The organism is Paraglaciecola polaris LMG 21857, from assembly GCF_000315055.1.
Classification (GTDB): Bacteria; Pseudomonadota; Gammaproteobacteria; order Enterobacterales; family Alteromonadaceae; genus Paraglaciecola; species Paraglaciecola polaris.
The window spans coordinates 1-55,531 of sequence record NZ_BAER01000037.1 but is presented as its reverse complement, the minus strand read 5'-3'; the positions used below and the strand labels follow the sequence as shown (position 1 = coordinate 55,531).

57 protein-coding genes are annotated in these 55,531 nt (G+C 45.0%); 46 read left to right on the top strand and 11 right to left on the bottom strand.

Annotation, left to right across the window (positions count from 1 at the left end; all coding sequences use genetic code 11):
• The first annotated feature begins 334 nt into the window (after positions 1–334).
• The gene (locus tag GPLA_RS07015; protein ID WP_007104168.1) at positions 335–1,024 is read left to right on the top strand and encodes a hypothetical protein; all 690 of its coding nucleotides are present in this window, start codon (positions 335–337) and stop codon (positions 1,022–1,024) included.
• A gap of 77 nt (positions 1,025–1,101) precedes the next feature.
• Here the strand turns inward: GPLA_RS07015 and GPLA_RS07010 are convergent, their stop codons facing one another.
• Positions 1,102–1,875 (bottom strand): GntR family transcriptional regulator, encoded by a 774-nt coding sequence (locus tag GPLA_RS07010; RefSeq protein ID WP_007104167.1) that lies wholly within the window; start codon positions 1,873–1,875, stop codon positions 1,102–1,104.
• A 229-nt stretch (positions 1,876–2,104) separates the two neighbouring features.
• Between GPLA_RS07010 and GPLA_RS07005 the strand changes: the two genes are divergently transcribed.
• From GPLA_RS07005 to leuD, 5 genes are read left to right on the top strand one after another with little or no spacing between them, the layout of a single operon-like run.
• A complete protein-coding gene (locus tag GPLA_RS07005; RefSeq protein WP_007104166.1) occupies positions 2,105–3,544 on the top strand; it encodes an FAD-binding oxidoreductase in 1,440 nt (479 codons plus the stop codon).
• Positions 3,545–3,557: 13 nt separating this feature from the next.
• On the top strand, positions 3,558–3,692 hold the full coding sequence (locus tag GPLA_RS24190) for a hypothetical protein (RefSeq protein WP_264370814.1): 135 nt from the start codon (positions 3,558–3,560) through the stop codon (positions 3,690–3,692).
• 4 nt (positions 3,693–3,696) lie between these two features.
• Positions 3,697–4,581 carry an alpha/beta fold hydrolase gene (locus GPLA_RS07000; RefSeq protein WP_007104164.1) on the top strand — a complete coding sequence of 295 codons (885 nt, stop codon included), beginning with the start codon at positions 3,697–3,699 and terminating at the stop codon, positions 4,579–4,581.
• Positions 4,582–4,586: 5 nt separating this feature from the next.
• Entirely contained in the window at positions 4,587–5,990 is a 1,404-nt protein-coding gene (gene leuC, locus GPLA_RS06995) for a 3-isopropylmalate dehydratase large subunit (protein ID WP_007104163.1), read from the top strand.
• Complete coding sequence (leuD, locus tag GPLA_RS06990; protein WP_007104162.1) at positions 5,990–6,640, top strand: 3-isopropylmalate dehydratase small subunit; 651 nt, start codon at positions 5,990–5,992, stop codon at positions 6,638–6,640. The genes leuC and leuD overlap by 1 nt, the downstream gene beginning before the upstream one ends.
• Positions 6,641–6,843: 203 nt before the next feature.
• Here the strand turns inward: leuD and GPLA_RS06985 are convergent, their stop codons facing one another.
• Positions 6,844–8,043 carry a CaiB/BaiF CoA transferase family protein gene (locus GPLA_RS06985; RefSeq protein ID WP_007104161.1) on the bottom strand — a complete coding sequence of 400 codons (1,200 nt, stop codon included), beginning with the start codon at positions 8,041–8,043 and terminating at the stop codon, positions 6,844–6,846.
• Between the two features lie 282 nt (positions 8,044–8,325).
• Here GPLA_RS06985 and GPLA_RS06980 point away from each other — a divergent pair, with 282 nt between their 5' ends.
• From GPLA_RS06980 to GPLA_RS06950, 7 genes are all read left to right on the top strand, one after another.
• Positions 8,326–9,258 (top strand): hydroxymethylglutaryl-CoA lyase, encoded by a 933-nt coding sequence (locus tag GPLA_RS06980; RefSeq protein ID WP_007104160.1) that lies wholly within the window; start codon positions 8,326–8,328, stop codon positions 9,256–9,258.
• A 26-nt stretch (positions 9,259–9,284) separates the two neighbouring features.
• Positions 9,285–9,854 carry a carboxymuconolactone decarboxylase family protein gene (locus GPLA_RS06975; protein WP_007104159.1) on the top strand — a complete coding sequence of 190 codons (570 nt, stop codon included), beginning with the start codon at positions 9,285–9,287 and terminating at the stop codon, positions 9,852–9,854.
• A gap of 76 nt (positions 9,855–9,930) precedes the next feature.
• Positions 9,931–10,581 carry a glutathione S-transferase family protein gene (locus GPLA_RS06970; protein WP_226993069.1) on the top strand — a complete coding sequence of 217 codons (651 nt, stop codon included), beginning with the start codon at positions 9,931–9,933 and terminating at the stop codon, positions 10,579–10,581.
• 40 nt (positions 10,582–10,621) lie between these two features.
• A complete protein-coding gene (locus GPLA_RS06965) occupies positions 10,622–11,614 on the top strand; it encodes an NADP-dependent oxidoreductase (protein WP_007104157.1) in 993 nt (330 codons plus the stop codon).
• Positions 11,615–12,072: 458 nt separating this feature from the next.
• Positions 12,073–14,268, top strand: coding sequence for a TonB-dependent receptor (locus GPLA_RS06960; protein ID WP_007104156.1), 2,196 nt, complete (start codon positions 12,073–12,075; stop codon positions 14,266–14,268).
• 64 nt (positions 14,269–14,332) lie between these two features.
• Positions 14,333–15,148 (top strand): alpha/beta fold hydrolase, encoded by an 816-nt coding sequence (locus GPLA_RS06955; RefSeq protein WP_007104155.1) that lies wholly within the window; start codon positions 14,333–14,335, stop codon positions 15,146–15,148.
• Positions 15,145–15,600 carry a hypothetical protein gene (locus tag GPLA_RS06950; RefSeq protein WP_007104154.1) on the top strand — a complete coding sequence of 152 codons (456 nt, stop codon included), beginning with the start codon at positions 15,145–15,147 and terminating at the stop codon, positions 15,598–15,600. The genes GPLA_RS06955 and GPLA_RS06950 overlap by 4 nt, the downstream gene beginning before the upstream one ends.
• A gap of 133 nt (positions 15,601–15,733) precedes the next feature.
• Here the strand turns inward: GPLA_RS06950 and GPLA_RS06945 are convergent, their stop codons facing one another.
• Positions 15,734–16,630, bottom strand: coding sequence for a VOC family protein (locus GPLA_RS06945; RefSeq protein ID WP_007104153.1), 897 nt, complete (start codon positions 16,628–16,630; stop codon positions 15,734–15,736).
• A gap of 127 nt (positions 16,631–16,757) precedes the next feature.
• Here GPLA_RS06945 and GPLA_RS06940 point away from each other — a divergent pair, with 127 nt between their 5' ends.
• The 3 genes from GPLA_RS06940 to GPLA_RS06930 all read left to right on the top strand — a co-directional run bounded on the left by GPLA_RS06940 (position 16,758) and on the right by GPLA_RS06930 (position 18,933).
• Positions 16,758–17,537, top strand: a complete 780-nt coding sequence (locus tag GPLA_RS06940) for an enoyl-CoA hydratase/isomerase family protein (RefSeq protein ID WP_007104152.1) — start codon at positions 16,758–16,760, stop codon at positions 17,535–17,537.
• Positions 17,537–17,953 (top strand): PaaI family thioesterase, encoded by a 417-nt coding sequence (locus GPLA_RS06935; protein ID WP_007104151.1) that lies wholly within the window; start codon positions 17,537–17,539, stop codon positions 17,951–17,953. Before GPLA_RS06940 ends, GPLA_RS06935 begins: the two co-directional genes overlap by 1 nt.
• Positions 17,954–18,021: 68 nt before the next feature.
• On the top strand, positions 18,022–18,933 hold the full coding sequence (locus tag GPLA_RS06930) for a DUF1838 family protein (RefSeq protein WP_040514096.1): 912 nt from the start codon (positions 18,022–18,024) through the stop codon (positions 18,931–18,933).
• A 191-nt stretch (positions 18,934–19,124) separates the two neighbouring features.
• On the opposite strand, the gene GPLA_RS06925 is transcribed toward GPLA_RS06930, so the two are convergent.
• Both GPLA_RS06925 and GPLA_RS06915 read right to left on the bottom strand, forming a co-directional pair.
• On the bottom strand, positions 19,125–19,436 hold the full coding sequence (locus GPLA_RS06925; protein WP_007104149.1) for a hypothetical protein: 312 nt from the start codon (positions 19,434–19,436) through the stop codon (positions 19,125–19,127).
• A gap of 815 nt (positions 19,437–20,251) precedes the next feature.
• Complete coding sequence (locus GPLA_RS06915) at positions 20,252–20,929, bottom strand: glutathione S-transferase family protein (protein WP_007104148.1); 678 nt, start codon at positions 20,927–20,929, stop codon at positions 20,252–20,254.
• A 498-nt stretch (positions 20,930–21,427) separates the two neighbouring features.
• Between GPLA_RS06915 and GPLA_RS06910 the strand changes: the two genes are divergently transcribed.
• The 11 genes from GPLA_RS06910 (at position 21,428) to GPLA_RS06860 (ending at position 30,692) form a co-directional block, all read left to right on the top strand.
• On the top strand, positions 21,428–21,820 hold the full coding sequence (locus GPLA_RS06910) for a hypothetical protein (RefSeq protein WP_153810543.1): 393 nt from the start codon (positions 21,428–21,430) through the stop codon (positions 21,818–21,820).
• Between the two features lie 108 nt (positions 21,821–21,928).
• Complete coding sequence (locus GPLA_RS06905) at positions 21,929–22,426, top strand: GFA family protein (protein ID WP_040514093.1); 498 nt, start codon at positions 21,929–21,931, stop codon at positions 22,424–22,426.
• Between the two features lie 71 nt (positions 22,427–22,497).
• Positions 22,498–22,911, top strand: coding sequence for an SRPBCC domain-containing protein (locus tag GPLA_RS06900; protein ID WP_007104146.1), 414 nt, complete (start codon positions 22,498–22,500; stop codon positions 22,909–22,911).
• 539 nt (positions 22,912–23,450) lie between these two features.
• Entirely contained in the window at positions 23,451–23,798 is a 348-nt protein-coding gene (locus GPLA_RS06895; RefSeq protein WP_007104145.1) for a BufA1 family periplasmic bufferin-type metallophore, read from the top strand.
• A complete protein-coding gene (gene bufB / locus GPLA_RS06890) occupies positions 23,788–24,711 on the top strand; it encodes an MNIO family bufferin maturase (RefSeq protein ID WP_007104144.1) in 924 nt (307 codons plus the stop codon). The genes GPLA_RS06895 and bufB overlap by 11 nt, the downstream gene beginning before the upstream one ends.
• Positions 24,711–25,538: an HvfC/BufC N-terminal domain-containing protein gene (locus GPLA_RS06885; protein WP_007104143.1), complete on the top strand. Its 828-nt coding sequence runs from the start codon at positions 24,711–24,713 to the stop codon at positions 25,536–25,538. Before bufB ends, GPLA_RS06885 begins: the two co-directional genes overlap by 1 nt.
• Before the next feature lie 31 nt (positions 25,539–25,569).
• Positions 25,570–26,118 (top strand): DoxX family protein, encoded by a 549-nt coding sequence (locus tag GPLA_RS06880; protein WP_007104142.1) that lies wholly within the window; start codon positions 25,570–25,572, stop codon positions 26,116–26,118.
• 186 nt (positions 26,119–26,304) lie between these two features.
• The gene (locus tag GPLA_RS06875; RefSeq protein WP_007104141.1) at positions 26,305–27,549 is read left to right on the top strand and encodes a cation:proton antiporter; all 1,245 of its coding nucleotides are present in this window, start codon (positions 26,305–26,307) and stop codon (positions 27,547–27,549) included.
• A 319-nt stretch (positions 27,550–27,868) separates the two neighbouring features.
• Positions 27,869–28,201, top strand: a complete 333-nt coding sequence (locus GPLA_RS06870; RefSeq protein WP_007104140.1) for a YnfA family protein — start codon at positions 27,869–27,871, stop codon at positions 28,199–28,201.
• Positions 28,202–28,581: 380 nt separating this feature from the next.
• A complete protein-coding gene (locus GPLA_RS06865) occupies positions 28,582–29,817 on the top strand; it encodes a serine hydrolase domain-containing protein (RefSeq protein ID WP_153810542.1) in 1,236 nt (411 codons plus the stop codon).
• Between the two features lie 347 nt (positions 29,818–30,164).
• A complete protein-coding gene (locus GPLA_RS06860) occupies positions 30,165–30,692 on the top strand; it encodes a DUF3750 domain-containing protein (protein WP_007104138.1) in 528 nt (175 codons plus the stop codon).
• Between the two features lie 79 nt (positions 30,693–30,771).
• On the opposite strand, the gene GPLA_RS06855 is transcribed toward GPLA_RS06860, so the two are convergent.
• Genes GPLA_RS06855 through GPLA_RS06845 form a run of 3 tightly spaced genes read right to left on the bottom strand, consistent with a single transcriptional unit; the run spans position 30,772 to position 33,357 of the window.
• Positions 30,772–31,701, bottom strand: a complete 930-nt coding sequence (locus GPLA_RS06855; protein WP_007104137.1) for a polysaccharide deacetylase family protein — start codon at positions 31,699–31,701, stop codon at positions 30,772–30,774.
• Positions 31,701–32,657, bottom strand: a complete 957-nt coding sequence (locus GPLA_RS06850) for a polysaccharide deacetylase family protein (RefSeq protein WP_007104136.1) — start codon at positions 32,655–32,657, stop codon at positions 31,701–31,703. The genes GPLA_RS06855 and GPLA_RS06850 overlap by 1 nt, the downstream gene beginning before the upstream one ends.
• 28 nt (positions 32,658–32,685) lie before the next feature.
• Entirely contained in the window at positions 32,686–33,357 is a 672-nt protein-coding gene (locus GPLA_RS06845) for an isochorismatase family protein (RefSeq protein ID WP_007104135.1), read from the bottom strand.
• A 267-nt stretch (positions 33,358–33,624) separates the two neighbouring features.
• Between GPLA_RS06845 and GPLA_RS06840 the strand changes: the two genes are divergently transcribed.
• From GPLA_RS06840 to GPLA_RS06820, 5 genes are all read left to right on the top strand, one after another.
• Positions 33,625–34,353: a hypothetical protein gene (locus GPLA_RS06840; protein ID WP_007104134.1), complete on the top strand. Its 729-nt coding sequence runs from the start codon at positions 33,625–33,627 to the stop codon at positions 34,351–34,353.
• The gene (locus GPLA_RS06835; RefSeq protein ID WP_007104133.1) at positions 34,353–35,573 is read left to right on the top strand and encodes a class I SAM-dependent methyltransferase; all 1,221 of its coding nucleotides are present in this window, start codon (positions 34,353–34,355) and stop codon (positions 35,571–35,573) included. Before GPLA_RS06840 ends, GPLA_RS06835 begins: the two co-directional genes overlap by 1 nt.
• Positions 35,574–35,948: a hypothetical protein gene (locus GPLA_RS06830; RefSeq protein ID WP_007104132.1), complete on the top strand. Its 375-nt coding sequence runs from the start codon at positions 35,574–35,576 to the stop codon at positions 35,946–35,948.
• A gap of 437 nt (positions 35,949–36,385) precedes the next feature.
• Complete coding sequence (locus GPLA_RS06825) at positions 36,386–38,284, top strand: TonB-dependent receptor plug domain-containing protein (protein WP_007104130.1); 1,899 nt, start codon at positions 36,386–36,388, stop codon at positions 38,282–38,284.
• Positions 38,285–38,390: 106 nt separating this feature from the next.
• A complete protein-coding gene (locus GPLA_RS06820) occupies positions 38,391–38,864 on the top strand; it encodes a DUF6314 family protein (protein WP_040514089.1) in 474 nt (157 codons plus the stop codon).
• 58 nt (positions 38,865–38,922) lie between these two features.
• Here GPLA_RS06820 and GPLA_RS06815 read toward each other — a convergent pair whose 3' ends face one another.
• A complete protein-coding gene (locus GPLA_RS06815) occupies positions 38,923–39,783 on the bottom strand; it encodes an EamA family transporter (RefSeq protein WP_007104128.1) in 861 nt (286 codons plus the stop codon).
• Positions 39,784–39,902: 119 nt separating this feature from the next.
• Positions 39,903–40,637 carry a substrate binding domain-containing protein gene (locus GPLA_RS06810; RefSeq protein ID WP_007104127.1) on the bottom strand — a complete coding sequence of 245 codons (735 nt, stop codon included), beginning with the start codon at positions 40,635–40,637 and terminating at the stop codon, positions 39,903–39,905.
• A 37-nt stretch (positions 40,638–40,674) separates the two neighbouring features.
• Here GPLA_RS06810 and GPLA_RS23565 point away from each other — a divergent pair, with 37 nt between their 5' ends.
• The 3 genes from GPLA_RS23565 (at position 40,675) to GPLA_RS06795 (ending at position 42,455) form a co-directional block, all read left to right on the top strand.
• Positions 40,675–40,857 (top strand): hypothetical protein, encoded by a 183-nt coding sequence (locus tag GPLA_RS23565; protein WP_007104126.1) that lies wholly within the window; start codon positions 40,675–40,677, stop codon positions 40,855–40,857.
• Positions 40,858–41,311: 454 nt separating this feature from the next.
• Positions 41,312–41,980 (top strand): cold shock domain-containing protein, encoded by a 669-nt coding sequence (locus tag GPLA_RS22905; RefSeq protein ID WP_007104125.1) that lies wholly within the window; start codon positions 41,312–41,314, stop codon positions 41,978–41,980.
• An 82-nt stretch (positions 41,981–42,062) separates the two neighbouring features.
• Positions 42,063–42,455, top strand: coding sequence for a hypothetical protein (locus GPLA_RS06795; protein WP_007104124.1), 393 nt, complete (start codon positions 42,063–42,065; stop codon positions 42,453–42,455).
• A 265-nt stretch (positions 42,456–42,720) separates the two neighbouring features.
• Here the strand turns inward: GPLA_RS06795 and lpxL are convergent, their stop codons facing one another.
• Positions 42,721–43,620 (bottom strand): LpxL/LpxP family Kdo(2)-lipid IV(A) lauroyl/palmitoleoyl acyltransferase, encoded by a 900-nt coding sequence (gene lpxL / locus GPLA_RS06790; protein ID WP_083882010.1) that lies wholly within the window; start codon positions 43,618–43,620, stop codon positions 42,721–42,723.
• 298 nt (positions 43,621–43,918) lie between these two features.
• Here lpxL and GPLA_RS06785 point away from each other — a divergent pair, with 298 nt between their 5' ends.
• From GPLA_RS06785 to GPLA_RS06735, 11 genes are all read left to right on the top strand, one after another.
• On the top strand, positions 43,919–44,362 hold the full coding sequence (locus tag GPLA_RS06785; protein WP_007104122.1) for a hypothetical protein: 444 nt from the start codon (positions 43,919–43,921) through the stop codon (positions 44,360–44,362).
• Between the two features lie 345 nt (positions 44,363–44,707).
• Positions 44,708–45,016, top strand: a complete 309-nt coding sequence (locus GPLA_RS06780; RefSeq protein ID WP_007104121.1) for a hypothetical protein — start codon at positions 44,708–44,710, stop codon at positions 45,014–45,016.
• An 8-nt stretch (positions 45,017–45,024) separates the two neighbouring features.
• Positions 45,025–45,867, top strand: a complete 843-nt coding sequence (locus GPLA_RS06775) for an SDR family NAD(P)-dependent oxidoreductase (RefSeq protein ID WP_007104120.1) — start codon at positions 45,025–45,027, stop codon at positions 45,865–45,867.
• Between the two features lie 38 nt (positions 45,868–45,905).
• Positions 45,906–46,796, top strand: a complete 891-nt coding sequence (locus tag GPLA_RS06770) for a polysaccharide deacetylase family protein (RefSeq protein WP_007104119.1) — start codon at positions 45,906–45,908, stop codon at positions 46,794–46,796.
• 2 nt (positions 46,797–46,798) lie between these two features.
• Positions 46,799–47,644, top strand: a complete 846-nt coding sequence (locus tag GPLA_RS06765; protein WP_007104118.1) for an HpcH/HpaI aldolase/citrate lyase family protein — start codon at positions 46,799–46,801, stop codon at positions 47,642–47,644.
• Complete coding sequence (locus GPLA_RS06760) at positions 47,644–48,162, top strand: MaoC family dehydratase (RefSeq protein WP_007104117.1); 519 nt, start codon at positions 47,644–47,646, stop codon at positions 48,160–48,162. The genes GPLA_RS06765 and GPLA_RS06760 overlap by 1 nt, the downstream gene beginning before the upstream one ends.
• Before the next feature lie 16 nt (positions 48,163–48,178).
• The gene (locus tag GPLA_RS06755) at positions 48,179–49,354 is read left to right on the top strand and encodes an acyl-CoA dehydrogenase family protein (protein WP_007104116.1); all 1,176 of its coding nucleotides are present in this window, start codon (positions 48,179–48,181) and stop codon (positions 49,352–49,354) included.
• An 80-nt stretch (positions 49,355–49,434) separates the two neighbouring features.
• Positions 49,435–50,625, top strand: a complete 1,191-nt coding sequence (locus GPLA_RS06750) for a CaiB/BaiF CoA transferase family protein (RefSeq protein ID WP_040514101.1) — start codon at positions 49,435–49,437, stop codon at positions 50,623–50,625.
• Between the two features lie 41 nt (positions 50,626–50,666).
• Positions 50,667–51,827, top strand: a complete 1,161-nt coding sequence (locus GPLA_RS06745; protein ID WP_007104114.1) for a CaiB/BaiF CoA transferase family protein — start codon at positions 50,667–50,669, stop codon at positions 51,825–51,827.
• 16 nt (positions 51,828–51,843) lie between these two features.
• Positions 51,844–52,884, top strand: coding sequence for a chromophore lyase CpcT/CpeT (locus GPLA_RS06740; RefSeq protein WP_007104113.1), 1,041 nt, complete (start codon positions 51,844–51,846; stop codon positions 52,882–52,884).
• A 311-nt stretch (positions 52,885–53,195) separates the two neighbouring features.
• On the top strand, positions 53,196–55,484 hold the full coding sequence (locus tag GPLA_RS06735) for a TonB-dependent receptor (protein ID WP_007104112.1): 2,289 nt from the start codon (positions 53,196–53,198) through the stop codon (positions 55,482–55,484).
• Positions 55,485–55,531 lie beyond the last annotated feature (47 nt).

Below are 55,531 nucleotides of genomic sequence, written 5' to 3'. Positions count from 1 at the left end.
TTTTTATGTATATCTGGCCGTTTTAATTCTTCAATGCCATAAATCAAAAAACTGAGTATCAATAATGTCATTTAATGGGCGAGACTCGAAAGTGAGATTTCATTCGTTTATACCTATCCGTTTACGCCTTGAGTGTGATTCTCAGCAGAACTCTTTATCGCTAAGCCCTTATTATTCGGCGTTTAGCGGCTGATGATATGTACAAATTGATATTCATCATTCTGCATTAATTGCCCCTAGCGTAGAGTTTTATTCAGGGTTAGGTGGTCAGCAAATAATAATCAATTAGCGATTATCCCGACTAAGAATAATTAAATTTTACAAGGGTCAATTTATGTCTTTTTTGGAAATCTATCAGTTACCCATTTTAAGATGGTTACACATAGTTGCTATGGTGTATTGGTTGGGCGGTGAATGGGGGGTATTTCAAACATCGTTTAATGTCATCAACCGTAAACTGACGATGGACGAACGTCGCCGTCATATGGAAACCGCTTATCGTATCGATATCTTGGCCCGTACCGGCATCATTATGTTGTTACCGCTTGGCTTACACATGGGGCATTTATGGGGCGTTCAGCCGCTGGGCGGAAACTGGTTAACGGGTATGTGGATCGCGTTCGCGGTCTGGTTAGGTTTATGTTGGTCAGCATACTATTACCGTGAAACGGACACGGGACTGCGTTTAACTAAAATTGACGAAGGTATTCGTTTTGTCGTGATCCCTGCATTGATGATCGTCAGCCTTTGGTCACTCTTTGGCGATGGGCCGTTAATGGCTGAGACGGGACAGAAATGGTTCTCAATTAAGATGTTCTTCTACGCTTGTACCTTGGTTATAGGGCTTAAACTGCGCTTCATTATGCGTGAATGGACCGAGTTATTCCGCCAGTTAGCAATGGGTGATAACGCCGAAGTCGAAACCACCTTAGACCGTTCAATTCGCTTTGGTCGCAAGCTCGCCTATCTGTACTGGATATTGATCCTAACGGTTGCTTTCTTTGGTGCGGTTAAACCAATGTAATCCGTGATAATAAACTTCAGTTAGATAGCAAAAACGCCACTTCAAGTGGCGTTTTTGTTATTTGTTTTGTTACTACACTAATTGGATGAATCGGGGGTTAAATCCATACGGTATTGAAAGCGCTCAGGATGATATTGGGCATGCAAGTAATCGACTAAATTTTCATTTTCATCGTAAGAGCGACGGGTCAAGCTCAATAACGGAAAGCCTGGCTCAACATCTAGTTCTTTGGCCACTTCTGGGGTTGCTGCAGTGGCGCTAAGTATTTGTTTAACATGCTTGATTTCAATACCATTTTTGCGAAATATCTCGAGTCGAGTAGTGGACTCTAAGCTGGCTTTTTCGTTGAACTTGCTCAGGCCTTTACTCCAGCTGGTGTAATAGCCGAAGGCTTCATGTAAACGGCTACGCACTCGGGTCATTTTCAATAACGTTTCCCCTTCGAGTAATGCGAACTCTTGTGCAATATCCCCTGGTGGGCGAGCAGTTGTTAGCTCAATCACTTTTGCTTCAGAGTGTTGGCCCATAAATTCCAGTTCTTGCAACATGCCGACTAATGGTGCTTTCACGGGTTTTGGCTGATATTTGTGTGTCACATGAGTGCCTTTTGCGCGGCGTCTGGCTACCAATCCCTCAGCGGCAAGCTCGTCAAGGGCGCGTTTAGCGGTTATCCGTGAAATGCTGAACGCTTGAGACAAGCCCAATTCGGTTGGCAATTGTGAACCGTCCTCCAAACTACCGTTTAAGATATTTTGCTTGAGCAAACTGTATAACTGGTAGTAAAGGGGGGTAGGTGACTCTTCATTTAACTTGGTTTGATTTAGCGAAGTGAACTGAGAATCGAATGACATGGGCTATCCATCTCCATTTAGTATCTGCGTGGTGCAAGAAATGATATATCAATATAACAAGATAACATAAATAGCGCGGCAAGTCTTTTGTCAAAGGCCCATGCAATCATGTGTTGTCAGGTTGAAATTAATGTTGTAATGTCCTAATGATAGAACAATAGGTTTTAATTCGCTGAGGCATGTAGTATTGCCCCAGGTAGCACACAAATTAAATTGTCAGGAGAAGGCTTTGAATACAAATACTCAACCTAAGCAAGATATGTTAACGGCCATGATTTCAGTGTTAGGCAAAGATAATGTATTGGTCGATGATTACTCCACCAGTTTGTATGCTCAGGATGTATTTACCAAAGACATCCCAGCCGAGATGGTCGTTAGCCCAGGTGATAAACATGAGTTGAGCGAAGTGTTAAAAATAGCCGCTGAATTCGAAATGAATGTGGTGCCTCGTGGGGGCGGTATGTCATACACCAAAGGATATGTGCCAGCAAAAGCACACAGCGTCATGGTAGATCTTAGCCGAATGAATCGGGTATTAGAAATAAACACGCAAGATATGTACGTCACCGTTGAATCTGGGTGTACCTGGAAAAAGCTCCACGAAGCACTTAAAGGAAAAGGGGTACGCACACCGTATTGGGGCACTCTATCAGGTAGCAAAGCCACAGTAGGCGGTGGTTTGTCGCAGAACGCTATTTTTTGGGGCTCAGGCCAATTCGGCACAGCGGTTGATTCGGTTATCGGCTTGGAGGTCGCGTTAGTTGACGGTACCTTAGTGACAACTGGCTCAGGTGCACAAATTAACGGTACCCCGTTTTTCCGTCATTATGGGCCTGATCTCACTGGTATTTTTACCTGTGACAATGGCGCGCTAGGCTTTAAAGCGACGGCTACGTTTCGTTTAATCCCTGAGTTGCCAGCGAAAGGATTCTTGGCGTTTGATTTTAAACAAGCTGATGATTGTATTGCTGCCATGAGCGAAGTTTCTCGCCAAGGGTTAGCCATGGAGTGCTTTGGCTTTGATCCCTTCTTACAAGCTTTGCGTCTAAAGCGTGAAAGTCTGGCTAAAGATGTAAAAGCGTTGGCTGGCGTGATGAAATCGTCCGGCACATTTCTGGGGGCACTTAAAGATGGCGCTAAGTTAGCTATGGCTGGTCGAGGCTATATGAAAGATGTGGGTTACTCGGTACAGATCATTGTTGAGGACCGCATTGACGCCGCCGTGGATGCCCGTATGAACGATATTCGTGCCATTGCTAAGCAATACAACGGCAGTGAAATCGAAAATAGTATTCCTAAAATTACCCGTTCGAACCCGTTTGGGCCGGTCAATAATATGTTAGGCCCGGACGGCGAACGTTGGGTGCCAGTGCACGGCTTGTTCCCCCATTCAAAAATCAAGCAAGCCCATGATGGCGTGGAAGCTATTTTTGCTAAACACGCCGCCGATATTGAAAAATTCGACATCGGGGTGGGTTATCTATTTGCGGTCGTGGCGAATAACTGTTTTGTATTAGAGCCTGTGTTTTTCTGGCCTGACGCGTACACCGAAATCCATGAGAAAAGCGTTGAGGCTGACTATTTAGCCAAAGTCGGTAAACATGAAGAGAACCTGCCTGCTAGAGTAAAAGTGCACGAAATACGCATCGAGTTAAGCACGTTTTTTTAAAGAATTAGGCGGTGTGCATTTGCAAATAGGTAAAACCTATCAGTTTAAAGAAGGCTTGCAGCCTGACACCTATAAACTGATCCAAGGCATTAAAGCTATGGTCGATCCTAATGGCCGAGTTAATCCTGAAACATTGGGTTTGGAGTAATGCAATGAGCAGTGCTGCTGTCACTAAACATTATGTTACCTTGGGCGACGATAAACCCTGGCAAATACATTATCGTAGCCAAGGTAAAACGTCTCTACCTGTGATTATCTTGCTCCATGCATCACCTATGTCATCTGCCGTTATGCTACCCATTATGCATGCGTTATCTGATTCCTTTTGGGTAATTGCTATGGATACACCAGGCTATGGGCAGTCAGATCCCTTGACGTCAAATCAAAGTAACGGCCTAGAAGCGCAAGCACCAAGTCTTCGGCCGTATGTGCAAGCATTGAATGAATTCATAAGCGCTTTGGGGCTGAAGAAACCCTTGTTATATGGTTCGGCAACGGGAGCACAAATAGCCATTGAATATGCCAAAGCATACCCAGAAACAATCAAGGGCATGGTGCTCGAAAATGCGGCTTGGTTTAAAGACGACGAACGCAACGCCATTTTAGCCGAGTATTTTCCTGATATTAAGGCGCAAGAGGATGGTTCGCATCTGGCATTGGTGTGGAAAATGTCGAGTCAGTTATTTCACTATTTCCCATGGTTTGATAGTTCAGAACATGCTCGCGTCGGCAATGCTGAAATTCCTGCGCAGGTAATTCAAGACACTGTTATGGGGTATTTAACCGCAGGTGAAAATTACCATTTGGCCTATCGCGCGGCGTTTATGAATGAGCGCCCTGAGCAGTTGCAACCTGTGACTGTGCCCACGCACATTATTCGTTGGCAATCGAGTCTGTTAAAGCAATACGTGGATCGCTTAGACGACGCTGATTTGCCGTCGAATATAAAAATGTGCCCTGCACAGGCTGGCATGGAAGGGCGTTTTATCGCACTTAAGGCGTCTATGCACCGCCTTAGCCAAACATCAGATGAGTAAATATCATGGACAGAACATTATTTGAAAAAATTTGGCAACATCACCTCGTTGAAAAGCTCGATGATGGCGCAGCATTGATATACATCGACCGGGTGTTTTTACATGAACGTACCGGTTCGATTGCCCTTAAAAGTTTAGCCGCTGATCAGCGCCCAGTCGTTTCCCCAGAGCACGTATTTTGTACCATGGATCATATTGTTGATACCTTGGTCGGCAGAGGCGACAACACGCAGGTTCCCAGTGGTAAGAACTTCATTTTGGCCACGCGTGAAGCGTGTATCGACGCCAAGATAAAGTTATTCGATGTTACTGATCCCCAGCAAGGTATTGTGCACGTAGTGTCGCCGGAACTTGGCATAGTGCAACCCGGCGCAACATTAGTCTGCCCCGACAGTCATACTTGCTCCCAAGGCGCATTAGGCGCTTTAGCGTGGGGCATAGGCTCTAGCGAAGCGGAGCATGCGCTGGCAACGAAAACATTAAGAGTCAGTAAACCCAAAACCATGAAGGTCAACTTCAACGGTGAGCTGGGGTTTGGCGTCAGTGCCAAAGACATGATTTTGTATTTAATCGCTGCATATGGTGCAGCTGGTGGCGCTGGTTATGTCATTGAATTTTGCGGTGAGGCCGTTACAGGACTTGATATAGAAGCTCGGTTAACCCTATGTAATATGGCCGTTGAGTTTTCTGCATTTACCGGTCTAGTGGCACCCGATGACAAGGCGATTGAATATTTAAAGGGCCGTGAATATGCGCCTAAAGGTGCGTTGTGGACCCAAGCGGTCACGTTTTGGCAGTCTTTGTTCACTGATGAGCACGCTCAGTTCGATAAAGTAATCGATATAGACTGCGCGGGCATAGGCCCAACCATAACGTGGGGCAATAGCCCACAGCACGCATGCGCAGTGGATGCCAGTGTCCCACATATAGATAAAAACGCTACCGAGAATCAGCGTAAAGCGATGCAGCGCGCCTACGAATATATGGGGTTATCACCTGGAACACCGTTAAAAGGGTTACCTATCGGGGCGGCGTTTATAGGCTCGTGTACCAATAGTCGCTTGTCGGATTTGCGCTTAGCGGCCAAAGTATTAACAGGACGCAAGGTCGCTCCTGGTGTGAACGCCATATGTGTACCGGGTTCGACCACAGTAAAGCGCCAAGCGGAAGCGGAAGGGCTCGACAAAATATTTATCGACGCTGGGTTTGAATGGCGAGAAGCGGGCTGTTCGATGTGCTTTTTTGCTGGTGGTGAAAGCTTTGCTTATCGCCAACGTGTGGTCACCAGTACCAATCGTAACTTTGAAAGCAGGCAAGGCCCAGAAACTCGCTCCCATCTAGCGAGTCCGGCTACGGTTGCCGCTTGTGCTATTGCGGGCTGTATTGCCGATGTTAGAGAGTACTTGTAATGGAAAAATTCACTGTTCATCAAGGGGTCGCCGCCCCTATGTTGCAAATTAATATCGACACCGATGCCATTATACCGTCTAGGGAAATGAAGTTAGTGTCAAAACAAGGGTTAGGGGAAGGCTTGTTTGCTGGCTGGCGTTATACTTTGCCCAATGGTCGTGAGCCCAGCCCAGATTTTGTTCTTAATCAAGCGCAGTATGAAGGCACGAGTATTTTGTTAGCAGGTGACAATTTCGGCTGCGGCTCATCACGAGAGCATGCGGTATGGGCGCTGAAAGAATACGGTATTAAAGCGATTTTCGCCTCTGGATTTGGCTCTATTTTTTATCATAATTGTATTAGAAATGGCATTTTACCCGTGGTGTTGCAAAACGACCAAGTGCTGGTATTAGCCAAACAGGTTCAGCGAGACCCACAAGTGTGTCAACTAAACGTCAACTTAGTTGACTGTTATGTCAGTGTGCTAGATACCAAAAATGACAAAGGTAAAGACGCTAATGAAGGCCTGAGCTTTCCATTCTCCATTTTGCCAGCACAGCAAGCCATGTTACTTGAAGGCCTAGATGGTATCGCGTTAACGCTTAAGTCAAAGTCCAAAATTGAAAACTTCAAGCACACTTACCAAGCACAATACCCGTGGCTTGCTTAGCGTGTTAAGAACTTGAAGCAAGTCGTCGCCCAAAGCAGCTCTTTTTTATGGGGAAATAGGTCAAGTTTGCTCAGTTCAAGGGGCCATCTTTGAACACCATTGATGGATAAAAAAGCCGCCGGTTACTGATAATAACCGGCGGCTTTTTGGCTCATGAAAGAGCAATGTAACCGGGTATAAGCCAGTTTGTCGTGTGGCTGAAACTAGGCTTTAACAACGCCCAGTGCTAACAGCTTTTTAATATCATCATCACTAAAACCAGCCCCTTTTAAGGTTGCCACCGAGTTACCCTTCTCTGTGGGTATGTCGTGCCTTAGTGGCATGCGTGCATTGTTCATCTCAAGGGGGAGACCAGGTAACTTGGTTTTATGCCCATCGGGCAGGGTAACATCCAATAAACCACCGGCATTTAAATGCGGGTCGTCAAACAAATCAGACGGTTTATTAATAGGAGCGAAGGGCAAACCAGATTTTTCTAATTTGGCCATCAGTTCCTCTTTACTGTGCTTGGCGAAGACGGCGTTTATCACGGGTAAAATACGCTCTCGCTGAGCAACCCGGCCATTGTTTAAGGCTAAAGTCTGATCCAGGGCGAACTCTTTCAGCGCAAATGCTTCACAGAATATGCGCCACTGGGTATCGCTGACCACGCCAATAAATACTTGTTCATTATTAGCACAGTGGAATATATCGTATATAGCCCAAGCTGAACGGCGCACTGACATAGGTGGTGGGGCTTCCCCCGTAACCGCTTGTTGGGCCATATGTTGACCGACCATAAAGGCTGTAGTTTCGTATAAAGAGCAGGTCACATTTTTGCCCTCGTCGGTATGATGGCGCTCTTCAAGTGCAGCTAAAATACCGATGACGCCAAACATACCGCCTGTTATATCGATAACTGATGAGCCAGCGCGCATGGGCTTGTCAGGCAACCCCGTCATGTAAGCCAAGCCGCCCATCATTTGGGTCACTTCATCAAGCGCGGTGCGATGGGCATAAGGGCCGCTTAAAAATCCTTTCAGTGAGCAATAGATCAGGCGTGGATTAATGCTTTTTAGGTGTTCGTAACCCAAGCCTAATTTGTCCATTGCACCTGGGCGAAAATTCTCCAGTAAGATATCCGCTTCTTTGAGTAACGATAGTGCTACGTCTTTTCCTTCGGGAGATTTAATGTCCAAGCAAACACTTTGTTTGTTGCGGTTGTACATCGAAAAATAACCTGCACCTGAGCCTTTTAAGCGCCGGGTATTATCGCCACCAAGGGGCTCAACTTTGATCACTTGTGCCCCTAAGTCGGCCAAAATAACCCCAGCGGTAGGTCCCATTACCATGTGCGTGAATTCAACCACTTTAATGCCGGTTAACGGCAATCTTGCTGAATTTGTCATAACCGAATTTGTCATAAATGCTATTCCCAGTTCTGTTGATAACGCACGGAGTCTTCTTAATCGACTCGTTATTTTTAGAAAAGACTACTTTTTGTCTGTATGATATAATATTATAACAATAGAGTTTAAATGTAAAAGAGTCGAATTAACATTTGTCAATTTGAGAGGGCTGCCAGAGCGCATAACCATTGCGTAACACGGTTCGAGCAACGTACTTTACGGTTGCACATCCCTCATTAGTAAGGGGATTTCATTATTCAGTCTTGTTCGAAAACAAGGCCTAACATTGGAAAAGAAATGGCAAAGTTTGATATTGAAATAAGCGAAGTAGGGCCCCGTGATGGCCTGCAAAGTATTAGTACTATCATGCCCACAGCAGACAAATTAGCTTGGATTGATGCCTTAGCCGCTGCGGGTGTGCCTGAAATTGAAGTGGGCTCGTTTGTGCCTGCTAGCGTGTTACCGCAATTAGCTGATACCGCTGAAGTGGCCCGTTACGCCAGAGAGATTGCCGGTTTATCCGTTGCGGTTTTAGTGCCTAATTTTCGCGGCGCGCAAAATGCCATCCTTGTCAGACCGACCAAAATGAGTATTCCGCTATCGGTCAGTGAAACCCACAGCTTACGTAATGTGAAACGTAATCATCAGCAAGTGTTAGAGGAGGTTAAGCGTATTGCACAATTGGTGAAAAGCCTGCCTGTAGATCAGCGTCCAAAATTTGAAGGCGGTTTATCGACTGCGTTTGGTTGCACCATAGAAGGCGCTGTTAGCGAAGACAAAGTGGTGGAGTTAGCGGTTGCGCTAATGGAAGCTGGCTGCGACGAAGTGGGCCTGTCTGATACCACAGGCTACGCGAATCCTGCTCAAGTGCAGCGCTTGGTTAAAAAAGTATGGGCAGCGGTGGGCAAAGAACACCTCACGGGTATTCACTTGCACAATACGCGCGGGCAAGGGTTAGCGAATGCGCTAGCCGCGGTGGAAGTCGGTATTACCACGGTTGACTCGTCTATGGGCGGCATTGGCGGTTGCCCGGCTGCACCGGGCGCAAGTGGTAATATTGTCACTGAAGATCTCGTTTTTATGCTCGAAGCCATGGGACTAAAAACAGGAATTGATTTTGACGCCTTATTTGCTGCGCGTAACATTTTAGCCAACGCGTTACCGAACGAGCCATTATACGGTTTCACCCCTGATGCTGGTTTGCCCAAAGGGTTTCAGCGCGCACTGTAATCACGTTCATACGGGAGAATAACACCATGTCACGTTTATCAGCTTTATCTATTGACGCATTACCGAGCGATCTCAAGGCCATTATGACGGCGGGTGAAGACATCATGGGGTTTACGCCAAACGATGGTTTAATCATGGCGCGTAGTCCGTTGATGTTGAAAGCGTTTTTGGGATTAGTGCAGTCTATTTATCAGCCAAGTGCGCTGGATAATGATTTGAAAAAATTATTAGGCTTGATGACCAGTAGCGCCAGCGGCTGTCAATATTGCCAAGCTCATACCCAGTACGGTGCACTTAAACACGGCATTACGGAGCAAAAAGTAGCGGCGATTTGGGAGTACCAAAGCAGTGAGTTGTTTAGCCCAGCAGAGCGAGAGGCATTAGATGTGGCACGTAATGCGGCACTGGTGCCCAACGCCGTCACCGATGAGCAGTTTACGCGCTTAAAAAACCACTTCAGCGAAGTACAGATAGTCGAAATTGTTGCGGTGATATCCTTGTTTGGTTTTTTAAATCGTTGGAATGCCACGTTTATAACTGATATCGAGGCGGCACCGGCTATGGCCAGCACTAAATTTAGCAGTATGGGTAAATAGGCAGGTTACCTTCGCGTTTGAGCAAATGGATAGCGCATTTAGCAGCAATAAAAACACTGAAGATAAAGGGGGGCACATGATGCAGTTGATAAATCTTGACCATTCACCGTACGCCACGCGGGTACGTATCTTGATCCGTAAAAAACAGCTGCCAATCGACATTGTGGCACCGACTTTAACATTGAAAACGCCTGAGTTTTTAGCGGCCTATCCGTTAGGGAAAATCCCTTTGCTGGCACTGGACAATGGTCAATATTTGCCTGAATCAATTGCCATTATGGAATACCTAGAAGATGCATTTCCAGCGCATCCATATCGGCCATCTGAGCCCTTAGCAGCAGGGCAGTCGAGGGTGATGGCAAGCTTTACGGATACCCACTTGGCCCCAGCGTTACTGCCGTATTTTAAAGCCATGATGTTACCCGAGTTCACCTTTGACCAACAGGCGCAGCATGACGTGGTGCGCACCGCTTTAGAGAAATTCAATCAATGGTTAATCGCCAATATTACACTTGAAAATCATCAGGTAACCTTAGGAGATATGGTACTTGCTCCCACATTTTGGTGGGTGGATGTCACCTTGGGCTTATATAGCAATCACAGCATAACCGACGGACTGGACGCGCTGAATCAATGGTGGGATTGGGTCCGCAGTGATGCGGATGTCCAGCGCGGTATAAATGAAATGGCCAGTGCGTTTACGGCCTTTCAGAGTCAAAGGTCGTAAAGCGGCCGTTATCAAACAGAACTTAATCGGAAGAGTAAAGATGAAAGAGAATATGCAGGTGCAGCTCGCATCAACCCCAGAATCACAACCTCAGCCGGAGCATTTCGCCTTGGTTAAAGGCGTCATGCCACAAGCCGGTGATCAACAAGTGTTATGTGAAACCTTGTATTTATCATTGGACCCGTACATGCGCAGTCAAATCGCTGGGCGTCATATGTCAGGCTCGGTGAATCCGGGTGATGTGATGCGCGGTGAAACCGTGAGTAAAGTCATTGAGTCAAACCATGCTGATTTTAACGTGGGGGATGTGGTGCGTTGTTTTGCTGGCTGGCAAAATTACTCAGTACATGACGGCGACAGCATCTTTAAAGTGAAAAAAGAAATAGACAACCCTTCCTATGCGTTATCTGCTTTAGGTATGCCAGGGCTGACAGCTTACGCGGGCATGATATGGCAAGCCCAGCCCAAAGCCGGTGATGTTGTGGTGATCCCTGCGGCCATAGGTGGTGTGGGCTCAGTTGCGGGGCAGTTAGCTAAAATACATGGTTGCACTGTGATTGGTATTGCTGGCACGGACGAAAAATGCGATTACGCGGTCAAAAACCTCGGTTACGACGCCTGCATTAATCGTAAAAAAGGCGATTTAGGCGAACAGCTCGATGCACTTTGCCCAAATGGTATCGATATCTTCTTCGATCTCGTGGGCGGCGAAATGCTCAACACCGTCTCAGAACGATTAGCGGTGGGAGCCAGAGTGATTTTGTGCGGCCTAATGGCTGATTATAATAAAACCACCCGCAGTATGGGCCCACCGCCAGCGATGTGGATAAAAGCACGCGCAATCGTTTACGGACTGGTTGTATATGACTTTGAACCGCGACGTGCTGAGTTTGTAGACGCCTGTGTTAATTACATCAATGAAGGAAAGCTTATTGTTCGCGAAGATGTCGCTCAGGGTTTAGCGGCAGCCCCAGAAGCCTTTTGTCGCTTAATGCGCGGTGAAAACATGGGGAAAGCTGTGGTAAAGGTGTAAATAACACTGCAGGTGTTCATCCCGCGAAACAGCAATAATGTAGACGTCACCTGTTCTTTGTTAAATATCAAACCCGTAAAAAAACGGGTTTTTTTAATTACGTGTTTTTTCGCTAAAACGCTGCTTATCTTTTTCTATCTCTCTGATATCTCGGGTGAAGTGATTGGTGCCAGCCTATTCGAATTCAGTTGTGTTTCATCCTTTACTGCTAAATGTTCTTAAAACTCTAGCTGAATGGGTTATTTGGTCTAATCAATCTGGCCTAAATCAGGAGTGTTAACTTACCTGAAACCTTCTGTATTACTCGGTTTTTTGATATTTAATTTATAAAAATCATAAAGTTAGACGTTATTTAGCTGGGTTTTTTACCCAAGTTATTCTGGTCCTTGACTTTGCCCATTGATATAATAATATGTCATTAGGCTCATTTGACATTACAATAATATAAAGGGGACATCATGAGTACGTTTATAAAGAAGGGGTACCTTGCTACCACGATTGCTGCAGTATTAGCGTCGACTATTTCTCCTGTTATGGCGCAAGACGCCGGAGAAACTGAAGGTGCTAAGGGTAAAGAGCTAGAGAAAATCGTGGTTACCGCACAAAGACGTGCTCAGTCCATTCAGGAAGTCCCCGTAGCGGTTACCGCCATTGGTGCGGCCGATTTAGAGTTAAAACAAGTCAGCAATGTATTGGACTTACAATATGCAATTCCGAATATCAGCTTGGCAACGAATACGGGTACCGCTAGCGGCGCACGAATATTTCTACGCGGGGTAGGCGAAGATGAATCTCGGGTATCAGCTGACCCAGCTGTGGGTGTCTATGTCGATGGCGTATATGTTGGTCGTCAGGTGGGGGCTCTATTCGACTTAGTCGATTTAGAGCGAGTGGAAGTGCTGCGTGGCCCTCAAGGGACACTATACGGACGTAACTCGAACGGTGGTGCGATTAAACTTATCAGTAAAGCCCCAGAGTTAAATGAAAATTATGGTTTACTGAAAGCCACAGTAGGCAGTGACGGGCGTTTAGACGGGCGCTTTACCGGAAACTTTGGCTTGTCAGATACTGCGGCCATTCGTACCACAGTATTAAGTAAGTCTAGAGACGGGTTTCATACGGTCAACCCAAATGGTGACTTTGCCGATCAAGCGGGTACTGAAGCGGGCGAAAAAGAGACCAAAGCATTCCGTATCGCCTTGTATAACGAATTCAACGAAGACTGGAATATGAACCTTGCCTTTGATTACACCAAAGATAATTCAGATCCGGTACCAGACAGTGTGGCAGAAGCAAACGATGCGGACGACAACCTGTTTACTGTGGAGCCTGTGCCTGGGGTGACATGCTCAGCGGCAACACCTGCTGCGTTTTTAAGTATTGGTTGCTTTAACGATTACCGTAGCGAAGTTGAAACCAGTGGCTTGTCATTAAACGTGCAAGGCCAAATGGGTGAGTATGACATTGGTTTTTTAACGGGTTATCGCCAAATGGAAGACGATTTATCCAGCCGAATTGGTTTCCCGTATACCCAGCAGACTGACCAAGACCAATTCAGCCAAGAAATTACCGTAAGTTCTAATTACCAAGGGGCATTTAATTTTGTCACGGGTGTGTACTACTTTACCGAGGATGTGCAAATGGACTCGGTATTTGTGTTTCCTTCTGAATTAGGTATTGAAACCGAAGCCTATGCCGCATTTTTGCAAAGTACCTATGAATTCAATGAGACGTTAACGCTAACAACGGGTATTCGTTATACCGATGAAAGCAAAGAAATTGACGCCTTGATGTTAGTCAGTGGTGGCAATCGTAATGAGGATCTCGACTTTAGTAACACGACTTACAACATCGCCTTAAACAATCAATTCAGTAAAGAGATCATGGGATATGTGTCTTACTCGACAGGCTTTAAGAGCGGTGGATGGTCACCGGATTGCTTTGCGGTTGAAGTCGCCTGTTTTTTGCCCGTTGAAGAAGAAGAGCTAGATGCATTTGAAGTGGGTGTGCGCAGTGATTTATTGGATAACCGTCTACGTTTAAATGCCACTTATTTCTACAACAATTACGATAATTTGCAAATCGCTTCTACTGTGCCAGGGCTTGGTTTTACGCGCTTTAACGTAGATGAAACAAAAATCAGTGGCTTTGAGTTAGAAGCCCTGTTTGAAGTATCTGAAAGCCTTACGATCAATGCGACCTTGGGCACAATCGATGGCGAATACAAAAAACTCACATTGGCCCAAGCTGGCGGCTTAACCAACAACGGTTCAAGCCCTGGTTGTAATGGCGAAGTCTCGGTTGAATGTGCTAAAAAGTTAGAGCTTAAAAATGCCCCTGATTATAAAGGCACGATTGGTTTTACCCACAGAATGCCAGTAGGAGAAGGCGAGCTAACGAGCCGCATTGATTTCTCGTTTGAGGATGACTCATACAGTCTCGTTGCCAATGCACCTGCTCATGCACTTACCTCAGTGGGTACCATTATTAATGCGCGTATTGCGTATGAGCCTAATGATGAAAAATGGGCCGTGGCACTGTGGGGTAAAAACCTCAGTGATGAAGTGTATGCAAGAGCGGCGGTTGCCGGGGATTTCTCCCAATACGCTGCTGATCCACTGACTTGGGGTGCGGATTTCGAGTACCGTTTTTAACACTCTCCTTAGGGGAAGGTTATTCCAAGCAATTCGAACTAAGACGTGAACCACAGGAGTTTTTATGCATATTCCTAACGTGACACGGCACTTTACTGCTGGCCAGTTTGGTCAGCTCCATTTCCGCATGGCAGGTAAGGCTTCGACCAAGCCTGCTATTGTGTGTTTGCATATGGTGTCTAAATCGAGTCGGTCATATCAGAATGTCATGCCGTTTTTAGCCAAAGACCGACTGGTGATTGCCATTGACTATCCAGGTTACGGCGAGTCGAGTCTACCCACTGATGAACGTCAGGCGACGATTGAAAACTATGCCCGAGCTATGTGGCAAGTGCTGGATCATCTCGATATTCAACACGTTGATTTGCTTGGTTATCATACCGGGTGCATGGTGTCTGTGTGCGCTGCTCGGCAATTTCCTTTACGGGTAAACAAAGTCATTAATATTGCCGCCCCAATTTTCCGTGATGAAGAAATACAGACGTTTTGCGATATGTATGCCCCTTTGCCGATTGATGAAGCAGGCACGCGATTTACCATTATGTGGCAGCGTATTCTCGAACATCGCGGCCCAGGAATGACCTTGCAGATGTGCGCCGATTCCATGGCAGAAAATTTACGTGGCGGTGACGCTTACGAATGGGGTCACATGGCCGCATTTCAGCATGCAAAGCGCTATATTGACAACATAAAACAACTTGCCCAGCCGTTACTGGTGATGAATTTAAATGATGATATGCACGAGCACAGCAAACGGGTTGATGAATATTTACAAATTGGTCTGCGCAAAGATTACATGCACTGGGGCGCGGGGTTTTTAGACGCGTATCCTGTGGATGTGGCAAATGAAGTTCTTTCTTTTCTTGAGGATGCCCCATGAGCAACCCCCTTAATAAACTCATGCCGGCTGTGCTTGAACATGCTGGCATATGGCAAGGCACCTACCGACATATTGATAGCCAAGGTCAAACGTTGGATTTTCATCGGAGTCAGGTGGAATGCGTGTTTCCCGTCGAAGGGCCTGTAGTGTACATACAGCGAAACCAATTTACTTGGGACGACGGCCGTGTGTTTAATGTGGCGTTTGATGGCATCATAAAAGACGATAAAATCTATTGGGACACAGATACCTTTAAAGGTTTTGGTTGGGTTGCCAGCCCCAATATTTTTTTACTCGAACTTGAACGTAAAGACGAACCAGGCGCCTGGTTCTATGAAAGCATTGTGATGGGGGCCGACAAAAAACATCGCGCCAGAACGTGGCATTGGTTCAAAGATGGCGTGTGTTTTAAACGAACGTTGTGTGATGAGCATTTGCTGATAAATACCTAAACCCGGCTTAGTTCGGGTTTTTGGTTTATCTCCCAAGGTAAAACCAAAAACAGAGCAATACCAGGTCACCACAAAAAAAGGGCCAATCGATGTGATTTGGCCCTTTTAGTTAATGGCTTGAGCAATAAAGGGCTTAGCTAACAGGACGCTCAACCAGTTCGATTAATTCCCCCGCTGGACCGGTAGCCAATATGACTTTTACACTGGGGTAGTACGCATTGCTTATATGGGAAATAGGTAATTTTAGTTGCTTGGCTGCAAATTCAATGTCGTCCACCATGCAGGTGATCATGGCGATACCTGAGGGCAAGGAGCCCGCGTTGAGCGCGCTGGGGTGAGCGTGGGTTACCTGATCAATTTCAAATAAACAATTGCCAGCGAGTTGCAGGGTGGCAACAGGGTATTGGTGTTCAATATCATGATCCCAAGCGTTATTTAATACAGTGACCTTGGTATCAAATTTTAGGCCAGTGACCTGATTTAACGCTTCGTAAAAAGCCAAGCTAGCATCTCGGTTTCGCGTACACAGCACAGGGATAAACAAACTGCCCGTGCGCGCTTGCGTCATGGGAAGGTTAAACGGTGGCACGGGCTTATCGATTTGAGTGATGTAGCTTACTTCATCACAGGGGCCAATGACTTGCATGGCTTTAATGGCATCACTGATTTGCAAGTAGGCTGGTTCGCCGATGATTTTAAAGACTGTGGTGTCAATCTCTTTGCGGATAACATCCACGTTGGCCACGTTCACCTCAAGGGCCATCCAGCCTTGTGTTTTTAAGGGGGTAGTTGTGGTGCAATTTCTGTCTTCCACTATGCGTAACCAAGCATGGCCGTTAGCGGCAGCCAAAATATGCATTGGGTTATTCAACAGAGCAGGGGCGTTCCACAAGTCGCACATTTCTTGTGAGACACGTTCTTCACGAACTAACGTGTACCCCATACCAGACTGGTAAGAATGGCTGGCAAATTTAAGATGAGGCGCTAACAGTGTTGCGCCGACGACGGGACCTAAAAGGGGATCACTCATAATGTGCTCTTTGTTAAGGGAAAATTGCTAAATCGCAATTTAAAGTCGCGATGAATACATGATAATTTGGCGTAATGCACCGCACAACGCAACCTTGTGCTAAACCGACACCGGAGCTTATTGATTTATGTCAACAGTGACCTTGAATATTAAGGGAAAAGTCGCGTATTTGAACCTGAACAGGCCTGACAAATACAACGCGTTAACCCAGGAGATGTGGCAAGCCATTGCGGATGCCTGTGATTCGCTCGCTGCCAACAAAGCCATACGGGTTTTAGTGCTTAGCGCCGCCGGTGAGAAAGCCTTTTGCGCCGGCGCTGATATCACTGAATTACAAGGCATGTTAAGTAACCCACAAGCATTTGCTGCCAGTAATGAGATTGTTCAATCGGCCCAGCAAAAATTAGCGGCGTTGCCGTTTGCCACCATCGCCAAGATAAACGGTGTGTGTGTGGGCGGCGGCATGGGACTGGCCATGTGTTGTGATTTCAGAGTGGCAGTGAACGAGGCGAGTTTTGCCATTACGCCGTCTAAACTAGGTTTATTATACAGCGTGGCAGACACCAAACGCCTAGTGGACTTAATCGGCTTGCCCAGAGCCAAAGAGCTGCTGTATTTAGGTAAAAAAGTAGATGCCGATACGGCCCAAAATTGGGCATTAGTCACACAAGTGGTTGAGCGGGAAAACCTCAGTGAAGCCACCGAGTCTTTGGTGCAACAAATAGTAAACGTAAGCGGTTATTCTGTGAGCGGCACAAAGCGCACGTTAGTTTACGTTTGTGCGCAAAGGCCCAGCGAAGCCGAAGCAGTAGCTATTCAGGGGGTATTCGATAATGCGTTTCACGGCGATGATTTTAAAGAAGGCGCTGCCGCCTTTACCGAAAAACGCCCAGGGAGGTTTACATAATGACGGATATTCACTTTGATAGCAGCTTTGTTCAATGCGAAAAGCAAGATGGGTTTTCGGCGCACATGGGGCCATTTTTTGAGAAACGCATCAATGGCGTTATGCACCGAGCACTCAAAATAGAGGCGCATCACCTGAATCCCGAGGGGGTAGTACACGGTGGCGTGACACTGGCACTGACCGACTATATTATTTATCGCGCCATTGGCGACGAAATAGGCCATGATATTCGTTTTGCCACCATCAACTTAAACAGCAATTTGATTGCCGCCGGTAAAGCGGGTGACGTGTTGTTTGGGGTGGGCAGTGTGGTGCGTAAAACCAGAAGCGTTATTTTTGCACAAGGGCAAATATTTACTAATAAAAACATTATTTTACAGGCTACCGGTGTGTGGAAAATCATAGGCGCAAATTGATAATTCTCAATGCGCCAAAATAGGGATCACTTAGTCTAGCTAAGGTCAAAAATAAGAGAATGGAACACATGAAAAAACTCAAACTGGCATCACTTCTTTTGCTGGCAAGTGCCTCATTTAACAGTGCGTTTGCCGCCACCAAAATTGATTTAAATACGCCTGAGGGCGCCAACACCGCGATGCGTAAAATTCAATGTTCAACCATTGATGATAAGCCGGTTTTTTACTGGTGGAAAGGCAAGGTTTTTTCTCGCCGCCAAGGTGAGGTCGACAAACATATTTTTAACGTTGAAGGCATGAACGTGCGCACTTGCGGCACAGTAGACGGTGGCAAAAAAGGCGAAGCTTATCGCTTAGTGACCCGTGAAATTTTACTCTACACAGACAAAGAAACGGGTCAGCCACTGGATACATGGGAAAACCCGTGGACCAATGAAGTCGTTGATGTACACCATGTGCTGAACGATCCCGTTAACCAGCCGCCGAGCTTTCCGCGTAACGAAGACGGCAGTGCCTCACCATGGAAACAAAAATTCGGTGGCGACATCAATGGTGATTACTGGTGGATGACCTTTCCGGTACCGCTTTTTTATCACAATGATTTAGGCGGCGATTACCAAAAGCAAGTAGGTGGTGTGTATCACGCCTCTGAGTTATTTAACTTCTCAGGCGACTTGGAAAGCTTAACCAGCAGTGAAAAAGACACCGCAGACGTGCATGTGGGCTGGGTACGTATTTCAGATTGGTTACCCTTTATGATGATGAGCGGACGTGAAGGCTCTATCTATATACATACAGCAGGACGCAAAGTAGACAGTTTCGATGATATGGGGGAAGTCATGAAAACCTTTATCAACGAACATGCGCCGAAATACAAAATGCCGCCACCAACCGATGATGACCGTCCGAATGAAACCAGCTGGACTGGCTATAAAAAAGTCGTTAAAGGCGAAGAGTTTAAACGCCAGCGAGCACAATAAAACGCCGTGATATAACAAGCAGCAGCGAAGTGCAGAAAGGTTAGCCTGAGGCTAACCTTTTTTGGTTGATTGATTTTTACCTTGGGAATAAGCGCGTTTTAGCTTGGTTGTAATATATGAGCGAGCGGATAGCCCAATATTTACCCTGGCAGGGGGAGCTAAAATTTAACCTTTAACCTAAACAAGAACCTTCACGCCCTTGCTAATCTGGGCATTGCTTTACGTACCCCTGTCAAAATATTGCGCCAGCCTACAGGTCGTTTGCAAAGTTCACCATCCACAAATGCTTCATAGCAATCAATGCGGTCACATTTGCGCAACTCAATACGATGAACTACGGGTTGCCCAGTGTCATAGTCGGTGATTTCGATTACACGCCTCAATTTAGGAATGACTTGCTCGGTTAACACATTCTCACTGGGCTTAAGACGTTGTTCATTTTTAGATCTGTTCGTGTATGATTCGCTAACATTTTTTTGATATTTATTAGTGCGCCGATACATAACTACCTCCTACCTTACAAGGTAGTATAGCTTGCAGGGTCTCACTAATAATTTGTTAGCTCTCAAGGATAAAAATGGCAGATTACAAATATGTCGTAGATGCATTAAGCTCAACTGCGGCATTAATTGCAATTATTACCGTTTTATGGAGTTGGTTTAAGAATTCTCAAATGCCATTAAAAATTGAGAGGTTAGTTGTCCACAATAAAGCTTCTGAAAGCACATACATAATTGTTATTAAAAACAGTAAAACGTACCCTGTAAATATAAAGTCGTCCGCTTGTTATACTAAATCCTCCTACAAGGTAGAGAAAAAAACAATCAAAAACCAGAATATATGGATACATTATCTCTATCGGATAATTTATTTATTAATAATGACTCTTTTGAAATAGGTGCTAATGGTCATACAGATATTAGAATCGTCGGACAACATTTGAATACAGATATAACCAAATTACTGTTCACAATCCAAACTTCTCATGGTTATCATCAAGTGTGGTGCAGTAACATTATAACGGTCGACATGACTGGTAAAATACAATGTTTTGGGATAGAAAAAATGTATGACTTTGATTCTAAATTTAAAGCTAGAAGAAAATACTATTGGCTTAAGCTTGTTAACCTATTTCAGAAATGAGAGCTAACAAGAGACTATGGCGTCAATGGCTTTATCTTGTAATCCGAGGCTTTTTTCTGGCCACTGAACATTCAGCCCCATTTTATAATGGATACCACGCGCCGATGACGAGTGGTATTGACTATGCTGTTATCGTCCTAATTATGTCAGTATGGGGTCCTTTTATCATTCAGTTCTATTTAGCCTTCGCAGCTTTAACCTGAGCTTGCACTTTTTGCATAAACTCGGTCTTGTTGATCAGACGATCGGCCTCTACGTTTTGGCTAATGACAGATTGACTCATGGCGTCGTTCCACTCTTTCATTCCTGGTACCTCTGCAAGTATATCCCATTCAAGTTGGCTAGAGCCAAAAGTGCTGACTATGGTGTTGACGTAATAAACGTAGATATCAGCCATTGTTAGTTGTTCGCCTGCGATCCAAGGTGAAAACTGACACAAGCGACTTAAGGCCGTCACGCCACGGTTTAGTACTTGGCGTACCTCCCCTTTAACTAATTCAGGAATTTCAGCGCCTGAAAATACATAAGGTATAAAGCGCCTGCTTGGTAGTTCAAAATAAAGCTCTGCAATTTTCATAATTTGACGCACAACCGCACGTTCACCAGCATTTTCTGGATACAGTGGCGTTGCAGGGTAAGTCTCTTCGATAAAGTCACAAATAACACTCGACTCTGAAAGATAAAGGCCGTCAGCTGTTGTGATAGCAGGTACTTTGCCCGCGGGACTGATTGCTAGTAATTCGTCACTACCGCCGTAAAGAAGGTTTTCTTGAAATGGCAGTTGTTTATATAGCAGTACATGTTTTACTAGGTTGTAATAGTTGCTAGCAGCAAAGCCGTGCAAAGTAATCATAAATCAGTTTCCCATTCGTAAGGTGAAGGTTATTTTTTAATGGCCGAAAAAGCACTTAACGCCATTATTACTTGTTTTAATTGGGGTAGATATAGAACTATCTAGGTCAGTAGACGATTAAGTTATTTTTGCGCCAACCTGATTTCACCACTTGGTGGTGAGCTATGTAAGCATTTCCCCGTTAATCTTTCTAATTCAGCTTTAAATTTATCGTATCTCTGTGCCATGCCTGAGTGGCTTGCTTTTCTTATACCTACAAGCGCTATCTATCTTTAGCATATGCCTCAGGGAAATCTGCATTCTTGATGGATGCTTTCCTGTTTCCTGTGTTCGTTGTGGCTTCTTTTGATAACTTGAGCGTTATTAACGGTTGCTAATACGTCGTTAAAACATCGTTTAAAGACGAAAAAACAGTTGGCTTTTGCTCTTTCGTCACTTATTTTGGCCTATGCATGAGGGGCTATAACGTTAATAACAGGATGTGACATGGAGCGTATCGTGAGGGTTTTTAAATTTTTTATTTGGGTTGTGTTTCTGAATGTGGGTAACTATCAATATGCACATTCCTCAGAAACCGACGTCACAGAAACCCACAAACTTATTTCTGGTAATTCACTCAAAATAATCAATAAATATGGCACAAGCATTATCTTCTTTGAATCAGGCGGTACCTTCAAACACTCAGGTAAGGGTGGGGCAAGTAGTACTGGAACATGGCGGGTTACCAAAGATAGTATGTGCGCAACTACGTTACCCCAGCCAACGAGTCCACTAAAGGAATTTTGTCTTCTTCTAAAAGATCGTGACTTTGGCCAGAGTTGGTCTGAACGAGATCCACGGAATGGCGCGATTACGATAACGCTGCTGAAAGGGCATGCTAAATTAGAATAAGCCAGCGTGAGGCTAGCCATAACAAATGGGTAATACGACGCCAAAAACCTGCGGCTTTTTCCGCAATTACCCAAGCCTTATGCATTTACTAAACTCAGAGGATAAATAATGAAGCTCGAAGGATCATGTCATTGTGGTAGCGTCCACTTCAGCGTTTTATCCGACCATCCCTATCCATTTAACCACTGTTATTGCTCTATCTGTCGGAAAACTGCCGGCGGCGGCGGTTTTGCTATTAACCTAGGCGGAAACTTTGAGACACTAAAAGTTGAGGGTGAGAAATATATCAGTGTCTACCAAGCGATTATCAAAAACTCCGAAACCGGAGAAACTCAGGAGAGTCCCGGACAACGGCATTTTTGTAATAAGTGCGGCAGCGCGCTCTGGCAGTGGAACCCGAGATGGCCAGAACTTGTTCACCCATTTGCTTCTGCAATTGATACTGATCTACCTGTACCACCTGAGCGCACTCATATGATGTTGGGCTCAAAAGCGAGTTGGGTTGAACTTTATTGTGGACCACACGACAAATTTTTTAAAGAGTATCCGCAAGAGTCGCTTGCGGATTGGCATTTGCGATTAGGAACTAGGGACCGAAATGCATAACAAGCTCATGCTTGTCGTACACCGCGGAGCCGAGCCGTTAATTGTTCGTTTAATCAGACTCTGGAGTCCATATGAAAATCTCGATAGAAAAAATTATTGATGCACCATTAAATGTGGTTTGGTTGTCTTGGGTCAGCCCTGAAGATATTAAAAATTGGAATTTTGCCACCAGCGACTGGTCTTGCCCATCAGCTCAAGTCGATTTAATGGTAGGCGGCGGATTTAATTATCGAATGCAAGCCAAAGACGGAACAACGGGCTTCGACTTTGAAGGTGAGTTTACGGAAATTAAACCGCTTAAAAGTATCAGCTATAAACTTGCGGATAATCGTGAAGTGACAATCTCATTTACAGAGATTGAAGGCGGTACAAAGTTAATTGAAACATTCGACGCAGAATGTGAAAACACAGGTGAACAGCAGCGACAAGGTTGGTTGATGATCCTCGAAAACTTTAAACAGTATGTTGAAAGTAAAAGCAACTAACATGAAACTAGGCGGCAATAGCTAATTTGTAGCCTTGGTCGTCTCCTACTGCACTCCACCTCTGCACTCCATTTCTGCAGTCCACCTCTGAACATTGAATAGCCCATGACAATTATCTTACTTATACAGGCCACTATTGCTATTTTTTTACGGTTTTCTGCTGCAGCTAACCGCTAAACCGCCCGATTAAATGCAGGATTAGGCGGTATGCTAGCAATTATTGCTATATGCAAAACAATCATCGTACTTCCCATGATTTTTACCACACTCATCATTTTTTCATTTAGATCTCGCCGTTATTTTGTGTTTTCTCGTTAACAAGTTGTATTCATTGCGTTTACTTTGTTGTTGCAGAAAGGTTTCACATTGATAACAAATGATCTGAAATTTTTTATAAGAAGAATAGGTCTATTAAATTGATAAAACAGCGATACCGCTTATACCTATTGTACTTGTTTATGAGAATGTGGATGTTATTTAATTTGTTTTTAACAACCATAGATAAAACAAGAAATAATATTTAAATCAGGAGCATACAAATGAAAAAAGTAAATTTAACGACCGCTTTATTAATTGGCGCATCAGTAGCCGTTTTAAGTACAGGTGCAGTGGCAGGCCCTAATAGCCAATTAAAAATTGCAGAAGGTGCTTCAGCAAAAGTACAAGAGCAATTTGAAGGCTGGTTAGCTGGCGATAAAGTTCGTGGACGTAAAGACAAATGTTATGGCATTGCTCTAGCGGGTGAGAATGATTGTAAAGCAGGTGCAGGTACTAGTTGTGAAGGTACTTCAACTTCAGACTTTCAAGCTAATGCGTGGACATATGCACCGAAAGGCGTATGCGAGTCAATTGTAACTCCAAGTGGAACAGGCTCGCTTGAAGGGTAATAAATTGTGCTCTCCCCAGCATATTGTTGCTGGGGAGGAATTAGGTGCAGGTCTAAGTTTAAAACCTGAACACCTTGACGATATATTAGCTTTACCAGTTAAAAAGCCATCTTCACATCATAATCTTTGGTTTGAAGTGCACACAGAAAACTATTTTGTTGCAGGTGGACCACGATTAAACTATCTGAGAGCGGTTCGTGAAAACTATAATCTCAGTTTTCATGGTGTTGGTGGTTCGCTAGGCTCTGATCATCAAGCCATGTCTGCACATACTAAACGAGTGAAAGCGTTGATTGATGAATTTCAACCGACACTGGTATCTGAGCATGCTGTATGGTCTAAATCAGAGGGTAAATACTTTGCGGATCTCATGCCTTTACCTCGCACTCAAGACGCCCTTCAGTCTTTAATTAATGGTATTGATTGTTACCAGTCAGGTATTGGTCGGTCTATTTTAATTGAAAATCCAAGTAACTATTTAGATTTTATAAGTGATATGGATGAACCTCAATTTTTAGTTGAGGCAGCTAAGCGCTCAGGTTGCGGCTTGCTCATCGATATTAATAATTTATACATCAGCAGTAAAAACACGGGTATTGATGCGTTGAATTACCTGACGCAGATCCCAGCCGACCTCGTCGGAGAAATACATATTGCAGGACACGATCCTGATCCTGCCCTTGGTCAGTCGTTATTAATTGACAGCCATGCTGCAGCGGTAGCACCTCCTGTGTGGACGCTACTGGAGCAAGCTCTAGCCTTATTTGGTCATCGACCTGTACTCGTTGAGCGAGATGCTAATATTCCGGCGTTTGATGAACTGATGAGCGAACGTCAAACAGCGCAAGACTATTTGAATCAATGCGAGTTAAAAAAGAGCTTAAATGCGCCTTATAAAGAATTGGTTCGCTAATGAGTACTCATCAATATATTGATGCTTTTACACGCTATTTACGCAGCGGTGATCCAAGTGCAATGGCGCATTTTTGCGAAAACGCATCACACATTAAGCGTTTGGCTGTGTATCGCAATGGTTTTTATAAAGGCTGCGTTGATGCATTAACGGCTAATTTTCCTATGTGTGAAAAAAAAATGGGTCGTGAGAGTTTTCGAAAAATGGCGCGACTTTATGTTGACCACTTTCCACCAGAGCAAGGCACTTTGGTTGGATATGGAGAAAATTTTCCTGATGTTGTAACTGACTTTATGAGTGGTGCTGCACTCGAAAACAAAGATACCTTGGAACTGACTGTAAGTAAGCAAAGTACAGCCCATTTATACGTGAATTTAACTGATATCGCGCACTTAGATTATGCGTGGTTAATGAGTTTGATGAGTGCCGACTCAAGTGAAATATTAACGGTAGAGTATGTTGCTCAACTCATGGAGCAAGGTAATGAGCTTACCGAGCTTAGTGTCAAGCTCAACCCCAGCGTGTTATTGCTTCGTGTGAATGATGAAGCCTTTGCTGAATGGATTTCGCTAAAAACAAACAGTAATGACGTACTTAGTACGGAATTTTCTACTAGTAATATCGTTATGTTATGGCGTTTGCAAGGTGCAGTACAAGCCCGTTCACTTTCTATCGCAGAGGTCGCACTTATGCAGGCTCTACAAGGGAAGAGTGGGTCGCTCGGTGAGGCTTTCGATGCCGCACTAATGCTAGATGAAAACTTTGAAGTGAGTGATGCTTTTACAGCATGCTTACAAAATGAATTATTAGAAATCGAAAATATTTAGCACAGATTACAAAAATAAATAAGGAATACACATGGGAATGATAAAAAAAATACAACTGCTATACGTGCAGATGGGAGAGCAGCTATCACGGTTTTTAGAGCCTTTGGCGCTGTTTTTTCTGCGCTTTATGGTCGGCAAAGTATTCCTTGATTCGGGATTAAGTAAATGGGATGGCTTTTTACAATTCAATGTTGATAAATATGACCTTTTTAAATACGAATTTTTTTGCCCAGATCCCGTTAGGGCGGGTGCATTACAACTCTGTAATCCAGAAACATTAGATTATGTCGACGGTTCATTCATTGTAAAGGTAATAGAAACACTCGCTGTTGTTGCAGGTGTTGTTGAAGTACTACTGCCAATATTATTAATCATCGGCTTGTTTTCTCGCTTTGCAGCATTAGGCCTTATTGGCATGACAATGTTTATTCAGCTTGCTGTTTTCCCCACATTAGATCATTGGATTAACCCTGCATCCTGGTGGGCTGTTTCATTATTAGTGATTTTTGCTCGTGGACCCGGCTTTTTATCTATTGATAAGTTGCTGGGTTTAGATGCCAAGCGGGCAGCAGCTCATTAACCTTTATGCAGACTTTCGTACGCTAGAGGTAAAATGTAGCCGGCCAAAAGCCGGTTACATTTTAGATTAAGCGTTAAAAATAAACTTATGCAAATTAACTCAATCAATGGTGTTGAGTCACTATAACGTGCTCCATCCTTGATGTTTTCTAATCAAAATATCAAGTCATGCCTAATAGGAGCCCCAATGGAAATAGGATTACTGATTCTTCTTTTTTCAGTTAGCGCTTACTCTATGCTGGCAAAAAAGCTGTCTACAACCATTATCACGGCGCCAATGGTGTTTTTAGGTATTGGTTTTACTGTCGCTCAATTTGGATTGATTGATGTAAGTGATGCGCATGAAACCGTGTACTTAATCGCTGAGATATCGCTAGTTGTCTTGTTATTTTTAGACGCCTCACAAATAAACTTACGTAGGCTAAAAAGGCAAAATACTTGGCCGCTGAGAATGTTATTAATAGGCCTTCCATTAAGTATTTTAATTGGAACTGGCTTTGCTTACTTGTTTTTCCCTGAATGGCCATGGCTAATGTTGGCCTTAATTGCTGCTATTTTAGCACCAACCGATGCGGCTTTAGGTCAAGCTGTTGTTAGCAATGAAAGTGTGCCTACAAACGAGCGACAAAGTTTATCAGTTGAAAGCGGCTTAAATGATGGGCTCGCTTTACCGATTATTCTATTTTTTGCTTGTATAGTTGCTATGGAAACTGGAGCTCAAGAAAAAGAAATATCATGGTTAGTGTTTGGGTTCAGCCAAGTATTTGTCGGTATATTGGTTGGCGTATTTATGGGCTGGTCGAGCGGGCGTTTATTTTTATACACAGAGTCAAAAAAAGTATCATCAAGTGTATATGAGGGAATAGGTGTTTTAGCCCTTACCGGCACATCATATTTAATGGCGACGTTACTGGGTGGAAATGGATTTATTTCAGCGTTTGTTGCTGGTTTAGCGTTTGGTAATATTGTAAAAGGGCATTGTCGATTTATCTATCAATTTACTGAAAGTGAAGGACAAATATTAATATGGACTTCGTTTGTTATTATCGGCCTCGGGCTTCTCCCTTCTGCTATAGGGCATTTAACGCTCCCGGTTGTAGGTTATATTTTAGTCAGTATATTTGTTGTTCGTCCCCTTGCGATTTATTTTTCATTGATAGGTACTAAAGCAAAAACACTGACGCGCGTATTCATGGGTTTTTTTGGTCCAAGAGGTCTAGCAACCGCACTTTTTGCACTTATTATTTCTAAAGATATTTTAGGTGAATACGGTCACTCAATATTGATAGTAGCGATTAATGCCGTATGGATGAGTACGTTAATTCACGGTATTGCGGCGGCGCCTATGGCTAATTGGTACGGTGCTAGAATTAAGGTGTTAAAAACTAAATCAAGAGAGTTAGCGACGCTGAAAAATAAAAAAATATCGTAAGCAATGTTGATGTATAGACGGTCTCGTTAGGTGAAGAGCATTTAGCCATATCAAAGTCAAAACCGAGACGCATAACCGTTGATTGAATTCACCTTGTAATCTGTCGCTCTTTTCCTGAGATCTCTTTCTAATCTTTTATTGATACCACGCGCCGATGACGAGTGGTATTTTTCCCTAATCTTGGAAAAGACAACGTTGCCCTTCTTGATAAACTGCATCAAATAGCGCCATGGATATCTATATTATTGTTTCCGCATAAGTTTATGAGAGGATTTGTTAGAATGAGTTGTTATGTGCAACGCTATAGAGGAACCATCTTTTGCCCGAATTGAAAATAATAGGCCTTTTTATCATTACTGCTTTGGCAGAAATTATAGGTTGTTACCTGCCTTATCTTTGGCTACGCGAGGATAAAACGGTTTGGTTACTGGTGCCGGCTGCTGTCAGTCTTGCTGTATTTGCTTGGTTACTGTCGTTACACCCAACAGCGGCAGGCAGAGTTTATGCTGCTTATGGTGGTGTTTATATTTTTATGGCCATTTTGTGGTTATGGGCTGTCGATGGTATTCGTCCATCTACATGGGATTTTGTGGGCTCTGGCGTGGCACTCTTAGGCATGGCAATTATAACGTTTGCTCCACGGGGCGCATAAAAAATGAATGATGCCGTACCTAACTCACTGAGATAACTACGTCGCTGACGTCTCGCAACAGCGCCTGCACTTGCTCGTCCTCTATGTACTCCCCCCGCTACTAATTTTTTAACCTAACGAGTTTGTCAGTGACACGTATTGACCGTCCGCTTTTGGAGTTGGCCTGTGTTCACCAGTTGAGCTCACAGCACAAAGTCACTAACAACCTATAAAACGTTACGGTTCTTTAATCCATGCATCACATACCTTTGCTTCAAATAACGCATCGAGGTAATCATCTCAAACGCTTACCGACGGTAATTACACACATGTAACTAGCTGATTCTTTGTTAAATGAACAGAACGTCTATACTCAAAAATTAATTTGAAATATCACTGTATTGGGAATTCTACAAATGAATCGAATTTTTGCTGTGGCAATTTGCGCGCTCACCCTGCTTAACGTTGGATGTGCTCAGTCGCAAAAATCATCTGAGAAAAACACAGCTTCTTACTCTTGGCCGGAGGAGCAATGGGACACTTCATCACCTGAAGCTGAAGGTATCGATCCGGTTATGCTTAACCGATTTGTCGAGCAGCTTAAATCAGACAAATACGGACGTGTGAATCATTTTATTCTCATTCGAAATGGACGCATCGTGGTAGACGAGAAAATTAAGCGAGACTATACCGCTATCGCTGCCAATGTAAGCCCAGAAGAAACGATAGGCTTAAATACACGAAATCCCATCTTTGGTTATGAAGATGCGTACTATCACCCATATTATAAGGGAAGCGATCTTCACTCTCTTCAGTCAGTAACAAAAAGCGTGACCTCCATTGCCCTTGGGATCGCAATTGATGCTGGGCATATTCAAGGGGTAAATGCGCCTGTCTCTCCATATTTTGAGGCCTATGAGTTCGACAAGTCCGACTCACGACGGGCTTCGATGACGATTAAAGATTTATTGACAATGCAAAGTGGAATTGAATGGCAGACCGAAGGCGATTACCAAGACCCACTCAATAGCACTGTCGCTCTTGAGAATGCAGATAACTGGATACAATTAATTCTTAACCACCCAATGGAAAGGGAGCCGGGTAAATTCTTTGAGTACAATGACGGGGTAAGCGTGCTTCTCGGTAAAATCGTTCGAGAGGCGACAGGACAAAGGTTGGATAAATGGGCCGAGGAACACCTGTTCGATCCAATCGGGATAGAGTCTTATTACTGGAAAATCACGCCAGATGGCGAGGTCGACAGCATGGGGGGGCTATACCTTTCGGCTCATGACCTAGCGCGAGTCGGGCTTTTGATGTTACGCAATGGAAAGTGGAAGGACAAAAGGGTGGTAAGTCAGAGCTGGGTTCGGCAATCAACAGAGCGACATGTCATCGATCGAGCACCAGATGATGATGAAAGCAATGCTGGGTATGGCTATCAATGGTGGCTACCGAATCCGGTCACTGCCGACACCGTTGCTTTTTCAGCCTTTGGTTTTGGGGGGCAGCGGCTCACAGTCATTCCTGCACTGGACTTGGTCATCGTCTTCAACGGATGGGATTTACACGTCGACTATGGTGCCCCTGAGCGGGCATTGCGTACCGAAGTATTGCCCGATGCAGTGCGTAGATAACAAGCTGCCAGTATGAGTACTTTGAGCCACTATCTTGCGCCACTTATTTAGCCCACGGCAACTTCCCCACGCTGTGCATGAGCCACTACCTCCATATCCATACCTTTGAGGTAGGGGCTTAATACCTATCCCTTCATGTTATCGTCTCGTCAATTAAAGCGTCTGGATAGACTCGTTTGGTGCATGTGATGTTTTTCGATAACAAATTACGTTAGCAATCAAAAGTCAGGGTATCACTGGGCGATGACGAAATTGGTAACAGTTGTTTCGTTGCACTGGCTATGTAAATTTGCTTTATTAACCCGTTAAAAAATGACACATAATAAAGATATCCAAGGTGTGAATGAATGAAAGCAATAGTTTTGATGGCAATGATAAGTCTGTTGGTAGCCTGTACTGCCAGCGATTGGCGCACGGCGTCTCGTGAGCCTGCAGGTCTTGCCCTTGACCCAACAATTGATACCCAAGCGTCGATCGAGGTGTACGCTGCTGATGCGTTTAGTTGGCGAGGTTGGTTTGCTGTGCATACTTGGCTGGCGGTGAAGCAAGAAAACGATCCTGAATACACAGTATATGAAGTGGTTGGTTGGCGGGTAAAAGAGGGTTTACCTGCACTACGAGAATACCAAACTGAAACGCCGGATCGTTTTTGGTACGGGGCAAAGCCGGATAAAGTTTTATCGATTCAAGGGGATAAAGCCGCAGAGCTTATACCCAAAGTCACTGCGGCGGTTAAACGTTACCCTTGGGCTAACGAATACACCTTATTTCCAGGGCCAAATAGCAATACCTTTCCAGCTTGGGTTGGCTTGCAAGTACCTGAGCTAGAACTGGAAATGCCGTTTAGGGCGATTGGCAGTAGTTACGCCGATTAGCAGGTTTTTAATTGGGGGGATCAATGTCCGCGAAGCCAAACATGCAGGCTTCGCGGGGCACTTTTATTCTTCAAGGTGTTTAAGGGGCCTTTAGCTGCGACGTAAATGCATCGAGTATGTCGCTAGCACTTGCACTGTAAACATCTTGGTCCATCACATATTCCAGTACCCGTTCAAGGGCAGCTATGCGATGGGGTTGACCTAACATCCAAGGATGAATATTCAAACTTAAAATGCGCCCACCTTGCTCGTTTGCCTCTTTGAGCAAATAGTCACAGGCATCGATCATTTGCTCAGCGTAGGCCTCTTCACTGTGCAGGTTGTTGAGCATGATAAAGGTATCGTCTAATTCATTAGATAAGGGCATGGCCCATAAATTACCTTGTTGGGTGTTAAAAGTGTAAGGCATGTCGTCGTTCACCCAATCACAAAAATATCTCACACCGTTGGCTGCTAATAGTTCTGGGGTATTCTCACTCTCATTGCGCCCAGGGCTTAACCAGCCGGTGACGTTTTGCTCAGTCAACTCGCGCAATTGCGTCAATGAATCTTGCACTAATTGGGCTTCTATTTGCTTGTCTTGGCCGCCATAGTGCAGGGCGTCCATGTGCATGCCGTGGCACATCACTTCATTGCCACGCTCTTTTATCGTATTAAGCAGGTAAGGGTTACGTTTGGCCAGTTCTGTGTTCATGGCAAAGGTCGGCGTGACGCCGTATTTGTCGAACGCTTTTAAAAAACGAAAAATACCCACGCGATTACCGTAATCACGCAAACTAAAATGGCGTAAATCAGGGTAGGGCATGGTCATGCCGCCTTGAATTTTAAACGGTTCACCTTTTTGATCCAGCGGGAAGAACTGCAGTGGCACATTTACCCATAGCGCAAGTTTTTTGCCCCCGGGCCAAGTAACGGCAGGTCGATCGCTGAGCATTGACCAGTCATAACGGTCGTGATCCATGCCGTGACTGCGATGGGCGTATTCAAGGTATGTTTTATCCAATGCCATTATATTGCCGTCCTTTTGTGTGCAGCCCCTTTTTGCGCGATATCTGCTTTTGCCTGCTCGTAGTAATGCTCTAGGTAGTAATCGGCAATCTCTTTGCCTGTGGTGATCCACACATCATCGTGACTGGTGATGTAATCTAGGGCTTCTTCATAGGCTTTCATTCTATGTGGGCAAGATACCTGATAATTATGGGTTGGAATGCACATGATAGTGCCTGACTCGTCACCCTCTGCGTAAAGTCGGTCAAAGTTGTTTTTCAGCATTTGGCCGTAGCGTCTGGGTTCAATTTTATTCACCACAAAGGCGATAGTGTCGTTCATTTCTAGTGAATAAGGGATTGAAACAAACGGCTTGTTGCTGCGGGTGTGGATTGGTGTGGGTTGATCGTCATGAAACAGATCGCAGGTATAAATACCCCCTTCATTGCCAAATAACTCAGTGCCTACTTCGGCGAATAAATCCAAGGTCAGCTCAGAGTGCGACAAAGCAGGCGCTAAATAACCGGCACATTTTTGGCCTGTGTACTGATAAATGCTGTCCATGGAATCCTTGATCATGTCACGCTCTTGTTGCTCTGACATGCCGTAGGTGTAGCGAGTATTGTAAATACCATGGCTAAAAAATTCCCAGCCACGTTCTTTGCACATCTGAATAATTTCAGGGTGATGATCGCACAGGGCAGTCGATAACGAAATTGAGCCGCGAATACCGTATTTGTCCAATAAATCCATCTGTCTTTTATGGCCCACACGATTGCCGTAGTCCCGAATACTATAACCTTGTGTGGCAGGGTACGGCTGAGGCCAAGCCTTTCGTGACGGGTTCACCGGCGGGTTAAGTTCATAAAACTCTATATTGGGAGCAACCCAAAACGCCATTTTTTTGCCGCCGGGCCAACGAATTTTCGGGCGATTTTCGTAGGGCCAATAATCGTAAAATCCGGGATCGCTTTTCATCTTTCGTTACCTCTTTGCTACTGAGTGGCTATTTCGCGCTTTGCTGGGTTAACCATTGATTAACTTCATCAAGGGTCAGTACGTCTGCGTATTTCAACGACAAATCCGTTAGGTTGGCATAATGGTAGCTCTCGTGTTTATCCGCTACGCACTCCTCAGGCACTATGGTGCGATAACCACGAGACAAGGAATCAACGGCCGTGGCACGAATACAACCTGAAGTAGACCCGCCAGTAAGAATGACCGTATCCACTTGATGCCAAACCAACAATGACTGTAGCTGTGTTTCAAAAAATGCTGAGGGCATTTTCTTTAAATACACCACGTCTTTGACGTAGTCGATTTCAAGACGGTCATCAAACTCACTGCGCCGAGAATCGAACTTGATATTCTGCAATGAATCAGGCGTGTCGGTACGGGTACCCCAAATACCGGCGTCTTCGGCACCTTCCATGTAGGCAACGTGTGTCCACACGACAGGCCAGCCTAAAGCACGAAACGTTTTTGACATCTCGTTAATATATTCCATTTGACGCGGATCGGTTTCATAAGCAGTAGCAAATTCATCTTTGCAGGTATAGGCCTTTTGCGGGTCAATATTCACCAATACCGCTTTATTGCCAAAGCCAAAACGCTTACGCGCTGGGTTGTTTTTCACCTCGTTGTATATTTCTTTTGCGGTCTTAGTGGTTGTTTGCATCGGTTTACCTTCAAATCTTTGATAATTGTCATAGGTTTTATGGCTGATATTGACAACAATTTAACCTTGAATTGCGTTAGCTTTTGGTGCACTTTATAGTGAATGTGCTATTGATATAACAATTGTATTTATAACTTAGTTTTAGCACAGCTTGCAAATATAATTGCTGGCCAAATTGACATCGGCCAATTACTGAATGCTTTTTAAGTGATAAAAGATAATCAACAAGCTGACAGACTTACCCATACAGATAAGGCGAACCCATACATGAAGCACAGAACGATTCGCGGGACGATCCAATATACCAGCAAAAAGCCCGAAAAATTTGGCCAAGAACGAGGACGAGAATTTTTCACCCTCACCACCCAGTCTGATGGCGTACAAGTGATGCATGCCCACTGTGAAATAGACGACGAGCCCAATGTTGTGCGTGATGTAGTGCAATCAATGCGTCAGGATTGCAGCCCGATTGATTGTAGTGTGCGTTTATCTGTGGGTGACAAATACGAAGGCAGCGGCTGGATCCGCGTGACCGATACCTATGCTGAATGTGAAACCCACAATCAGCGCGATGGGCGTATTACCCAGCGAATTGAGCTTGATAGCCCAGTAAAGTGGTTACAATCGCACCCCATAGTGGGCGATGGCATTTTAATGAAGTTGTATGATTTATCCCAAGGGCCGGGTAAAACGTTCTTCCCTGATATTATGCTTACCTCGCCGGATCATCGCGGGGCGACCGGGCCCATGTTATTTAAACTGAATGGGTTAGGTATTCAATATGTAGGCGAAGAAGAGATTGTCATTCAAGCGGGTAAGTTTAGGGCACGTCACTTTCAAGTCGTGGATACCGCAGGTAACTTACCGGAAGAACATCCGCCTTATAATTTATGGGTGACGGCTGATGACGATTATCTGTTGCTCAAGGCCGGTGTCGACGGTTACATGCAAACCCATTATGAATTAACCGAATACCAAATTATTGGAGGTGAGTGATGAGCGATACTAACGCTTTACCCTCGTGGGATGTGCTCACCAAACACGATGTGTTTCCGGCGGCGAGTCACGATGAAGTGGCCCGGCTTAACTTTTTGACTCATCTTAATGTGCACCTCAGCAGCCAAATATTGCCTGGAGTAAGAACTGCTTTTGATAAGCAGGTCAAACCTGAGATCATCGCGCAAACGGGTAAGTCGCCCACGTCGCGCCATGAAGTGCGTAAACACATGCTGAACAACGGCTATTTTCAAATGTGGAGTGCGCTGCGCCGCAATACCATGGAAATGCGCCATCAAGCGGCCCGAGCACAAGTGCTTGGTCAAATTGATGACATAGTCGATAAGGTTAATAAGGCCTGCGAAAATGATGCAAATATACAACTTGATAGTAGCGTGGGCATTCCGCCAAACGTAGGCTCAGTCGACATTCATTGCCAGCCGGGTTGTTATTACCAAGAGTATTTTGAGGACGACGTAACCGTCGCTGCCAGCTATGATGTGGGTTTGTTTGTGACCACCGCAGGCTTACTTGGTGCACTGAGTGACGGAGGCGGGCAGGGGATTGCCAACTGGCTTAAAACTCAGCATCCAGACTTTTCGCCTAAGCGTATTTTAGATATTGGTTGCACAGTGGGGCACAATGCGTTGCCCTTAGCGGAGCATTTCCCCGATGCACAGGTGGTAGCCGTTGATGTGGCGCGCCCCAGTTTGCGCTACGCCCATGCTAGAGCGAAATCGTTAGGCGTAAACAATATTCAATTTGTGCAAGCGAATGCCGAAGATTTAAGCCAATACGATGATGGTTCGTTCGATTTGATTACAACATCGATGTTTTTGCATGAATTATCTCATCAATCTATGCCTAAAATATTAAAAAACATTCAACGCTTGTTAGCGGATGGCGGCTTGAATTTACACCTTGAGCAACCGCAATACGCAGGCATGGATGTTTATCAGCAGTTTATTCGCGACTGGGACACTTATTTTAATAACGAACCTTATTGGGGCCCCATGCACGAGCTGGATTTGCCGAAAGTGTTCACTGAATGTGGTTTCGACTCCAACGATTTGTTTGATGTAGGCGTGGTATCTAAAGTAGACGAAAAGATTTTTGGAAAACCAAAAACAGATGGCGAAGACTACGGGCGTTCACCCGTGTGGAACGCATTGGGTTTATGGAAAGGCCAGCACGCAAAAAAGAGTGAGAATGCAGCATGAGTGAGTCAAAAAAAAATACTGACACAAAGTGAAAAAATCAATCTAGCAGGCAGCAAAGCCAAAGGTCAGCGTCCTTACTTTTTAGCCGATAAACAAACTGAGCAAGCACTGTCAGTCGCCATGACCTTAGCCATGGAATTGTCTGTGACCAAAGAGCGTTTGGCCTCTCTTGAGTGCATGCTGGTGGATAAAGGCCTGATTGAAAAAGGTCAGCTCGATCACTACCAACCAAGCAAAGAAGAGGTGGCTAAACGCAGTCTCGAAACTCAAGCCTATCTAGCGCGTGTGTTACGGATGATGCAGCAAGATAAAGAAGAGTTAGAGAATAATGATCCTGATATGCAAACGGTACAGGATGAGCTGACGAAATGGTGAACTAAAACCGCTGCACTAAAAGCACTGCACTGTTACACGCACTTGGCAGGGTTTTGTTGTCCGGCATTTCAGCCTCAAAAATATATCGAAGCTCAGAAAAGGCACCGAAGGGTCACAGAAAAAGACACTACACAAAATGCCAACAGCAGGGTAATAGGCGCACGGCGAACCGTTAAGCCACTGCTGGCTGAAACCAATATCGCCAACGAGTATTCTATCATCGCTAACGGACGCTCTGTGCGCGATTACCGCTAAGCGCGCTTCTTCATCGCCTGTCATCTTCCTAGGTATCTCTTAATCATATACAATCCTCGCCCGTTTAATATCGGGTTAACGAGAACACTCAACGATTAAAAATATACCTTATCGGCTGGTTCTAGACTAATGACTCGTTGATCACGTAATAGCTTTTTGAAAATACGCACCAAGGATACACAATGATTCGCGCTGTAATCACGACTGCTCTATGTATGGCCTCTACCTTCTCAATATCTTCTTATAGTGCAGTGCCTGCTGAAAAAAACCTTGAAAGCGAGGTTGGGAAAGGCGTTGATAAAGCGGCTGAAAAGAACCTTGAAAAAATTACCATTGAAGGCGCAGCCACAGCGAATGAATCACCTGTTGGCACTTTTAATTCGCCCATTTCTAATTTGGAATACGATCCCAGAGTCGATCTTCAATCTAGAAACATGGCTGAAGCCCAGGCCGACGTGACGATCCGCGGTGGTATATTCGAAAACACAGGCTTTAGCGTGGGAAGTGCAACCCTTATCGATCCACAAACAGGGCATTATTTTGCAGAAATTCCTATTGCACCAGAAATGCTCAGTGCACCCGCTATTTTAACCGGCGTAGATAATTCACTTTACGGTACAAATAGCTCGGTGGGTTCGGTTGCCTATAAATGGCGACCTATTCAAACCGCAGGCAGTGTTTCATTAGGTGTGGGCAACAATAGCTTTAATATGCAAAGGGTTCACAACGCTATTACTTGGTCTCTTGATGGATCGCCCGAATGGAGCGCAGGCGTTGAAGGTGAGTACTCGCGCTCTGAAAGCGATGGAACCATAGAAAATGGTGATCACAGTTTCGAGCGGGCATCTGGGCGGGTACAGCTAATAAGTGACACCTCGCAAACGGATGTGTTTTTCGGCTATCAAGATAAGTTCTTTGGGTGGCCTAACTTATATACCCCCTTTAACGTGAACGAGACCGAGGACTTACAAACCCGTTTGTTGATGTTTAATCACCAGCAGCAATATGCCCAAGATAGCTCCTTTGAAGTGTCGGCTTATTATCGAAAGAACAATGATCACTACGTTTTTTCACGGGAAAATCCAGAGAGCTTTCAAGCGTTTCACGAAACCAAGGTAAAATCAGTCGCGGTGTCTGGTCGCCATGGCGTTGATGCAAAACTTGCCGTGAACTACGCTGCACAGTTCACGGCTGATGATATTGAATCCACGACCCTTGAAAACAACTTTACCTCGCGGGATTACTATAAGTTAAGCGTCGTGCCCGAATACGCCATTGCCTTGAAAGACAATGAGCACATAACACTTCGTTTAGGAGCTGCGTACGACGATACCAATCGCGATGATTCAAGCGTATCAGTGATAAGCGATATTGTTTGGCACAAGGTAAACACAGACAAGTCTACACGCACGGTTAATTTTTCCTATTCTGAAGCCACACAAGTGGCAGGGTATACTGCGATTGGCGGAAGTACGTCAAGCGGCCTTTTTAGAAGTAATGACACACTTGAGCGAGAAACGAGCAAAAACTTGGAATTGGGTGTTTCATTAGATGAAGCCACGTGGCGCGTAGACTCAGCGGTGTTTTACCGCTGGGATAACGAGCTAACCGACTGGACTTACAGCTTCGACTCTACATCTGCGCGAGTGGCAAATCCGGTAGATATCGAAACCATAGGGGTTGAATTTATCGCTATTAAGCGCTTAGAAAACGCTGATGTAGTAACAAGCTATACCTATCTTGATAAATCCGAAAACTACCGGGATGAGAATATAGATGCGAGCTTCTACGCGTTAAACTATCCTCCGCACCGCTTCACACTCGGGGTGATTTGGTATCCTGTGGAATCGCTTGAATTAAGAGTAGACAATGAATGGCGTAAACAAGAAGAGAACGCGTTGAGAAAGGGTCACGATACCGCGTTTTTCACGCATGTTACGCTGACCTATTCGCCGCCGCAGTTTGAAGGCTTAAATGTTGTGCTTGCTGTCGATAATCTGTGGGACGAATCTTTTGAAGAAATTCCCGGCACTCCGGGGCGTTCAGATCAACTATCTGCTACTGCCACCTATTTCTGGTAACAAGAGGGAATAACACATGCTGAGCCTTACCGTCTCGGCAAATTCGGCAGTGTTTATATTGGGCGTAAGTAATTTTAATGATAAGTAACTTTGCTAAGGATTAACTTTGGTGAATAGCAACAACAGCACTGGTCGAGATCTCGAAACTGCAGCGACTTCAGGTAATGGTTCACCTTCTTGCCTTGAAGACTTTGTGGGAGCATGGCAGCTTAACAGGCAGATCCTGCAAAGTAGTGGTGAAGCGTTTCTATTCAAGGGGCAGGCTAACTTCACGTGGTCAGATTCTCATTTGCTTTACCATGAATCTGGCTTGGTCACCGCGCCAGATGGAAGGGCACTGCAAGCTGAACGCACCTATTTGTGGCGACAGCAAGCAAGCGGCAAAATTGACGTGTTATTTGATGATAACCGATATTTTCATACCTTTAGTACGGCTGAACCTAGAGCGGAGCACCTGTGTGGCGACGATCATTATGTGGTGAATTATGTGATTGATCATTGGCCGAGGTGGGAGTCCACATGGCAGGTAACAGGCCCACGAAAAGACTATAAGATGATAAGCCTCTATCAACGGGCATAACGTGTTTTATGCCTAATTGAAAATGCATTCTCAGGCTAATACGTGCTTACCTGCCAATTTACAGCGCATCTATTGTACTGCGCTTTTGTGATAACCACAGCGCAATGCCAATAATGAAACCACCCAGTGCAAGCCGACTATAATCTGTGTCTATTTGCCAAAGCACAAGATTGACAATCAGCCCTGCGGGTATCAGTGCATTATTCATAATGGCCAACGTACCTGCCGATACCTTCAGAGCGCCTTGATTCCAAAAGTAGTAACCGAGTCCAGATGCCATCACGCCTAACCATAACAGCACGCCCCACTGTGTTGTAGTTTGAGGTAATTGACTTGCATTTCCGAACATAAAGAAGGCGGGCAAGGCTACAGCAAGGGCGCCAAGGTAGAACCACGCGAATATATTATGATTAGAAATGGATGGTTGGAATGTGGATGCCAGTTTTCGGTAGCCGACCTGACCAAGCGCGAAGCAAAGGTTAGCTCCTTGCACAATGAAAAAACCTGTCCAGAAGTGCTCACTGATGCCCTCAAAACGAATGACTGCCGCGCCAACAGTGGCAATTAGCGCACACAACATATGAAAAGGGGTGAACCGCTTGAATAGCGCATCGTTGAGCATAGTCACATAAAGTGGGGTGAAAATAGTAAACAGGAGTACTTCCGGTACAGATAGATAAAGAAATGAGTGGTAGAAAAAGATGTACATCATACCTAGCTGTAATGCGCCTAAACAGGCGAGAGCAAGCTTTTGCTTGGCGCTCAGTAGCGAAATATTCAGAAAGGGTAAGAACAGGAGAGACGCGAGTAATACTCGAGTAAGAACAGAAAAGTAGCTATCTACGGCGCCCGCCAAATACTCACCTATTAAAGAAAACGAAAATGCCCATAAAACGGTGACGGCGACTAAATAAAACACGCGAGACTCTTTTGCAAAATTGTGTGCGCGCTAAAGTATTGCATCGCGCCGGTTTAATCAAGATTGCTGTTTGATTATGGTTTAGAAACACAGAGGTTAGTCATCCCGTGTAAGCAAGGTTATTCATCACCTTGGGATGGCAGCAAATCACCGTACCTTTTTTCATTGGTGGTGTGTATAACCTTTTCTATATAGTCTAGAAAGACTTTGATTCGCTTGGGAGTCAGTCTTCCCGAAGGACGTACTGCCCAAATTCGGGTTGCTGGCCACGCTTTGTAACTCGGCAACACTCTCCTTACACGGCCAGCTCGTAAAGCAGGCCCTACGTGCCACAATGAGCCTAAGCCAATACCAACACCCGCTTGAACTAGGTCGTCAATCGCATCTCCCGAGTTGACCTTTATGGGCCCATTTACCGCTACATTATGAATAGCACCATGGTTATCTTTAAATTGCCAATGATTAAGTTTTGCAAATGGAATACAGGTATGGTCGGCGAGTTCTGCTGGTGTTTGCGGTTCTCCAGCGCGACTAAGATACTCTGGGGAAGCGACAAGGAACATTGGATTATCCGCAATACGTTTAGCCAATATACTGGACGATTGTAATTCGCCCATTCGAAAAGCAATGTTGTAACCCTGCTCAACAATATCAACGGTTTTATCTGTGAAGTCGATTTCAATCTCTAATTTGGGGTGGCGTCGCAGCAGTTCAGGAATAAAAGGCACTATGTATAATCGTGCGTAGGCTGCGGAAACGGTCAGACGAATGCGGCCTTGAATATCATTATCTTTCCCCTTAAAAGCATTTCTGGTCTCTTCAACATCATCCAGAATACGTTTTGCGTGTTCCAAAAAAAGCAAACCTTCATGGGTGGGAGTAACGCGCACCTTGACGTCAAGTAGTGATGTGGTCTGGCCTGATGCCGTCAATTTTGGTCCCGATGGTTACCTGTACACAGCGGCAACACAAATATGGTTGTCTGCACCTTTAAATCAAGGAGAAGACACCAATAAAGCGCCCTATCTAGTTTATCGTTTTAAACCAGAAGGTGAGCCACTTATCGGAAGGTAGTGGCTCAATGGCGAAGAAACTGCGATAACATATTTTTGTTAACACAGGCACTGTCAAAACGGTAAAAGTATTGAGCTTTTGTTCGATTAAAAAGTTAGATTAAAAAGGTTAGATATGTGCAGTGTCTGTATTTCGTTGCTATATCGAGGCCTCAAAACGGGAATTGTCTTTACGCTCGTATACTTCGATATCTCAGGGAAAATTGCGGGTTTTCATTCTCGATGAAGGAGTGTTTTTTTACCAGAAAAAATTAATTTTAGAGAAAATCGTGTAAGATATAAATATAATGCAGAGTGCTGTTATCGGTTTGTTTTTTGGCGAAATGCCGATTTTATGAAAACCAAATTAAATAACGCTATGCATGTTTCTATCATTGTTTCCGCTTTAATTTATGAGGGGATTCGTTAAAAGAAAGCGTTAAATAGATCAGTCTAGAATGGAGTCTGTAAGTAATATGAATGGAAAAATTAGTCAGTGGAAAGATGATAAAGGTTTTGGTTTTATCACATCGGACGATGGTCAAAAAATATTTTTCCATATTTCTAGTCTTACTACGCGAGATCGCAGACCTGAGATTGGGGATTTAGTGATATTTACTGCGCAAACCGACAAGCAAAATAGATTGAAAGCATCAAAGGTTGCGATTGAAGGTTTATCTAAAACGAGTCAATACCAGCGTCACAATAAAGTAGAGCCTAAGACAAAAAATGGCTTTGATTACCTATTAATGTTTGCTCTGTCCACGTTAGCGCTACTTGCCGCGTACACCTATTTTAAATTAAATAGCATCGAAGACGCCATCGTATTTGCGATCCCGGCCGTTATCGCTTTGATTTTTCTTGGCCGCCAAAAAAAGCCTAAGAGCCGTGTATTTAATTGTACTAAATGTAAAAAAGTAGAGCATTTTGATAAGCGAACGATTAGCGCTTGGAACAGAGGTTTTACACGACTGTATTGTAATACGTGTCATGTAGAGTGGTTAAGAAATAACCCCAGTCAAGAAAATAACTATTCATCTTCCCAGCAAAGTAAGGGTTGCCTAGTGGCGTTTACCTTGATTGTGGGTACTTCTTCATTTGCTGGATACTCCTTAGTGAGTTGGCTTGTACAAGTGGTTATTTAATAAACAAAACAGCATTGATAGTCGTAGTGCACACTTTATGAAATGATGTTGGGCGCAAACGTTATATAACATGGAGAGTAGAGTGAATCGTTTCGGAATTTCAATTGTATCAATAATTTGCCTTTCATCCTGTGGTGATACTCAGGAACAAGCTGCCAAGTGCCCTGAAATCATTGTGCCGGTCATAATTCCTGCAGTGAATATAAAAATCTTCGATGTTGATGAAGTGCCTTTAAATGTTTGTGATGCAATTTTAACCGTGAGCAATTCAGAGATTAGCGAAACGGTTTATGGCTCGGCGTTAAATCATTGTGCAGAGACGTTTAGTTTGAGGGGCGGGTATAATTTGGTTGAGCATGACGTGCTTATAGAGAAAGCGGGTTATGTTAGCCAAGAATTTTCATCCCTGTTACCAATAGCAACCCAGTGTGCTTATGAAACACTTGAGGTAAGTGTAATTTTGCAAATTGAGTAAATGCGCATAGTGGCGATTAACTCACCGAGTGAAATAACCAATGGGAATAACTACCGCTTAACTTCTGTTGCGTTATTAATTTCATGGTGGAATTAAGCAAAAGTGAAAAGCTGTGGTAACAAATGTTTAGATTTCAAAATGACTTAGCGTGGAGTTTTGAAATCCTATGCTGTCGATTCAGTCGTAAAATTGGGTCATTTTACGACTGAAATTTCGCGGTTGAAATAATTGCCGAGCCTCTTAATATGCCGATCATTTTCGTTGATTAATAAACCGACGGTTCACCTGCTGGGCGGGTTTTAAATCGTCTATGTACCCACATGTATTGGTCGGGTTGTTCTCGAATGGCTTTTTCAATCATCTGGTTAATGATAGTTGCATCTATCACTTCATCGCCACTGGGGAATTCAGCTTCTGGCACGGCAAAAGTAACCTGATATTGATTGGTTGTAAGATCGCGTTTGTGTGAGACAAATACTGGCTTGGCTTTGCCTAACCTCATTAGTTTACTGGCCGAGGTCACCGTTGTGGCGGGTATACCAAAAAAAGGTGCAAACACTGAGTTCTTGATCCCGTGATCTTGATCAGGTGAAAACCACACCACGCGCCCTTCGCGCAACGTGCGAATGATTGCGCGCATATCAGAGCGCTCAAAGACGTTTTTAAAAACCCGCTTTCTGCCCTCGGTGATCACATATTCAAAAACCGGATCATTATTTTTGCGATAAATAACGTCCATATCAGCCACTAGGTTAACCATCATACCTGCCAAGTCTAAATGGGTATAATGACCACCAATGAGCAGCACGCCTTGACCGTTTTGCGTTGCATCCTTGAGTACCTGTAAACCTTGCACGGTAAATCGCTTACGCAAAGATTCAGGCTTCGCCCACCAAGCCCAAGCTATTTCAAAAAAACCAATGCCGTTGGCGACAAATATGTCTTTAACCAATTGCTCTTGCTCGCGAGGGGGCTTCTCTGGGAAACACAGGGCAATATTCGTTGTGGTGATGTGCCGACGACGTTTAAGGAGTCGATAGCCTATTTTGCCAAATGCACTGCCTGCCCACATTTTTACTTTGAAGGGAAGAAGCGCAATTATTCTAAGAACGAACACTGCCAACCAGCTGGCCCAGTGCCTAGGATGAAGAAGAGAAAGTGACATGAATTGTTAGGCCATCCGTAAAATTTGAATTGTATTTGCTAAAGATCAGCGACTATAACAAAAATGCTTTTTTATATGCAGGGTCGGTAAGCATTATTTTTCATCTTTCGGCGATTTATCTTTTCGGACAGTCAAGATAGGTCCTGCAGATGACCATTAACGCTACCGAGTCTTTTGCTCTTAGGAAGTGTAACCAGACGACATGGGCTCATATGGCGAGTGACCAAAACAGTAATGCATAACTGGAATATCTTTTGCTTCGCTATGAAGGTGGAGATAACGCGCAAGGACAGAAACTATGTATATACAAACAAACTCAGCACTAGCATCACTAAGTGCGCATTCGAGTGTGAGTCAATCGAGCAATGAGCCACACAGCAATGGCAATGCCTTGCCGCAAACGGCAACCCTAACTGACCCAGCTACAAAGAACGAAACGTATGACTTCACTAGCATGTCGCGTCGGGAATATAATCAATTGGTAAAGGCGGGGGAGGTTCCGTTGGGCTATATCGTTTTGCCTTCTGATGGTATTGATCTCACGTCTGACACAAAGGCGCAGATGGAAGCGGTGCAGGATGAGAAAATGAACTTCATTGACTATTACAAGAGCAGAATCTCTTATCGGGAAAGCACTGGGCAGTCGACAGAGAACTTTCGCGACGTATTAGCTGACCTGCAAAAACTGCAAGGCAAGCCTATGATCCCAGCATTGACCAAAAGCGTTGATACTTACGCTTAGCTGTAACTAGCGGATATATTTGATTTTTACACCACACGCTAGGTAATTTATCTAACGTTGGCAATATTTAGCCTATGGTTTTGCTGAGGCCAGAGTCACCGTGGAAAGTTCTTTACTAGGACACTGGATTCTAAACTAAACTGTTTTCTACCACCCCGCTTTCTGCTATCCGGCCATCAACCACGACATTACCTAGCATTCGCTCTCCATCCACTCTTATGATACCTCGCAATCCAGCGCCAATTGCTTTTTGTCAAATACTCCAGAGCTAATTTCAGCAATGATTGACTTGTCCTGTGGCGCACACTAAATTTGTCCGTACAAATTATTTAGTCGAGGCAGCCAATGACCACCATAGTCGTGTTATTTAATCTACAAGCCGGTGTTGATGAAAATGTTTATCGTCAATGGGCCACAGAAACTGATATTCCCACCGCCGGCGGCCTTGCGTCCGTTGAATCGTTCGAAGTACTAAAATCAGAAGGCGTGTTGATGAGTGAAACAACGCCGCCGTATCAGTATATCGAAATTCTAAAAATCAATGATATGGACCAATTCGGACAAGATGTCGCAACAGCGACTATGCAGAAGGTCGCCAGTGAATTTCAGCAATTTGCTGACAATCCTATCTTTATCATGACGTCAAAACTGTAGAGGGCGCTATGTCTCAATATCCAGAACTAAAAGGCAAAGTGGCCGTTATTACCGGAGCAGGGCGACAAGCTGGGTTAGGTGAAGCCATGGCCAAACGGCTAGCGGCAGAGGGTTGCAAAGTGGTGATCACCGACATCGGTAAATCTGTCAGTGAACATACTCCGGACAACGCCATTGGCCACAGTGAGGAAATGAATCAAATCGTCGCAGACATCAAACAAGCAGGTGGTGACGCCAGTGCGTTTGTGTGCAACGTGTTAAATGAACAAGACGTACAAGGGGCGGTAGATTTTGCGGTAGCCACTTATGGTGCGCTAGATATTTGGATCAACAACGCCGGTATCGGTTATTTGATGAAATCCATTTTAGACATGCAAGTGGATGAATGGGATGCGGTGTTAGGCGTTAATCTGCGGGGTACCTTCCTTGGGGTTAAATACGCAGCAGCGCAAATGGTTAAACAAGGCAAGGGCGGCAAAATCATCAATATTGGCTCTCAGGCATCTAAGTCTGCCTTTGGACATGCATCTGCTTATACCACCTCTAAACACGGCATGAACGGATTAACCCGCGTTGCGGCTATCGAGCTGGGCAGCCATAAGATTAACGTCAACGAAATTTGTCCAAATCATGTCACCACAGGTTTAGGCGCATGGCAAAACGCGCATTTCTCAGAAGTGACCGGCAAAGGCTATGAGCAGTACATGCAAGACATGCGCGATCGTATTCCGTTAGGGCGACCGGGGTTGCAGGAAGATACAGCCAAAGCCTGTGCATTTTTATGTTCAGAGCAAGCCAGTTACATCACGGGCGAGTGTATGAATGTGTCCGGCGGCGAAGAATATCATTAATTATGAACGTCCATAAAAGAACATAAGCGAGTAAATTGATGTCAGATTTTAAATGGCCAAACGATACGCGACTTGCCATGTCCATTGTGGTGAATGTCGAAGAAGGCTCAGAGTACAGCGTAAAAGAAGGCGATAAAGGCATGGAGCCGGTGGACGAGTTACAAGTTCATTTGAAAAAGCCTATGCGCAATTACGGCAACGAGTCGAACTACCAATATGGTATTAACGAAGGTGCGCCGCGCATCATTAAATTGCTCGATAAATACCAGATGCCAGCAACGTGGACCGCTGCCGCATTGAGCTTAGAGCGTGCACCGCAGATTGCTGAGGCCATTGCTCGTCGAAATGATGAAACTTGCTCCCATGGTTACCGCTGGATATTTCAATTTCGCATGGACGAAAATGAAGAACGCCAGTTTATTAAAGATGCCGTCACCAGTATCGAAAAAACCACAGGTAAACGTCCTCTGGGTTGGTTGTCGCGTTATTTATTAACCGAAAACACCCGCCGCTTGTTGCAAGAGGAAGGCTTCTTGTACCACATGGATGATTACAGCGCTGATGCACCATTTTGGGATGCGGTTTCTGGCTCTGATGAACCTATGGTTATCGTGCCTTACGCTCTTGATTCAAATGATATGAAAATGTGGGTTGCGCCCTCACTTACCCCAGACGATTGGCTTAAATACGCCATTGATACCTTCGATGTACTCTACGAAGAAGGTGCTGAGCAACCCAGAATGATGAGCTTAGGGTTACACCTGCGCATTATCGGTCGCCCAGGTCGTATTGGTGCATTAGCAGCGTTCCTTGAATATGTCAGTAACAAGCCGGGTGTATGGTTTGCTACTCGCCAAGAAATCGCAGAAACGTTTAAAGAGCAGGTACCTGCAGCCAGTTTTATTCCTCAAAACAGTGATGGTGAATAACCATGAGCAATATTTTGCGTTCATTACTGTTTGTGCCTGGGTCACGGCCCGAGCGATTTGAAAAAGCATTAGCAGCAGGGGCTGATCTAGTTTGCATTGATTTAGAAGATGCGGTTCTGCCAGCGAATAAAGACGCAGCTCGTGCAGCTGTGTTGGCCTGCATTGATAACGAAAAAAAGCTCTGCGTGCGCATTAATCCTGTTGGTACTGAAACAGGCGAAAAAGACTTACACGCTTTTGCGAATGCCACCGCACCCGATGTGATCATGCTAGCTAAGTGTGAATCTGCCAACGATGTGCTGCACGCACAGCGTGTCATTAACCAACCCAATACACGTTTTATTCCGTTAATCGAAACCCTGACTGGGGTTGAAAATGCCTATCAAATAGCCAGCGCCTGCGCGCAAGTCGAACACATTATGTTTGGCGGCGCGGATATGGCCGCTGAGCTGCGCTGTGAATTTGGTTATCAGCCATTGTTGTTTGTACGTAGTCAATTGGTGTTTGCTGCGGCAAAAGCCAATGTGGGACTTATCGATGTACCGTATGTAGACATAAAAAGTGACTCGGGATTACGCACTGAGACTGCCAAGGTTAAAGCCTTGGGCTTTAGTGGAAAAGCCGCGATTCATCCTTGTCAGATTGACGCGATTCATCACACTTTTATGCCCACCGAACAGCAAGTTGCCTATGCCCAAGCCGTTATGGCCGCCGTCGATGGACTCGATGCTGGCGTGGTGGTGGTCAACAATAAAATGGTCGACAGGCCGATTATTTTAGCCTGTCAACGCACGTTAGCGTTAGTCAATAACGCGTCTTCAAAACCCAAAACCGAGAGAGAAAACTAATGGTACAGAATGTAAAAAAAGTCGGCGAAAACCGTTATCGCGAAACCTTCGGTAGATGTTTTGAAGAGTTTACTGTGGGTGATACCTATGAGCATCGTCCTGGACGCACTATCACTAAAACGGACAACACCTGGTTCACCCTGTTAACCATGAATACGCATCCTATGCACTTTGACGATGAGTACGCCAAGGCCAGTGAGTTTGGCAAATGTATTGTGTGCTCGCCCTTTACCGTCGCCTTAATGGTCGGCATGAGCGTTACGGATGTGAGCCAAAAGGCGATTGCAAACTTAGGCTGGGAAGACATCAAAATGACCTATCCGTTATTTGAAGATGACACCTTGTACGCCGAGTCAAAAGTGCTCGACAAACGTGAGTCTAAATCACGCCCAGGTGCTGGCATAGTCACGGTAGAAACCCTTGGTTTTAACCAAGACGGTAAGCAGATATGTAGCTTTGTGCGCAAGATGTTAATTGCCAAGCAAGGCCATTCGGTTGAAGAAAAAGTTAATTATTAATCAGTAGAGGTTTGCTATGTCTGAAGCATGGTCAAAAGAAGATGAGTTAGGGATCATAGACATGATCGACAAGTGGGTAGAGAACGACGTTCGCCCCATTGCCAAAGAATATGATCAAGCAGACAAATATCCCCATGCACTTGCTGAGCAAATGAAAGAGTTGGGTTTATTTGGTGCCACTATAGGCCAAGAGTTTGGCGGGCTGGGTTTACCGGCTTCCATCTACGCCAAAATAGTGATGAAAGTCGCGTCAGCGTGGATGGCACCCAGTGGCATATTCAATTCACATTTGATCCAGGCTTCAGCCATAGAGCGTTGCGGCACTCAGGCGCAAAAAGAGCGCTTTTTGCCGCGTATGGCAACAGGCGAGTTACGCGGAGGGGTTGCTTTAACAGAGCCCAATGCGGGCACAGATTTACAAGCTATTCGCAGCACAGCGGTAAGAGACGGCGATGATTACATCATCAATGGGGCGAAAACCTGGATCACCAATTCATTAAACGGTAACTCATTAGCCGTGCTGGTAAAAACCGATCTGAATGCCGTGCCGGCTCATAAAGGCACCAGCATGTTTATTGTTGAAACCAAAGATGAAAAGGGTGAATTCAAGGCAGGTATCACTGTCTCCAAGATGAAAAAGCTCGGTTATCGCTCAATTGATACCTGTGAAGTGGTATTTGAAAACGTACGCGTACCCGCTGCCAACTTGGTCGGTGAAAAAGAAGGTTCAGGTTTCAAACACGCCATTGGTGGGTTAGAGCTGGGGCGCATTAATGTTGCTGCACGGGGTGCCGGCATTGCCAGAGGCGCAACTGAACTTGCTGTGCGCTACGCACAAGAGCGTGAAACATTTGGCAAGCCGATTTGCCAGCATCAGGCTATTCAGCTCAAGTTAGGGGAAATGGCGACCCAAGTAGAAGCAGCCCGACTGCTGATAGAGCAAGCCGCGGCTAAATATGACGCCAACGAACGCTGCGATCTGGAAGCGGGCATGGCGAAATACTTTGGCTCTGAAGCTGGGGTATTTTGTGCCAACGAAGCCATGCGGATTTTTGGCGGTTACAGTTATTCGGTGGAATACGACATTGAGCGTTTCTACCGGGATGCCATGTTGATGTGTATTGGTGAGGGTACCAACGAAATGCAGCGGATTATCATTGCTAAGCAAATTATCGATAAGAATAAAATTTAACGCTTATCAGCTGGGCTTAGTAAATGAATTTGCTAAGCCCAGATCTACATCAAAAAACAGTTAAAATACAGGACACAGCCATGACACAACTTCCCCTTGATGGTGTACGTATTATTGCAGTTGAACAATATGGGGCAGGGCCTTATGGCTCCATGTATTTAGCGGACTTGGGCGCCGAGGTGATTAAAATCGAGAACCCTGCCATTGGCGGAGATGTGTCTCGCCAAACCGGTCCATTTTTCTTGGGTGAAAACGACAGCTATTTTTACCAGACGTTTAACGTCAATAAAAAGAGTCTGACGTTAAATTTAAAGTCACCCGAAGGGCGAAAAGTCTTCGAGAAACTCGTGAAAACAGCCGATGCTGTGACCAACAACTTACGGGGCGACCAGCCACAAAAATTAGGTATCACCTACGAGCAGTTAAAGCACATTAATCCAAAAATTGTCTGTGGACATTTATCTGCCTACGGCCGTGATAACGACCGGGCAAGTTGGCCCGGTTATGATTACTTGATGCAAGCCGAAGCGGGTTTGATGTCGCTCACTGGCGAGCCAGACCAAGCGCCCACACGCTTTGGGGTGTCTATGGTCGACTTTATGACCGGGGCGGTGGCGTCTTTAGGCCTAACGGCCGCCATGCTCGGAGCCCACCGTACTGGGCAAGGGCGTGATGTGGACGTATCTTTGTTCGACGTAGCCTTGCATCAATTGTCGTACCCGGCGACTTGGTATTTAAACGAGAACCATGTGGTGCAGCGCGTGGCGCGTTCAGCACACCCTGCGACTGTGCCATGTCAGCTTTATAAAACCCAAGACAGCTTCGTGTTCCTTATGGCCATGACGGATAAATTTTGGGATGTGCTGGTGGATATTTTAGACGACGCGGTGTTGAAAGAGTCACGTTTTGCGGCTGTTGCAGGACGGCGGGAAAACCGCGATGTATTAACCGCAGAGATTGACCGCGTATTAGCTGCTCACCCAACTGCCCATTGGCTTGAAGTACTTAAAGGACGTATTCCTTGTGCGCCCGTTTATGATGTACCTGAGGCATTAAACAACCAATACATTCGCGATATCGGTATGGTGCAAAGTGTGCCGCACCCTGCTAATCAAAAAATGGAAATACTGGCTAATCCCATCAAACTTGATGGTCAGCGTCTAAGCGGAAAAGCTGCCGTACCTATGGGGACTGATACCGAGTCTCTGCTGAAGGAACTTGGCTACAGCGCAGCACAAATTGCTGAGCTTAGTGCAGGAAAAGCGGTGTGATGTGCCAGCATCTTTGTATCAATCAAAATGAGGGGCGCTAGGTGAAATTAGACGGAATTAGAGTACTCGATTTATCCCTGTTCTTGCCGGGCCCGCATTTTACGATGATGATGGCCGATCATGGCGCTGACGTGATCAGTCTTGAGCCACCTACCGGCGAGCCAGTGCGGGAAATCGGCCTACAGCAAAATGGTCAGTCGGTGTGGTTTAGGAACGTATTTCGCGGTAAAAAAAGCATTAACCTGAATTTAAAAAGTGAAGCCGGAAAACAGGCGTTTTACAAATTATGTGAAACCGTTGATGTGATAGTTGAAGCATTTCGCCCAGGCGTAGTTGAACGCTTAGGTATTGATTTTGCGACTATCAAAAAGATCAATCCAAAAATTGTCTATTGCTCAATTTCCGCCTACGGCCAAACGGGTCCGAAGCGTTTAAATCCAGCTCATGACCTGAGTATTCAAGCCGACTCAGGGGCATTGCAGATTAATCAGGGGCAAGACGGTAAACCCGCTCAGCCCGCCATGCCGGTAGCCGATATGGCGGGCAGCTTAATGGCATTCTCCGGGGTGTTAATGGCCTTGTTACGCTGCCAACAAACCGGCCAAGGGGATTACATTGATATATCCATGCAAGACTCACTGGTGGCTTGGTATGCCAATGTGATGGGCCCACCGTTTGCTGAAAATCGCTCCCCTGATCCCAAAGAGGAACGCAGTTGGGGCGGGGCAGCCATGTACAATATTTACCAAACCAGCGACGGCCAGCATATTACCTTAGGTGGCAGTGAGATTAAGTTTGCCAAAAACTTACTGATGGCTTTGGACAGAGCAGACTTAATTGCACTTTGTCAGCAGCCGCCAGGCAGCGCACAAATACCAGTGAAAGAATTTTTTAAAGATACTTTTGCCAGTAAAACGCTCAGTCAATGGCAGACGTTTTTAGCTGATATTGACGTGTGTTGGTCACCGGTGCGCAGTTTAAACGATGCTGTGCGTGACGAACATTTAGCCCAGCGCGATATGTTGTTAACCGATGAGCATGGCAACTTACATCTCGGTGTGCCGGTTAAGTTTCAACAAGAGCCAGCACAACCCAAGCTTACCTTACCCGGGTTTAGCCAAGACACGGAAACACTGTTAAGTGAACTGGGCTACAGCGAACAAGATATAGCAACCATGCGCAGTGAAAATGCGTTTATTTAACTACTTAGGGACAGATATGAAAAAAATTATCGCTGCGTTATGTGTCGCCGCCAGTCTGGCAGGATGTGCCAGCCAACAAGGCACATTACAGGTGGCCGCCTCGGCAAAAGAACAAGATGTTGATACCATTCAAGAAGCGCTTTTCCACCAATGGTTTGCGGCTGAATTTGATAACCACGAACAACATTGGCAAGACAATATTTCAAAAGAAAATGATCCTGAGTTGCAGGTACATGAGCATATTCATCATGTGTTCGCGCCGCTGGCAACACCGGCCCTTGAAGGCACAACCTATTTCGTAAAACAATATATGGACGGCGACCCAAGCAAGGTATATCGCCAGCGCTTGTATCAATTTGTGCAAAACGAAGAAAAAGGTGCATTGCAGTTAAATATTTATCGTTTTAAGGATGAAGCCAAATACGCTGATGCTCACTTACATCCAGAGTTGTATCAAACCTTAACACCAGACCAGATCACTACTTATCCGGGATGCGAAGTGTATTGGCGTTACAACGGCGAATACTTCGACGGCACTATGGGCCACAACAGTTGCAGTATTGTGTCTAAACGCAGTGGTAAAAAAATATTCTTCAACGACACACTACGTTTAACGGATAACGAAATTTGGATAGCGGATAAAGCTGCTGATGAAGAGGGTAATTATGTGTTTGGTAATAAAGCCGGTATCCCGCATAAAAATCGTAAGGTGGTTTATTTTACTGGCTGGGGCGGCACCCGTATCGGTGGAAAGGACGCCCCAGACGATGCGAAGTGGGTTTTCAATCGTGATTTACTCATGCATAACGAAGGGCAAATTGTTGCTTTGCAAGATGCAAAAACCGGTGAAAAATCAGGTTATTCCATCCAGTTGGCCTTGCTAACCTATCAAAACACGTCAGACCCGATTTTTAAATTTGGTTTAATTGATGATGCTAGCGGAAAAACGATCACGTATATTTGGAGTGACAGAACCAATCCCACCACTGGAATGAATCTACGCTGGATGCAAGCCGGCCTGAAGATTAAAGCGACACGTCCGCACTTCGGATTTTAAGCATTGTAGTATAAGAATGTTAACTTCGGGATAAGGCGGGTCAATTAATGACTCGCCTTTTTTATGTGCACTAGCAATGACTTAAGTCTCATTCAATAATAGATTGTTTACATTATTTTAACGCTCCCCTCGTCACTCGTTTACATTGACATTTATCAAGCGAATTCCTTTGATAAATGTCAATCGTGGAAATTTTGGGCGGATTTGTCCGTGCAAATTTGGCTAAAGTGATACCTGTTAACTCGTTACATCCGTGTTATCGGAAATGCACACCAAAACGAACAATTACAATAAAGTCAGAGGGACCACCCATGAACATGCAATACAGTCGTAGCAAGTTAGCGCAAATGATTAAGTTAGCCTTAGTGGCACCATTTGTCGCCGCGCCCTTTGGCGCGTTTGCCCAAGAGGCCGCGCCAGACACTGAAACAACATTCGACAAAGAGGCGATTGAGTTAATTGAGGTTACTTCGCGTTATCGTAAAGAAACGTTGAATAAAATTCCTATTTCTGTGACCACGTTCGATGCCGATGACATTGAAAAAGGCGGTTTGCAGAATATTAACGATATCGCCATAAGCGCTGTGGGTATGTCTATGGAGAAAACGTTCGGTCGTCAATCTGATATCCCTGTTATCCGGGGTGTGTCATGGATCCCGGGTTTCGGTTCGCAGAAAGCGTCTTACTTTATCGACGGTGTGTATTTTGGTGGCTCTATTCAAAGCTTACCCCTTGATTTAATCGAGCGAGTCGAGATTGTCAAAGGGCCACAAAGTGCTCAGTATGGTCGTCGTACCTTTTCTGGCGCGATTAACTTTATCACTCGCAAACCAGATGATGAATTGTCAGGTTATGTCAATCTTACCTTGGGTCAGCACGGCAACCAGAAATTTGCTGCTGGGGTATCCAGTAAGTTAAGCGATATGTTCGCCTTTAGAGCGTCAATTTCAGCTGATAGCTATGACGGTGATTGGAAGAATACTAAAGAAGGTGGCCCAGACATAGGCGGTGAAAAAACCCAATCTGGTATGTTAGGCCTGTATTTTACACCGAGCAAAAACACCGATATTTCACTTAACTATATATATAACGAAAATGATGACGAAGCCCAGCCATTTGGTTTTCAAGGCGCTGAGCACAATAATTGTTTCTTGGATACCAAGGCCTACTATTGTGGCGAAGCCCTGACCAATCAGCCAATTAGTATAGGCGGCGGTGGGTTCTTACCCAATGATGCCTATGGTTTACGCAATACCAGTGAGCACTTGAGCTTTAGGCTGAATCACCATTTTGATTTTGGTACGCTTTCATTGATCAGTGGCTGGAATGCCTATGACGGTGAAACTGGGCTTGATCAAACCTATAACGGTTTTGAAGAGTCGTTTAGCTTTGGTTTCTTTGGTGGTGGACCGCTGTTAACCCCAGCAACTGATTGGTACACGCTAGATTCATCCGGTTCAGATGAGTACAGCCACGAACTTCGTTTCAGCTCAAGTGCCTTTGACGACAAGCTATATTGGTCTGTAGGTGCCTATTTATGGCATTCAGAACGAGATCCCTCTGCGATTGATAACTTTTCAGAAGAGTTAGACAACACGGCATTTATGGCCATGGGGACCTATGAGTTTACCGATGACTTCCGTTTATCTGCTGAAGTACGTCGCTCCAGCGATGAAGTGACGACAGAGGCTTACGATACACTTATTCAAAATGAACAGTTCGCCAATGTGAGTAACGAGTTTGATAGCACCACCACACGCTTTATTGGTGAGTACGATTTAAATGACGATACCTTAGTGTATTTAACCCGTTCTGAGGGCAATAGCCCAGGCTCATTCAATACCAGCACGCTGTTACCGGCCAACTTGGTGGTGGTGGATGAAGAAGACATGGTGATGTACGAGCTAGGCGTTAAGTCTACTTTGTTCGATGGTAAATTCTATGTATCAGCTGCTGCGTACACCATGGACTGGACCAAACAACAGCTCACCGATAGTTTTGATGAACTAGAAGGGCCGCCTGTTTCTTATACCTCTAATGCGGGGTCAACTGAGATAAAAGGTATTGAAATTCAAGGCAAGTGGATTATTAACCAACACTTCAATTTAGACTTTGGTTTATCACGCACCGACGCCCAGTTTGAAGAATTATTTGACAGTAATCAGTGTCGCTTCTTTGCCCCTGGAGGTGCGTCTAGTTTCTGCGTGGGTGACAACTTACGTGAATTCGGCAGTGTGAAGGGCAATACACCGCCACAAGTACCGAAGAACGAAGCAACGTTAGCACTTAATTATTCAACGCAGATCAGCGATGACATGGAGTTATTTAGTCGTTTGGACTTCGCATACGATTCAAGCCGCTACGCCCATATCCATAACTTGATTGAGACGGGCTCGCGTAAACTGGTACACCTAAAAACTGGCGTCCAGTTTGAAAACGTGCGGGTTACTGCTTGGGTGAACAACGTGACTGATGATGACACACCTACGTATGTCTTCAGATACATAGACGTGCAAAGTTTTGCCTATGGCTCTCGTGCTTTTCCTGTTGCGCCGAGCCGAGGCCGTGAATTCGGTATCACAGCGTCATACAAATTCTAATGCGCTTTTGAGGCAAATTAGTTGATGAGCGAATAACGCGACAGACC

Coding starts and splice junctions, on each gene's coding strand:
- GPLA_RS07015 (WP_007104168.1), top strand. CDS start 335: ATGTCTTTTTTGGAAATCTATCAGTTACCCATTTTAAGATGGTTACAC.
- GPLA_RS07010 (WP_007104167.1), bottom strand. CDS start 1,875: ATGTCATTCGATTCTCAGTTCACTTCGCTAAATCAAACCAAGTTAAAT.
- GPLA_RS07000 (WP_007104164.1), top strand. CDS start 3,697: ATGAGCAGTGCTGCTGTCACTAAACATTATGTTACCTTGGGCGACGAT.
- leuC (WP_007104163.1), top strand. CDS start 4,587: ATGGACAGAACATTATTTGAAAAAATTTGGCAACATCACCTCGTTGAA.
- leuD (WP_007104162.1), top strand. CDS start 5,990: ATGGAAAAATTCACTGTTCATCAAGGGGTCGCCGCCCCTATGTTGCAA.
- GPLA_RS06985 (WP_007104161.1), bottom strand. CDS start 8,043: ATGACAAATTCGGTTATGACAAATTCAGCAAGATTGCCGTTAACCGGC.
- GPLA_RS06980 (WP_007104160.1), top strand. CDS start 8,326: ATGGCAAAGTTTGATATTGAAATAAGCGAAGTAGGGCCCCGTGATGGC.
- GPLA_RS06975 (WP_007104159.1), top strand. CDS start 9,285: ATGTCACGTTTATCAGCTTTATCTATTGACGCATTACCGAGCGATCTC.
- GPLA_RS06970 (WP_226993069.1), top strand. CDS start 9,931: ATGATGCAGTTGATAAATCTTGACCATTCACCGTACGCCACGCGGGTA.
- GPLA_RS06965 (WP_007104157.1), top strand. CDS start 10,622: ATGAAAGAGAATATGCAGGTGCAGCTCGCATCAACCCCAGAATCACAA.
- GPLA_RS06960 (WP_007104156.1), top strand. CDS start 12,073: ATGAGTACGTTTATAAAGAAGGGGTACCTTGCTACCACGATTGCTGCA.
- GPLA_RS06955 (WP_007104155.1), top strand. CDS start 14,333: ATGCATATTCCTAACGTGACACGGCACTTTACTGCTGGCCAGTTTGGT.
- GPLA_RS06950 (WP_007104154.1), top strand. CDS start 15,145: ATGAGCAACCCCCTTAATAAACTCATGCCGGCTGTGCTTGAACATGCT.
- GPLA_RS06945 (WP_007104153.1), bottom strand. CDS start 16,630: ATGAGTGATCCCCTTTTAGGTCCCGTCGTCGGCGCAACACTGTTAGCG.
- GPLA_RS06940 (WP_007104152.1), top strand. CDS start 16,758: ATGTCAACAGTGACCTTGAATATTAAGGGAAAAGTCGCGTATTTGAAC.
- GPLA_RS06935 (WP_007104151.1), top strand. CDS start 17,537: ATGACGGATATTCACTTTGATAGCAGCTTTGTTCAATGCGAAAAGCAA.
- GPLA_RS06930 (WP_040514096.1), top strand. CDS start 18,022: ATGAAAAAACTCAAACTGGCATCACTTCTTTTGCTGGCAAGTGCCTCA.
- GPLA_RS06925 (WP_007104149.1), bottom strand. CDS start 19,436: ATGTATCGGCGCACTAATAAATATCAAAAAAATGTTAGCGAATCATAC.
- GPLA_RS06915 (WP_007104148.1), bottom strand. CDS start 20,929: ATGATTACTTTGCACGGCTTTGCTGCTAGCAACTATTACAACCTAGTA.
- GPLA_RS06905 (WP_040514093.1), top strand. CDS start 21,929: ATGAAGCTCGAAGGATCATGTCATTGTGGTAGCGTCCACTTCAGCGTT.
- GPLA_RS06900 (WP_007104146.1), top strand. CDS start 22,498: ATGAAAATCTCGATAGAAAAAATTATTGATGCACCATTAAATGTGGTT.
- GPLA_RS06895 (WP_007104145.1), top strand. CDS start 23,451: ATGAAAAAAGTAAATTTAACGACCGCTTTATTAATTGGCGCATCAGTA.
- GPLA_RS06885 (WP_007104143.1), top strand. CDS start 24,711: ATGAGTACTCATCAATATATTGATGCTTTTACACGCTATTTACGCAGC.
- GPLA_RS06880 (WP_007104142.1), top strand. CDS start 25,570: ATGGGAATGATAAAAAAAATACAACTGCTATACGTGCAGATGGGAGAG.
- GPLA_RS06875 (WP_007104141.1), top strand. CDS start 26,305: ATGGAAATAGGATTACTGATTCTTCTTTTTTCAGTTAGCGCTTACTCT.
- GPLA_RS06860 (WP_007104138.1), top strand. CDS start 30,165: ATGAAAGCAATAGTTTTGATGGCAATGATAAGTCTGTTGGTAGCCTGT.
- GPLA_RS06855 (WP_007104137.1), bottom strand. CDS start 31,701: ATGGCATTGGATAAAACATACCTTGAATACGCCCATCGCAGTCACGGC.
- GPLA_RS06850 (WP_007104136.1), bottom strand. CDS start 32,657: ATGAAAAGCGATCCCGGATTTTACGATTATTGGCCCTACGAAAATCGC.
- GPLA_RS06845 (WP_007104135.1), bottom strand. CDS start 33,357: ATGCAAACAACCACTAAGACCGCAAAAGAAATATACAACGAGGTGAAA.
- GPLA_RS06840 (WP_007104134.1), top strand. CDS start 33,625: ATGAAGCACAGAACGATTCGCGGGACGATCCAATATACCAGCAAAAAG.
- GPLA_RS06835 (WP_007104133.1), top strand. CDS start 34,353: ATGAGCGATACTAACGCTTTACCCTCGTGGGATGTGCTCACCAAACAC.
- GPLA_RS06825 (WP_007104130.1), top strand. CDS start 36,386: ATGATTCGCGCTGTAATCACGACTGCTCTATGTATGGCCTCTACCTTC.
- GPLA_RS22905 (WP_007104125.1), top strand. CDS start 41,312: ATGAATGGAAAAATTAGTCAGTGGAAAGATGATAAAGGTTTTGGTTTT.
- lpxL (WP_083882010.1), bottom strand. CDS start 43,620: ATGTCACTTTCTCTTCTTCATCCTAGGCACTGGGCCAGCTGGTTGGCA.
- GPLA_RS06785 (WP_007104122.1), top strand. CDS start 43,919: ATGTATATACAAACAAACTCAGCACTAGCATCACTAAGTGCGCATTCG.
- GPLA_RS06780 (WP_007104121.1), top strand. CDS start 44,708: ATGACCACCATAGTCGTGTTATTTAATCTACAAGCCGGTGTTGATGAA.
- GPLA_RS06775 (WP_007104120.1), top strand. CDS start 45,025: ATGTCTCAATATCCAGAACTAAAAGGCAAAGTGGCCGTTATTACCGGA.
- GPLA_RS06770 (WP_007104119.1), top strand. CDS start 45,906: ATGTCAGATTTTAAATGGCCAAACGATACGCGACTTGCCATGTCCATT.
- GPLA_RS06765 (WP_007104118.1), top strand. CDS start 46,799: ATGAGCAATATTTTGCGTTCATTACTGTTTGTGCCTGGGTCACGGCCC.
- GPLA_RS06760 (WP_007104117.1), top strand. CDS start 47,644: ATGGTACAGAATGTAAAAAAAGTCGGCGAAAACCGTTATCGCGAAACC.
- GPLA_RS06755 (WP_007104116.1), top strand. CDS start 48,179: ATGTCTGAAGCATGGTCAAAAGAAGATGAGTTAGGGATCATAGACATG.
- GPLA_RS06750 (WP_040514101.1), top strand. CDS start 49,435: ATGACACAACTTCCCCTTGATGGTGTACGTATTATTGCAGTTGAACAA.
- GPLA_RS06740 (WP_007104113.1), top strand. CDS start 51,844: ATGAAAAAAATTATCGCTGCGTTATGTGTCGCCGCCAGTCTGGCAGGA.
- GPLA_RS06735 (WP_007104112.1), top strand. CDS start 53,196: ATGAACATGCAATACAGTCGTAGCAAGTTAGCGCAAATGATTAAGTTA.